This window comes from Citrobacter youngae, from assembly GCF_003818115.1.
GTDB lineage: Bacteria > Pseudomonadota > Gammaproteobacteria > Enterobacterales > Enterobacteriaceae > Citrobacter > Citrobacter youngae.
The window spans coordinates 1-57,671 of the sequence record NZ_RPOI01000018.1; the positions used below are offsets into that span (position 1 = coordinate 1).

The 57,671-nt window shown below is 52.1% G+C and carries 52 protein-coding genes and 1 other RNA gene (1 of these 53 running past the window's edge); 24 read left to right on the top strand and 29 right to left on the bottom strand.

Annotated elements, in window-relative coordinates; translation table 11 throughout:
* The first annotated feature begins 78 nt into the window (after positions 1-78).
* The 6 genes from btuC to selO all read left to right on the top strand — a co-directional run bounded on the left by btuC (position 79) and on the right by selO (position 5,510).
* On the top strand, positions 79-1,059 hold the full coding sequence (gene btuC / locus EHN13_RS15755) for a vitamin B12 ABC transporter permease BtuC (protein ID WP_101741707.1): 981 nt from the start codon (positions 79-81) through the stop codon (positions 1,057-1,059).
* A gap of 74 nt (positions 1,060-1,133) precedes the next feature.
* Positions 1,134-1,685, top strand: coding sequence for a glutathione peroxidase (locus EHN13_RS15760; protein WP_048211871.1), 552 nt, complete (start codon positions 1,134-1,136; stop codon positions 1,683-1,685).
* Positions 1,685-2,434 (top strand): vitamin B12 ABC transporter ATP-binding protein BtuD, encoded by a 750-nt coding sequence (btuD, locus tag EHN13_RS15765; RefSeq protein ID WP_061067788.1) that lies wholly within the window; start codon positions 1,685-1,687, stop codon positions 2,432-2,434. The genes EHN13_RS15760 and btuD overlap by 1 nt, the downstream gene beginning before the upstream one ends.
* A 77-nt stretch (positions 2,435-2,511) precedes the next feature.
* Positions 2,512-2,976 carry an NlpC/P60 family protein gene (locus EHN13_RS15770; RefSeq protein ID WP_003832591.1) on the top strand — a complete coding sequence of 155 codons (465 nt, stop codon included), beginning with the start codon at positions 2,512-2,514 and terminating at the stop codon, positions 2,974-2,976.
* A 316-nt stretch (positions 2,977-3,292) separates the two neighbouring features.
* A complete protein-coding gene (locus tag EHN13_RS15775) occupies positions 3,293-4,003 on the top strand; it encodes an EAL domain-containing protein (protein WP_048211869.1) in 711 nt (236 codons plus the stop codon).
* 64 nt (positions 4,004-4,067) lie between these two features.
* Complete coding sequence (selO, locus tag EHN13_RS15780) at positions 4,068-5,510, top strand: protein adenylyltransferase SelO (RefSeq protein WP_124021716.1); 1,443 nt, start codon at positions 4,068-4,070, stop codon at positions 5,508-5,510.
* Here selO and EHN13_RS15785 read toward each other — a convergent pair.
* The 8 genes from EHN13_RS15785 to ppsR all read right to left on the bottom strand — a co-directional run bounded on the left by EHN13_RS15785 (position 5,507) and on the right by ppsR (position 13,631).
* On the bottom strand, positions 5,507-6,286 hold the full coding sequence (locus EHN13_RS15785; protein WP_115643483.1) for a heme ABC transporter ATP-binding protein: 780 nt from the start codon (positions 6,284-6,286) through the stop codon (positions 5,507-5,509). The genes selO and EHN13_RS15785 overlap by 4 nt on opposite strands.
* Entirely contained in the window at positions 6,279-7,271 is a 993-nt protein-coding gene (locus tag EHN13_RS15790) for a FecCD family ABC transporter permease (RefSeq protein ID WP_124021717.1), read from the bottom strand. The genes EHN13_RS15785 and EHN13_RS15790 overlap by 8 nt, the downstream gene beginning before the upstream one ends.
* Positions 7,271-8,092 (bottom strand): heme/hemin ABC transporter substrate-binding protein, encoded by an 822-nt coding sequence (locus tag EHN13_RS15795; RefSeq protein ID WP_124021718.1) that lies wholly within the window; start codon positions 8,090-8,092, stop codon positions 7,271-7,273. Before EHN13_RS15795 ends, EHN13_RS15790 begins: the two co-directional genes overlap by 1 nt.
* Complete coding sequence (gene chuS, locus EHN13_RS15800; RefSeq protein ID WP_124021719.1) at positions 8,089-9,120, bottom strand: hematinate-forming heme oxygenase ChuS; 1,032 nt, start codon at positions 9,118-9,120, stop codon at positions 8,089-8,091. Before chuS ends, EHN13_RS15795 begins: the two co-directional genes overlap by 4 nt.
* A 47-nt stretch (positions 9,121-9,167) precedes the next feature.
* Entirely contained in the window at positions 9,168-11,153 is a 1,986-nt protein-coding gene (locus EHN13_RS15805; protein WP_124021720.1) for a TonB-dependent hemoglobin/transferrin/lactoferrin family receptor, read from the bottom strand.
* Between the two features lie 73 nt (positions 11,154-11,226).
* Positions 11,227-11,415 carry a hemin uptake protein HemP gene (hemP, locus tag EHN13_RS15810; protein WP_048211862.1) on the bottom strand — a complete coding sequence of 63 codons (189 nt, stop codon included), beginning with the start codon at positions 11,413-11,415 and terminating at the stop codon, positions 11,227-11,229.
* A 209-nt stretch (positions 11,416-11,624) separates the two neighbouring features.
* Entirely contained in the window at positions 11,625-12,671 is a 1,047-nt protein-coding gene (aroH, locus tag EHN13_RS15815; RefSeq protein ID WP_101741702.1) for a 3-deoxy-7-phosphoheptulonate synthase AroH, read from the bottom strand.
* A 126-nt stretch (positions 12,672-12,797) separates the two neighbouring features.
* Positions 12,798-13,631 carry a posphoenolpyruvate synthetase regulatory kinase/phosphorylase PpsR gene (gene ppsR, locus EHN13_RS15820; protein WP_003030553.1) on the bottom strand — a complete coding sequence of 278 codons (834 nt, stop codon included), beginning with the start codon at positions 13,629-13,631 and terminating at the stop codon, positions 12,798-12,800.
* Between the two features lie 329 nt (positions 13,632-13,960).
* On the opposite strand from ppsR, the gene ppsA reads away from it, so the two are divergent.
* Complete coding sequence (gene ppsA, locus EHN13_RS15825; RefSeq protein ID WP_061067794.1) at positions 13,961-16,339, top strand: phosphoenolpyruvate synthase; 2,379 nt, start codon at positions 13,961-13,963, stop codon at positions 16,337-16,339.
* 67 nt (positions 16,340-16,406) lie between these two features.
* Here ppsA and fadK read toward each other — a convergent pair whose 3' ends face one another.
* The 5 genes from fadK to EHN13_RS15850 all read right to left on the bottom strand — a co-directional run bounded on the left by fadK (position 16,407) and on the right by EHN13_RS15850 (position 21,484).
* A complete protein-coding gene (gene fadK, locus EHN13_RS15830) occupies positions 16,407-18,044 on the bottom strand; it encodes a medium-chain fatty-acid--CoA ligase (RefSeq protein WP_124021721.1) in 1,638 nt (545 codons plus the stop codon).
* Between the two features lie 81 nt (positions 18,045-18,125).
* The gene (locus EHN13_RS15835) at positions 18,126-18,419 is read right to left on the bottom strand and encodes a ferredoxin family protein (RefSeq protein ID WP_048211858.1); all 294 of its coding nucleotides are present in this window, start codon (positions 18,417-18,419) and stop codon (positions 18,126-18,128) included.
* Positions 18,416-19,705 carry an FAD-dependent oxidoreductase gene (locus EHN13_RS15840; RefSeq protein ID WP_124021722.1) on the bottom strand — a complete coding sequence of 430 codons (1,290 nt, stop codon included), beginning with the start codon at positions 19,703-19,705 and terminating at the stop codon, positions 18,416-18,418. The genes EHN13_RS15835 and EHN13_RS15840 overlap by 4 nt, the downstream gene beginning before the upstream one ends.
* A 57-nt stretch (positions 19,706-19,762) precedes the next feature.
* Positions 19,763-20,698, bottom strand: a complete 936-nt coding sequence (locus EHN13_RS15845; protein WP_048211856.1) for an electron transfer flavoprotein subunit alpha — start codon at positions 20,696-20,698, stop codon at positions 19,763-19,765.
* A 21-nt stretch (positions 20,699-20,719) separates the two neighbouring features.
* Positions 20,720-21,484 carry an electron transfer flavoprotein gene (locus tag EHN13_RS15850; protein WP_124021723.1) on the bottom strand — a complete coding sequence of 255 codons (765 nt, stop codon included), beginning with the start codon at positions 21,482-21,484 and terminating at the stop codon, positions 20,720-20,722.
* Positions 21,485-21,993: 509 nt separating this feature from the next.
* Between EHN13_RS15850 and EHN13_RS15855 the strand changes: the two genes are divergently transcribed.
* Positions 21,994-22,884, top strand: a complete 891-nt coding sequence (locus EHN13_RS15855; RefSeq protein ID WP_124021724.1) for an AraC family transcriptional regulator — start codon at positions 21,994-21,996, stop codon at positions 22,882-22,884.
* Positions 22,885-22,938: 54 nt separating this feature from the next.
* Here the strand turns inward: EHN13_RS15855 and EHN13_RS15860 are convergent, their stop codons facing one another.
* From EHN13_RS15860 to ydiK, 9 genes are all read right to left on the bottom strand, one after another.
* Positions 22,939-24,090, bottom strand: a complete 1,152-nt coding sequence (locus EHN13_RS15860) for an acyl-CoA dehydrogenase (RefSeq protein ID WP_115643477.1) — start codon at positions 24,088-24,090, stop codon at positions 22,939-22,941.
* A gap of 13 nt (positions 24,091-24,103) precedes the next feature.
* Positions 24,104-25,699 carry an acyl CoA:acetate/3-ketoacid CoA transferase gene (locus tag EHN13_RS15865; protein ID WP_101741697.1) on the bottom strand — a complete coding sequence of 532 codons (1,596 nt, stop codon included), beginning with the start codon at positions 25,697-25,699 and terminating at the stop codon, positions 24,104-24,106.
* 156 nt (positions 25,700-25,855) lie between these two features.
* Positions 25,856-26,614, bottom strand: coding sequence for a type I 3-dehydroquinate dehydratase (gene aroD, locus EHN13_RS15870; RefSeq protein WP_048211851.1), 759 nt, complete (start codon positions 26,612-26,614; stop codon positions 25,856-25,858).
* 34 nt (positions 26,615-26,648) lie between these two features.
* Positions 26,649-27,515 (bottom strand): quinate/shikimate dehydrogenase, encoded by an 867-nt coding sequence (gene ydiB, locus EHN13_RS15875; protein WP_048211850.1) that lies wholly within the window; start codon positions 27,513-27,515, stop codon positions 26,649-26,651.
* A gap of 21 nt (positions 27,516-27,536) precedes the next feature.
* Positions 27,537-28,772, bottom strand: a complete 1,236-nt coding sequence (locus EHN13_RS15880; RefSeq protein WP_061067799.1) for an MFS transporter — start codon at positions 28,770-28,772, stop codon at positions 27,537-27,539.
* Between the two features lie 242 nt (positions 28,773-29,014).
* Positions 29,015-30,235 carry an MFS transporter gene (locus tag EHN13_RS15885; RefSeq protein ID WP_048211848.1) on the bottom strand — a complete coding sequence of 407 codons (1,221 nt, stop codon included), beginning with the start codon at positions 30,233-30,235 and terminating at the stop codon, positions 29,015-29,017.
* Positions 30,236-30,381: 146 nt separating this feature from the next.
* On the bottom strand, positions 30,382-30,738 hold the full coding sequence (locus tag EHN13_RS15890) for a YdiL family protein (RefSeq protein WP_061067800.1): 357 nt from the start codon (positions 30,736-30,738) through the stop codon (positions 30,382-30,384).
* A 195-nt stretch (positions 30,739-30,933) separates the two neighbouring features.
* Positions 30,934-31,041: antisense sRNA RprA (gene rprA / locus EHN13_RS15895), an RNA gene on the bottom strand.
* A gap of 188 nt (positions 31,042-31,229) precedes the next feature.
* Entirely contained in the window at positions 31,230-32,339 is a 1,110-nt protein-coding gene (ydiK, locus tag EHN13_RS15900; RefSeq protein ID WP_048211846.1) for an AI-2E family transporter YdiK, read from the bottom strand.
* A 213-nt stretch (positions 32,340-32,552) separates the two neighbouring features.
* Here ydiK and ydiJ point away from each other — a divergent pair, with 213 nt between their 5' ends.
* From ydiJ to EHN13_RS15915, 3 genes are all read left to right on the top strand, one after another.
* Complete coding sequence (ydiJ, locus tag EHN13_RS15905) at positions 32,553-35,609, top strand: D-2-hydroxyglutarate dehydrogenase YdiJ (RefSeq protein ID WP_124021725.1); 3,057 nt, start codon at positions 32,553-32,555, stop codon at positions 35,607-35,609.
* Positions 35,606-36,016 carry a 1,4-dihydroxy-2-naphthoyl-CoA hydrolase gene (gene menI / locus EHN13_RS15910; RefSeq protein WP_005120251.1) on the top strand — a complete coding sequence of 137 codons (411 nt, stop codon included), beginning with the start codon at positions 35,606-35,608 and terminating at the stop codon, positions 36,014-36,016. Before ydiJ ends, menI begins: the two co-directional genes overlap by 4 nt.
* Positions 36,017-36,093: 77 nt before the next feature.
* Positions 36,094-36,282, top strand: coding sequence for a YdiH family protein (locus tag EHN13_RS15915; protein ID WP_005120249.1), 189 nt, complete (start codon positions 36,094-36,096; stop codon positions 36,280-36,282).
* A 70-nt stretch (positions 36,283-36,352) separates the two neighbouring features.
* Here the strand turns inward: EHN13_RS15915 and EHN13_RS15920 are convergent, their stop codons facing one another.
* The gene (locus EHN13_RS15920; RefSeq protein WP_101741696.1) at positions 36,353-37,204 is read right to left on the bottom strand and encodes a Vmh family MBL fold metallo-hydrolase; all 852 of its coding nucleotides are present in this window, start codon (positions 37,202-37,204) and stop codon (positions 36,353-36,355) included.
* Positions 37,205-37,326: 122 nt separating this feature from the next.
* Here EHN13_RS15920 and EHN13_RS15925 point away from each other — a divergent pair, with 122 nt between their 5' ends.
* The 8 genes from EHN13_RS15925 (at position 37,327) to ldtE (ending at position 45,341) form a co-directional block, all read left to right on the top strand.
* On the top strand, positions 37,327-38,202 hold the full coding sequence (locus EHN13_RS15925; protein ID WP_048211843.1) for a LysR family transcriptional regulator: 876 nt from the start codon (positions 37,327-37,329) through the stop codon (positions 38,200-38,202).
* A gap of 491 nt (positions 38,203-38,693) precedes the next feature.
* A complete protein-coding gene (sufA, locus tag EHN13_RS15930) occupies positions 38,694-39,062 on the top strand; it encodes a Fe-S cluster assembly scaffold SufA (protein WP_115602118.1) in 369 nt (122 codons plus the stop codon).
* Between the two features lie 8 nt (positions 39,063-39,070).
* Positions 39,071-40,558 carry a Fe-S cluster assembly protein SufB gene (gene sufB / locus EHN13_RS15935; protein ID WP_061067803.1) on the top strand — a complete coding sequence of 496 codons (1,488 nt, stop codon included), beginning with the start codon at positions 39,071-39,073 and terminating at the stop codon, positions 40,556-40,558.
* A 16-nt stretch (positions 40,559-40,574) separates the two neighbouring features.
* A complete protein-coding gene (sufC, locus tag EHN13_RS15940) occupies positions 40,575-41,321 on the top strand; it encodes a Fe-S cluster assembly ATPase SufC (protein ID WP_061067804.1) in 747 nt (248 codons plus the stop codon).
* On the top strand, positions 41,296-42,567 hold the full coding sequence (gene sufD / locus EHN13_RS15945) for a Fe-S cluster assembly protein SufD (RefSeq protein ID WP_101741694.1): 1,272 nt from the start codon (positions 41,296-41,298) through the stop codon (positions 42,565-42,567). The genes sufC and sufD overlap by 26 nt, the downstream gene beginning before the upstream one ends.
* On the top strand, positions 42,564-43,784 hold the full coding sequence (sufS, locus tag EHN13_RS15950) for a cysteine desulfurase SufS (protein ID WP_116360142.1): 1,221 nt from the start codon (positions 42,564-42,566) through the stop codon (positions 43,782-43,784). The genes sufD and sufS overlap by 4 nt, the downstream gene beginning before the upstream one ends.
* A gap of 12 nt (positions 43,785-43,796) precedes the next feature.
* Positions 43,797-44,213 carry a cysteine desulfuration protein SufE gene (gene sufE, locus EHN13_RS15955; RefSeq protein ID WP_048211838.1) on the top strand — a complete coding sequence of 139 codons (417 nt, stop codon included), beginning with the start codon at positions 43,797-43,799 and terminating at the stop codon, positions 44,211-44,213.
* A 123-nt stretch (positions 44,214-44,336) separates the two neighbouring features.
* On the top strand, positions 44,337-45,341 hold the full coding sequence (gene ldtE / locus EHN13_RS15960) for a L,D-transpeptidase LdtE (RefSeq protein ID WP_124021726.1): 1,005 nt from the start codon (positions 44,337-44,339) through the stop codon (positions 45,339-45,341).
* 68 nt (positions 45,342-45,409) lie between these two features.
* On the opposite strand, the gene lpp is transcribed toward ldtE, so the two are convergent.
* From lpp to ynhH, 3 genes are all read right to left on the bottom strand, one after another.
* The gene (gene lpp, locus EHN13_RS15965) at positions 45,410-45,646 is read right to left on the bottom strand and encodes a murein lipoprotein Lpp (protein WP_003029373.1); all 237 of its coding nucleotides are present in this window, start codon (positions 45,644-45,646) and stop codon (positions 45,410-45,412) included.
* Between the two features lie 307 nt (positions 45,647-45,953).
* Positions 45,954-47,366 carry a pyruvate kinase PykF gene (gene pykF / locus EHN13_RS15970; protein ID WP_003029366.1) on the bottom strand — a complete coding sequence of 471 codons (1,413 nt, stop codon included), beginning with the start codon at positions 47,364-47,366 and terminating at the stop codon, positions 45,954-45,956.
* Positions 47,367-47,373: 7 nt separating this feature from the next.
* Positions 47,374-47,568, bottom strand: coding sequence for a protein YnhH (gene ynhH / locus EHN13_RS24360; protein WP_245163452.1), 195 nt, complete (start codon positions 47,566-47,568; stop codon positions 47,374-47,376).
* 375 nt (positions 47,569-47,943) lie between these two features.
* Between ynhH and EHN13_RS15975 the strand changes: the two genes are divergently transcribed.
* The 3 genes from EHN13_RS15975 to EHN13_RS15985 are packed head-to-tail and all read left to right on the top strand — an operon-like array spanning position 47,944 to position 50,461.
* Positions 47,944-48,966: a methionine ABC transporter ATP-binding protein gene (locus EHN13_RS15975; protein WP_048211836.1), complete on the top strand. Its 1,023-nt coding sequence runs from the start codon at positions 47,944-47,946 to the stop codon at positions 48,964-48,966.
* Positions 48,959-49,627, top strand: a complete 669-nt coding sequence (locus EHN13_RS15980; RefSeq protein ID WP_048211835.1) for a methionine ABC transporter permease — start codon at positions 48,959-48,961, stop codon at positions 49,625-49,627. Before EHN13_RS15975 ends, EHN13_RS15980 begins: the two co-directional genes overlap by 8 nt.
* Positions 49,628-49,648: 21 nt before the next feature.
* On the top strand, positions 49,649-50,461 hold the full coding sequence (locus EHN13_RS15985) for a MetQ/NlpA family ABC transporter substrate-binding protein (RefSeq protein WP_048211834.1): 813 nt from the start codon (positions 49,649-49,651) through the stop codon (positions 50,459-50,461).
* Between the two features lie 94 nt (positions 50,462-50,555).
* On the opposite strand, the gene ttrA is transcribed toward EHN13_RS15985, so the two are convergent.
* The 3 genes from ttrA to ttrB are packed head-to-tail and all read right to left on the bottom strand — an operon-like array spanning position 50,556 to position 55,374.
* Positions 50,556-53,621: a tetrathionate reductase subunit TtrA gene (gene ttrA, locus EHN13_RS15990; protein ID WP_124021727.1), complete on the bottom strand. Its 3,066-nt coding sequence runs from the start codon at positions 53,619-53,621 to the stop codon at positions 50,556-50,558.
* On the bottom strand, positions 53,614-54,639 hold the full coding sequence (gene ttrC / locus EHN13_RS15995) for a tetrathionate reductase subunit TtrC (protein WP_124021728.1): 1,026 nt from the start codon (positions 54,637-54,639) through the stop codon (positions 53,614-53,616). Before ttrC ends, ttrA begins: the two co-directional genes overlap by 8 nt.
* On the bottom strand, positions 54,640-55,374 hold the full coding sequence (ttrB, locus tag EHN13_RS16000) for a tetrathionate reductase subunit TtrB (RefSeq protein ID WP_005122827.1): 735 nt from the start codon (positions 55,372-55,374) through the stop codon (positions 54,640-54,642).
* Between the two features lie 227 nt (positions 55,375-55,601).
* Between ttrB and ttrS the strand changes: the two genes are divergently transcribed.
* Positions 55,602-57,335, top strand: coding sequence for a tetrathionate respiration histidine kinase TtrS (gene ttrS / locus EHN13_RS16005; RefSeq protein ID WP_101741753.1), 1,734 nt, complete (start codon positions 55,602-55,604; stop codon positions 57,333-57,335).
* A protein-coding gene (gene ttrR, locus EHN13_RS16010) for a tetrathionate respiration response regulator TtrR (protein WP_061067811.1) crosses the window boundary here: on the top strand, positions 57,310-57,671 show its 5' portion. It continues 223 nt past the right edge of the window; only the first 362 of its 585 coding nucleotides appear in the window; it begins with the start codon at positions 57,310-57,312; its stop codon lies beyond the right edge, outside the window. Before ttrS ends, ttrR begins: the two co-directional genes overlap by 26 nt.

Sequence of the window (57,671 nt, forward strand, 5' to 3'; positions counted from 1 at the left end):
GCTATGCGGCCTTTTTCCTTTTCACTACTGAATCAGCACCGTAGAATCTCCCCATCTTTTTTCAGCAGAATGGAAAACATGCTGACTTTCGCCCATCAACAGCAGCGACGAAACGTGCGCTGGATACTGTCTCTGTCAGTGCTGATGCTGCTGGCAACCATGATAAGTTTATGCGCAGGAGAACAGTGGATTGCTCCCGGCGATTGGTTTAGCGCTCGCGGCGATCTGTTCGTCTGGCAAATTCGACTGCCCCGTACACTTGCCGTATTGCTGGTAGGCGCCGCACTGGCCCTGGCTGGCGCGGTGATGCAGGCGCTGTTTGAAAACCCGCTCGCGGAGCCTGGTTTACTCGGCGTGTCTAATGGCGCGGGGGTAGGGCTTATTGCGGCTGTGCTGTTGGGGCAAGGGCGATTGCCCGGCTGGGCATTGGGCCTATGCGCCATTGCTGGCGCGCTGATTATCACCCTCATTCTTCTTCGTTTTGCCCGCCGACATTTATCGACCAGTCGTTTGCTGTTGGCCGGCGTGGCGCTGGGGATTATCTGCAGCGCGCTGATGACCTGGGCTATCTATTTTTCCACCTCTTTTGATCTTCGACAGTTGATGTACTGGATGATGGGGGGCTTCGGCGGCGTAGACTGGCATCAGGCCTGGCTCATGGTGGCATTGATTCCGGTGCTGGTGTGGATCTGCTGTCAGTCGCAGCCGATGAATATGCTGGCGCTGGGGGAAACCTCCGCGCGCCAGCTGGGGCTGCCTTTATGGTTCTGGCGCAACTTGCTGGTGGTTGCCACGGGATGGATGGTTGGCGTGAGCGTGGCGCTGGCAGGGGCAATTGGTTTTATCGGGCTGGTAATCCCTCATATTCTGCGACTGTGTGGATTAACCGATCACCGCGTTTTACTCCCTGGGTGTGCGCTGGCGGGGGCAATTGCACTACTGTTTGCTGATGTTGTCGCACGTCTGGTACTGGCATCGGCTGAATTACCCATTGGCGTGGTGACGGCCACGATGGGCGCACCGGTATTTATCTGGTTATTGTTAAAAGCTGCGCGCTAGAAAGCGCAGGTTCGGTCTATGCTTAAAAGCTGAACAGGGTCATCCCACTATTCACCTGTTGTTCTGGAGATGCTATGCAAAACACGCTTTTTAATACGGAAGTGACAACCATCGACGGCGAGGCGACCTCATTGCAGGCGTATGCCGGAAATGTACTGTTAATCGTCAACGTAGCCTCAAAATGTGGGTTAACGCCGCAGTATGAGCAACTGGAAAACCTGCAGAAAACCTGGCATGGGCAGGGTTTCACCGTTCTGGGATTCCCCTGCAACCAGTTTCTGGGGCAGGAGCCCGGCAGTGAAGACGAGATTAAGACGTATTGCAGCACAACCTGGGGCGTTACCTTCCCGATGTTCAGTAAGATTGATGTCAATGGCGAAGCCCGCCATCCGTTGTATCAGAAGCTGATTGATGCGGCACCCACTGCGGTTGCACCTGCAGATAGCGGATTTTATGCGCGTATGGCGAGTAAAGGCCGGGCACCGCTCTACCCGGACGATATTCTGTGGAACTTCGAGAAGTTCTTAGTCGGTCGGGATGGACAGGTGCTGCAGCGTTATTCACCTGATATGACGCCTGAGGACCCGGTTCTTGTACACGCTATAAAGACTGCATTGGCCAACTAATGTCCCGATTAATGCTGCTACAGGATGTTGCGGAATCGACCCGACTCGGCCCGCTATCTGGTGAAATTAAAGCAGGAGAGATCCTGCATTTAGTGGGCCCCAACGGCGCGGGGAAAAGTACGTTGTTGGCGCGAATGGCGGGACTGACGACCGGAGAGGGGTGCATCACCTTTGGTGATACACCGCTCGGTGATTGGCCGGCAGCGAAGCTGGCGCAATATCGTGCTTATCTTGCGCAACAGCAAAATCCGCCTTTTGCGATGCCGGTCTGGCATTTTCTGACGCTGCATCAGCCTGATAAAGCGCGAACAGACCTGCTGCAGGAGGTGGCTGATGCGCTTGGGCTGGGAGATAAACTAGGACGTGGTGTTAATCAGCTTTCAGGGGGGGAATGGCAACGTGTGCGTCTGGCGGCCGTCATCCTGCAAATGAGCCCCCAGTCTAATCCGCATGGGCAACTTTTGTTGCTGGATGAGCCGATGAATAGCCTGGACGTGGCGCAACAAAACGCGCTGGACAGATTGTTGAGCCAGCTGTGTCTGCAGGGAATCGCCATTGTGATGAGCAGTCATGATCTTAACCATACGCTACGCCATGCGCATAAGGCGTGGTTGCTCAAGCGCGGAAAGCTGCTGGCGAGCGGTGCGCGTGATGTGGTGCTAACGCCAGCCAATCTGTCGTTAGCCTACGGTGTAAATTTCCGTCGCCTGGATATTGAAGGCCACAGAATGCTCATATCAACCACTTAAGTTAAATGGGTTCTTGAAAATCACATAATTTCCACGCTAAATTGACACAAAAATAAAAATCAGAGGATTCGTCCTGAATGCGCTTTTGGCTCCTTTTCATCACAGCATTGTTTTTGGCGGGGTGCAGCAGCCATCGTGCTCCTGCGCCAAATGCCCGACTGTCGGACTCTATCGCCGTTATCGCAGGTCTTAACGATCAGTTGCAAACCTGGCATGGTACTCCCTATCGCTATGGCGGTATGAGCCGTAGCGGGGTGGATTGTTCGGGATTTGTGTTGATGACAATGCGTGACAAATTCGATCTGCAACTCCCGCGCGACACGCGTACGCAATCAAAGATTGGTACTGAGATCGATAAAGATGATTTGCTACCCGGCGATCTGGTTTTCTTTAAAACGGGTTCCGGTGAAAGTGGTCTGCATGTCGGGATTTACGATACCAATAATCAATTTATCCATGCTTCAACCAGTCGCGGAGTGATGCGTTCTTCGCTGGATAACGTCTACTGGCGTAAAAACTTTTGGCAGGCGCGCCGAATTTAATCATTGCGGGTGACGAGATCGGCTCGCGGCTTTCTCGTCATCCGCATTTTAAATGTCAACTTTCACTTCTGCTGTTTGTCGGTCTATAACCCTGAACATTAAGAGCGTATCTTGCTAAAAATATGATTTATCCCGAGATATTAAAAAGTGCAAGGCTGGATATTCGTTTATAATCAGGATAAGCTAAAAAAAAAGGATTCGATTTACTGGCTAAAAAGGGAAAAATGAAAGGGCCTCAATTTGTATCAGCAGCAACGTATTTTTCCATCCTTTGCTACAGGATGCCGGATTACACCCATGCAGAGGGGCTGGCACAATGATTGTTTCACTGGATTATCTTTATCATTCAGAGTTCTCTTTTCTTCCTGCACGAAGTGAAAAAGGTGACCTTGAGTTCGTCGATATTGTTACAAACTTTGTCAGCCCGGATGGCGACGTACACATGCCAACAGAGCTGGTTATGCCCCGGATGTCAGACGACGAGCAATGCCGCTTATTTGCCGAGAAGCTGGAATTAATCGAAACGTGCCAACACTTTTTTATTCAACGCAAAATTCCGGCCTGGATTAATTTAACGCCAGCGGTCGCTAATACTTTATTATCAGACGCTGAATATGCTTCACGTGTTGAACGATTTTCATTTATTGAACTGACGATTAATGAAAGTTATCCAGAGTTAAACAGTGGCAAAGAAAATCCCACACTGGCGGCTCTGGCTGCGCGATTCCCATTAATACTGACAAACTACGGTGCCGGGGGCATATCCACGCGGGCAATTTTTGATGGTCTTTTCAAAAGGGTCGTGCTGGATAAAAACTTTGTTCAACAACGGATTACACATATTTCGTTTGAGCCGTTTATGCGGGCTATTCTGGCGCAATTATCTCCCTGCTGCGAATCAATCATCATTAGCGGTATTGATACACAAGAGATGCTGACGCGGGTATTACCTTTGGGATTCAGCGCGATGCAAGGGGGACTGTGGCCGGCGGTATCACCGGCAAAGATTATTTCACTGGTAAAATGATAACCCTTTTATTTGCTGGTGTTTAACAGGCTATTAACAGTCTACACTAGAGACAGGAGGCCCTATGACCCTGTCTTTTACTACGCGCTGGCGTGATGAATTACCAGCAACCTATACCGCTCTTTCGCCCACCCCCCTGAAAAACGCGCGCATCATCTGGCATAACGATGCTCTGGCTGCGCAATTGGGTATTCCAGGTGCGTTGTTTGATGTTTCTGGTGGGGCAGGTGTATGGGGGGGCGAATCGCTATTACCTGGGATGTCGCCTTTGGCGCAAGTTTATAGCGGGCATCAGTTCGGTGTTTGGGCAGGTCAGCTTGGCGATGGCCGCGGGATACTGCTGGGCGAACAACAACTTGCGGATGGTTCAACATTTGACTGGCATCTGAAAGGCGCTGGATTAACGCCTTATTCCCGCATGGGGGATGGGCGCGCTGTGCTGCGCTCGACGATTAGAGAGAGCCTGGCCAGTGAAGCCATGCATTATTTGGGGATACCTACAACCCGGGCCTTGTCGATTGTCACCAGCGAGACTCCGGTGCAGCGAGAGACCACTGAAGCAGGCGCGATGCTCATTCGCGTGGCACAAAGCCATATGCGTTTTGGCCATTTTGAGCACTTTTATTATCGTCGTGAACCGGAAAAAGTACGTCAGCTTGCTGACTTTGCGATCCGTCATTACTGGCCACAATGGCAGGAAGAGGCAAATAAGTATCAGTTGTGGTTTACGGATGTTGTTACACGTACCGCGACGTTAATGGCCGACTGGCAAGCCGTAGGCTTTGCGCATGGGGTGATGAACACGGACAACATGTCGATTCTTGGTCTGACGATGGATTATGGTCCCTTCGGTTTCCTTGATGATTACGTGCCAGATTTTGTCTGCAACCACTCTGATCATCAGGGGCGCTATAGTTTTGATAATCAGCCTGCTGCAGCTTTGTGGAACCTACAACGTCTGGCGCAGACGCTGTCGCCATTCATCCCGGTTGATGTGCTCAATGATGCGCTGGACGGTTACCAGCTGGCGCTGTTAACTCGCTACGGTCAGCGGATGCGGCAAAAGCTCGGCTTCTTTAGCGAGCAGAAAGACGATAACGAACTGCTTAGCGAGCTGTTTAGTCTGATGTCGCGGGAAAGAAGCGACTATACGCGAACGTTTCGCATGCTCAGCCAAACTGAGCAACACAGCACCTTGTCCCCACTGCGCGATGAGTTTATTGACCGTGCGGCATTTGACGACTGGTTCACTCGTTACCGCACGCGCCTGCAACAAGACAATGTGGCTGACGTAGTCAGACAAGCGCAGATGAAGACGGAGAATCCGGCTATGGTGTTACGTAACTGGCTGGCACAGCGGGCAATTAGCCAGGCAGAGCAGGGTGATTATACCGAACTACATCGGTTACACGCTGCGTTACGTACGCCGTTTATCGATCGGGATGATGATTATATCAGCCGTCCACCTGACTGGGGCAAACGGCTGGAGGTGAGCTGTTCGAGCTAAGGCGCGAGAAAAACTTGTGGGGATGCGTTGGCCGGGTGTTGGCCAACGTGAACCTGAGCACCGTACCAGCGTATCAGATCATCAGCCTGTAACACGGCGTCGGGCGTCCCTTGAGACACAATGCTTCCTTGATGGAGCAGTATGATCCGGTCAGCCCACAGTGCTGCCAGATTGAGATCGTGAAGGATGATGCAAACATGCAATTCTCCTGAAGCGGTGAGTGTCTTTAGTAATCTCAGCAGATGTTGCTGATGGTACAGATCTAACGCTGACGTCGGTTCGTCGAGAAATAGCCAACCGCGAGGTCCGGCGTTGCACCACAATTGTGCCAGCGCACGGGCTAACTGAACGCGTTGTTGTTCGCCACCGGAAAGCGCGGCGTATTGCTTGCCCGCCAACGGTGTGCAACCGGTGACTGCCATTACCTGTGCGATAAGCTCGTGCTCGGGATGTTGGGACCAGGGGGCACGGCCCATCGCGATAACGGCTTCTGTCTGCCAGTCAAAACCTACCTGCGTTTGCTGACGCATAACCGCGCGATGGCGTGACAGCGACTGCGTACTCCAGTCAGCCAGTGATTTGCCATCTAACAAACAGCGTCCGGCAGTCGGTTTAAGAAAGCCGGTCAACAGACGTAGCAGGGTGGATTTTCCCGCACCATTCGGCCCGATTAACGCGACCAGTTCACCTTTAGCGAGTTTGAGCGATACGTCGTCAATTACTGAGCGATCAGCAAGGCGATAGTGAAGTCCTTCGGCAATAAAATGTTCAGCCATGCGCTCCTCGCTGACGAAAAATAAGCCATAAAAACCACGGTGCGCCGAGAAGACTGGTCAACAGACCGACCGGCATTTCCGCAGGCGCAACTGCGGTGCGGGCGAGAGTATCGGCAATCAGTAGTAAAAATGCGCCAGTCAGAACGGAACCGGGGATCACGGCCCGATGGTCTGATCCGAGCCACATACGCATTAAATGCGGAACAACCAAACCGATGAACCCAATGACTCCGCTGACCGCTACAGCAGCGGCCACGAGTAATGCGCTGCACAACAACAAAATACGTTGGATCATCCGAACATCAACGCCGAGATAATGCGCCTCCTCCTCACCCAGTTGTAGCAGGTTTAGCGCCGGAGCCAGACGCCAGATGATCAGCACCGTCGGGATAATCAGTGACGTGACAGCCAGTAGCGTGGACCACTGCGCGGCTCCCAGACTTCCCATCCCCCACAACGACAACTGGCGCAATTGCGCATCATTACTGACCCACGACAAAACGCCAACCGCCGCCCCGCAGAGTGCGTTGATGGCAATTCCGACCAACAACAGACGCGATAGCGAACCGTCACGCTGTTGGCTGAGGATAAAAATCACCACGGTAGCAGCCAGTGCACCGAGAAATGCCGCCATCATTGGCGCATACAGCATGAGTAACGCGGGTAATGAGACCGGTAACACCACCCACAGGGCCACAGCGCAGGCGGCGCCGCTGCTTATTCCCAGTAATCCAGGGTCTGCAAGCGGATTGCGAAACAGTCCCTGCATCACGCAGCCAGCGAGCGCCAGAGAGCCGCCAATCACCAGCGCCAGCAGGACGCGGGGAAGACGAATCGTGAGCCAGATTTGACGCAGTGCCTCATCGCCATCACGCCAGAGCAGACTTACCGGCAGGCGCAACGCGCCAAAACCGGTAGCCAGAACCGTCATTGCAACCAGTATCAATGCCAACATCCACAACGAACAGGTGATCCGCCGGGACATCAGGGCAATTGCTCCGCTTTAGCACGAAGCTGCAATATCGCCTGTGGCGTGCGAACGCTGAAGCCCAGTAATGCCATATCATCAATCTGCAGTACCTGCTTATTGCGTCCGACAGGCGTTTGCGCAAGTCCCGGTAGCGCCCACAGGTTATCTTCGCCACCCATCGCCTTAACGCCGTCCTGCGAAATCACCACCAGATCGGGCTGGCTGGCAATGACGCCTTCTTGTGATAACGGCTGGTAACGGCTAAAACCCTGCATTGCGTTACGTAAGCCGGCTGCGCGAATAGCGGCATCAGCCCCCGTATCCTGTCCTGCAGCCATTGCGGTCATTCCACCATGATTGAGAATAAACAGAACGCGTTTATCAAGCTTTGTGGCGGGTAATGCCGCGAGTTCCTGGCGTAATGTGTTGCGCAGGGCTTCGCCTTTAGCCTTCTGGTGTGTCGCCTGCGCAATGACCTGCACTTTCTCATCAATCACGCTAAGCGTATTACTGGCAGGGACCGTGACAACCCTGACGTTGCTGTGTTCGACCTGCTTCAGGGCCAGAGAAGGCTGCGCTTGTGCGCTGGCTAGCACCAGAGTAGGGCGGGTAGCCAGGATACCTTCGGCGTTGAGCTGACGTAAATAGCCTACATCGGGTAATTGGGTCGCTTCCTGTGGCCACTGACTGGTGCTGTCACGTGCCACGAGGGATGATTGCGCATCCAGCGCATACACAATTTCGGTGACGTCGCCACCGAGAGCCACAACGCGTTCTTCGTCAGCAGCCAGCGCTGCGATGGGCAGCAGCGCAATCAGGACCAGCAGTTTTTTCATGCGGCAAGTCCTTTCGGCGTGAGCGCGTCAATCTGTGCGCGCCATTGTGTTTGCTCTGGTTCCCCTTCCGTACGCTGTCCATAAAGCTGGGCGATTTGCGTGCCATCGGCAGCAAACAGTTCCAGACTGGTGACGTGGCCATCGGCGGTCGGTTTGCGCGTTACCCACGTTTCGGCTACACACTCTTCCAGCAGATGCAGGGTAAAGGTCGGGTTGAAAATATTCAGCCAGCCTTTCATCGGCACCAGTTTTTCTATTACGCCGGTAAAAATCTGTACGCAGCCGCGATTACCCACGAAAACCATAATTTCATTGCCATCCTGGCGCGCGGTATCAAGTAACTGCGCCAGTGCGCTATTAGAAACTTTACAGGCCAGATCGTCGCCCACCAGATTAAATGCCTGTTGACGGGTGAGATCGTGGCGTTTCAGCAGACCGAAGAACTGATGTACATCGGTCATCGCTCGCCACTCTTGATCAACAGTCTGCGCATCGACCGTGATGACGGCTGGCGCAGAAGTGTTGGCAGGTTGCAGTACCAGTGGCGGGTTTTCAGCGAAGATGAAACGGGTCAGCAACGCAGCCCATTCCTCAACGAGGGTATTCTGTGTGGCATAGACTTTCAGCAGCGCATCCCCCTGATGGTCAAAGAACTGAATGCTCTGACGCTCGCCGTGGGCGGTGGTCTCACTGATATGAAAAGCGCTTGCCCACTGATTAAGGAACAGGCGCAGGTCGAGGGCGCGCGGATTAAGAACCAGTCCGGCATGACCGTTCAGGTGTTGATTGGTAAAAGCGCCAACCTGTTCATGCACCGCATATTCGTTACGACAAATGCATTTGGTTTCGCCTACGGCTTCCAGTGCGCCGAGGATTTCGCGGACTTTGCCACGCAAGCGCCAGGCGTCATGGCCGACGCGCGCAAAGGTCAGTTCGGCTTCGCTAATATTCATCAATCCTGCAATGTCGCGTGCGTATTTGCCGGGATTTTCTTTCTTCAGTTCCAGCCAGCGTGTGTAATGATTCATTGTCTCTTCCTTCCAGATTGCTACCCCGGCGAACCGGGGAAAAGTGATTACCACTGATAACTCACGAAAATTTTGCCATTGCGACCATCCTGCGGGATGCCTTGTGGCGACCAATACTCTTTATCAAAAGCGTTGCCCAGCACCAGCGTGGTGGTCATACCTTTCAGTGCCTGTTGGCCCTGATAGCTCACGTAAAAGTCGTTTACGGCATAGCCGGGCTGTTTAGCGTAGCTGCTGCTGATATGCGTGGAGCGGTCCGCAAACGTGCCTATCCAGCCGACTGAGAAACCGCTGTGTGCCACGGGTATGTTCAGTTTGCTGGTGACGGTATCCGGGTTAATGCTGGAAATGTATTCGCCCGTGTCAGTATCTTTGCCGCGTGTGCGGTTATAGGCCATATCGAGACTGAACAGATCGGCGGAGTACTTCGCCATCACGTCCCAGCCCCAGATTTTGGCGTTGGGGACGTTATAGGACATGGTTGTCGCGGCAGCAAAGTCGACGTTGGTGGAGATGTAATCTTTCGCTTTGGTGTCGAAATAGCTGGCTTTAAATTCGAGCGCATCGCTCGCCATCAGCAGATCGTCAAAGCGCAGGCCAAATCCGTACTCCTGCGTTTCGTTGGTTTCCGGGCGCAGGTTAGGGTTTGGCACCCAGTAGTTAGTGTAGAAACGACCAATAGAGAAGTGTTTTGCATCGTTATACATCTCGCCCATAGTCGGGGCGCGGAAGGCCTGAGCCCAGGACCCGAACAGCATCAGCCAGTCGGCTGGCGTAACGGTCATTCCTGCGCGGGACGACCATTTGTCGGCATCGACATCCGCGTAACCATCGCTGCTACCGCGATATGAGTCATAGCGTGTACCACCCAGCAATGTTACGGGCAGATCTCGCAGGGTGATTTCATCCTGCAGCCAGCCGGAGCTAAAATCAATTTTTGCCTCAGGGAAACCGGTCGTCGCACCTCCGGGGCGTTGTTCCTGGCGATAGTACTCACCACCGTAAGTTAACAGGTGAGAAGCAAAGGAGTCGGTAAACAACCGGCTGCGGTTATCAATTTTTCCGCCTTTGGTCGTTTGTTTGCGAAACTCATTAGTCGCATCCGGATTCTGGGCATTAATGCGAGCCTCGGACCAGTAAAGGCGAGCATCAGCGTTCAGCCAGTCATTGTCCACAGGGGCGAGCGTGTAGGTCAGTTGCGCATCACGCTGGATGGTTGAACGGTCGGTCATCGGGTTGCTGGTGGCATCCGCCGCGCTGGTTTGTGGGTTCTTAGGTTCACGGGCGTCATTGTTGTAGTAGCGCAACGAGCCTGCCAGCGTCTGGGCGCTGTCAATTTTCCAACTGCCTTTCGCCAGCATATTGTTGATCGCTTCATCGTTTGGCGCTGTAGTGCCGTCGCTCTGGCGCAAATCACCGCGATCGCGGCTCGACCATGCAAGCAGTCCGTCCAGCGTATCGGTACGCCCAAATGCGCTGGCGCCCATACCGAGGCTGTGATCGCCGGTTGCCGCAGTACCGAACACGCGGTAACCGCTGTTTTGTCCGGCTTCCAGCAGATCTTTGGCATCCGCAGTGTCATAGGCGATCACGCCGCCGAGCGCACCGCTGCCATACAGCAGAGCAGAAGGGCCGCGCACGACTTCGATGCGTTTGATAAGCGCCGGGTCGAGGAAGGTACTGTTCAGGTGTCCGGTGTCGGTGCCCTGACGAACGCCGTCAACCAGCACCAGAACGCCGCGGCGGTCATAGCCGCGCAGATTCACGTCCTGGCCGTTGGTGCGGCCCGTGCCATCGAGGGTCAGACCCGGAACCGTCCGCAACAGATCGGCTGCCGAACTGGCGGTCTGGTTTTCCGGGGCGGTGGCATCAATCACGCTGACCATCATCGGTGCTTCAAAGGCACTACGGGCATTGCCGGTGGCGGTGACGGTCATATCTTCGACCGCCGCATACGCGAAAGTGGGCAGGCTACTGACAATCGCCAGCGCCAATAGCGAGGGACACAGGGATGCAGTGTGCAGGTATGGCATAGCAACTCTCCATTAGGAAATCGAAAGCGCTGGCTGCCTGGGTATCACCTGGGTGGCTGGCGAAAGGTGTTGTTTATTTGGTCAGAATGAGTTTTCCGGCTTGGGTCTGGCGCAGCAAGTAATGCTGACCATCATGTTCTATGATCACGCGTCCTTCTTTACCCAGCAGGCTTTTACTGTCAATTCGACGCTCATTTGGCATGACAGAAGGCGGTGTTTTTTCTTTTGCAGGCGTTGCTGTAGTGTTATCCATACGTGACATAGTGTTTAAAAATAACAATCAATGTAACAATGATAATCATTATCAATAAACTGAGAATTTGCATCAAGTCTTTTTGTGAAATAATTGTGACGGGATCAAATTTGCGGGATTGTGCTGCATTAAAAAAGCCCGGTCGCATTACGCTGACCGGGCCTGGATGGGCACGAACCTTAGGTCGGGTCAGGCGAAACCGCCGCCCGGGCATGATGTTAGAATCGACTGTCTACCGCAGAGGCGAGTTTTTCAACCAGCAGTTCCGTATCTTCCCAGTTCAGGCAGGGATCGGTGATTGACTGACCGTAAACCAGTGGCTGGCCGCTGACGATTTTTTGCGTACCTTCGCGTAAGAAACTTTCCGCCATGATCCCGGCTATTGCCGTCGAACCATTGCGAATCTGCTGACAGACGTCATCGCACACTTCTAACTGACGGCGATGCTGCTTCTGGCAATTGCCATGGCTGAAATCCACCACCAGATGCTCCGGCAGAGAGAATTCATGCAGCGTATCGCAGGCAGCGGCAATATCTTCGGCAGAGTAGTTCGGCTTTTTACCACCGCGCATGATGATATGACCGTAGGGATTGCCGCTGGTCTGATAGATAGTCATCTGCCCGGTTTTATCCGGTGAGAGGAACATGTGGCTGGCGCGTGACGCGCGAATAGCATCGACGGCGATACGCGTGTTGCCATCTGTTCCGTTTTTGAACCCGACAGGGCAGGAGAGCGCGGAAGCCATTTCACGGTGAATTTGGCTCTCTGTGGTGCGTGCGCCAATTGCGCCCCAGCTGATCAGATCAGCAATAAACTGACCTGTCACCATATCGAGGAATTCAGTGGCCGTCGGTACACCCAGTTCGTTGACCTGTAACAGCAGTTTACGTGCCAGCTCAATACCATGATTTACACGATAGCTGCCATTCAAGTCCGGGTCGGAAATGAGGCCTTTCCAGCCCACGACGGTACGCGGTTTTTCAAAATAGGTACGCATCACGATTTCCAGACGCGCCTGGTGTTTAGTGCGCAGTGCCTGCAAACGCGTGGCGTATTCCATGGCGGCATCGAGATCGTGAATCGAGCATGGTCCAACGATGACCAGCAAGCGAGGATCTTCACCATTCAAGATTTTTTCTATCCGGCGTCGGGAATCCGTAACATGGCGGGCGACGGAGGACGAAACAGGATGCCGTTGCGCAAGCTCTGCTGGAGTGACCAGGTTGTCAATACGCGCAGTACGGAGTTCATCGGTTCTGTTCATTACTTATCTCAGAAATTTGTTGCTTCAACGGCAGGACTACCGGGAAGTGATGTACATCACAATATCACACTCATCCTGCCTGGTGGCGAGCATAATAACAAAAAATCGAACCAATGCACTAGCATTCTAGTACATGCGGCGATTCAGCCCCATAATGTCGAGGATCTTGGTGGCAATCTCTTCTACCGAGTAATTGGTACTGTTCAGCCATGGGATCTGGTTTTTTCGGTACAACGCTTCTACCTCAGCAACTTCCATTCGGCACTGGCGCAGCGAAGCGTACCGGCTGTTCTCCCGGCGCTCTTCGCGGATCGCCGCCAGGCGCTCAGGGTCGATGGTCAGGCCGAATAATTTATGCTGCAACGGCTTCAGAGAGGCGGGCAGCACCAGATTATCCATATCATCGGCAATAAAGGGGTAGTTGGCCGCACGGATACCAAACTGCATAGCCAGATACAAACTGGTCGGAGTTTTGCCGCAACGAGAAACGCCAAGCAGGATCACCTGCGCCTGATCGAGGTTGCGCAACGAAATACCGTCGTCGTGCGCGAGGGTATAATCAATGGCGGCAATACGCGCATCGTACTTGTTGAGGTTGCCGGGATTCAGGCCGTGCGTGCGATGTGCGATCGGCGTGGGGTCGAGTTTCATCTCATGTTGCAGCGGCGCGACCAGTGCCTGGACGATGTCCTGGCAAAAACCTTCACTTTGTAAAATGATCGAGCGAATTTCCGGCAACACGATGGAGTAGAACACCAGAGGACGCACACCCGTTTGTTGATAAATGGCGTCAATCTGGTCTTTAACCGCCCGCGCACGACTCTCATTTTCAACAAACGGCAGCGTAATGCTGCTGATCGTGACCGGAAATTGCGACATTACCGCGTGACCCAATACCTCTGCGGTGATGGCTGTGCCATCAGAAATATAAAATACATGACGATCAACAGCATTATCCATTTTGCTCATCCTGGGGGCAGACATAATTCTCTGAAAGCATAAATTAAAATTCGTCAGAAGCGAATATTGCTGCATCAGTTTTATAAAGTGAAACAGTGTTTTTATATTTAATGAAAAGTACATTTCATTTTTCGGAGCAAATGTTTATACCGACTGATTTTGTGGTGATCCCGTGCCGTTCGCGGGTTTGCGCAAATGCGGAAAGAATCTGAAAAAATAAAAAATAAAGTTGCTTGAACGATTCACCGTTTTTTTCGCTGAGGTAAATATGCCAAGATAATTACGCAAAATTGAGTTTCCTAACCTCGTTCATATATAAGGATTGTTCGATGTCCAACAATGGCTCGTCACCGCTGGTGCTTTGGTATAACCAACTCGGCATGAATGATGTAGACAGAGTTGGGGGCAAAAATGCCTCCCTGGGTGAAATGATTACTAACCTTTCAGGTATGGGCGTTTCCGTACCGAATGGTTTTGCAACGACCGCCGATGCGTTTAACCAGTTTCTGGACCAAAGCGGCGTAAACCAGCGCATTTATGAGCTGCTGGATAAAACGGATATTGACGATGTCACCGAGCTTGCAAAAGCGGGTGCACAGATCCGCCAGTGGATTATCGACACTCCTTTCCAGCCTGAACTGGAAAATGCCGTCCGCGATGCCTACGCGCAGCTGTCAGCGGACGATGCCAATGCTTCTTTTGCCGTGCGTTCCTCCGCTACAGCAGAAGATATGCCAGATGCGTCATTCGCGGGCCAGCAGGAAACGTTCCTCAACGTCCAGGGATTTGATGCCGTACTGGTTGCTATCAAACACGTGTTTGCCTCGCTGTTTAACGATCGCGCAATCTCCTATCGTGTTCATCAGGGCTATGATCACCGCGGCGTCGCGCTCTCTGCGGGCGTTCAGCGGATGGTGCGTTCTGATCTCGCGTCTTCCGGTGTCATGTTCTCCATCGATACCGAATCCGGTTTCGATCAGGTGGTGTTTATCACGTCTGCATGGGGCCTGGGCGAGATGGTGGTGCAGGGCGCTGTGAACCCGGATGAATTCTACGTGCATAAACCGACGCTGGCGGCTAATCGTCCGTCCATCGTGCGTCGTACGATGGGCTCTAAGAAAATCCGCATGATTTATGCGCCGACTCAGGAGCATGGCAAGCAGGTTACCATTGAAGACGTTCCGCAGGCGCAACGCGATGTTTTCTCACTGACCAACGAGGAAGTGCAGGAACTGGCGAAGCAGGCGGTGCAAATCGAGAAGCATTACGGTCGTCCGATGGACATCGAATGGGCGAAAGACGGTCATACCGGCAAGCTGTTCATTGTACAGGCCCGTCCGGAAACCGTACGTTCTCGCGGCCAGGTGATGGAGCGTTATACGCTGCATGCGCAGGGTAAAATTATTGCTGAAGGTCGTGCCATCGGTCACCGCATTGGCGCGGGTCCGGTCAAAGTCATCCAGGACATCAGCGAAATGAACCGTATCGAGCCAGGCGATGTGCTGGTTACCGACATGACCGACCCGGACTGGGAACCGATCATGAAAAAAGCGGCGGCAATCGTCACCAACCGCGGCGGTCGTACCTGTCACGCGGCGATTATTGCCCGTGAACTGGGAATTCCGGCGGTTGTTGGCTGTGGCGATGCGACCGAACGCATGAAAGACGGTGAGAAGGTCACTGTCTCCTGTGCGGAAGGCGACACTGGCTACGTGTATGCCGACATGCTGGACTTCAGCGTGAAGAGCTCCAGCGTGGAAACCATGCCGGATCTGCCGCTGAAGGTGATGATGAACGTCGGTAACCCGGACCGTGCTTTTGACTTCGCTTGCCTGCCAAACGAAGGTGTCGGCCTGGCGCGTCTCGAATTTATTATCAACCGTATGATTGGCGTGCACCCGCGCGCTCTGCTGGAGTTCGATGACCAGACGCCTGAGCTGCAAAACGAAATCCGCGCCTTGATGAAAGGTTTCGATTCCCCACGTGAATTCTACGTGGGTCGTTTGACGGAAGGGATCGCGACGCTGGGTGCGGCGTTTTATCCAAAACGCGTCATCGTGCGTATGTCTGACTTTAAGTCCAACGAATATGCCAACCTCGTCGGCGGTGAGCGTTATGAACCGCATGAAGAGAACCCAATGCTGGGCTTCCGTGGCGCGGGCCGTTACGTTGCTGATAGCTTCCGCGACTGTTTCGCGCTGGAATGTGATGCCGTAAAACGTGTCCGTAACGATATGGGTCTGACTAACGTTGAAGTGATGGTACCGTTTGTTCGTACCGTTGCCCAGGCGAAAGCGGTGGTGGAAGAGCTGGCACGCCAGGGGCTGAAGCGCGGTGAGAACGGGCTGAAGGTAATCATGATGTGTGAGATCCCATCCAACGCCTTGCTGGCTGAACAGTTCCTCGAATACTTCGATGGCTTCTCTATCGGGTCTAACGACATGACACAGCTGGCGCTGGGTCTGGACCGTGACTCTGGCGTGGTTTCTGAACTGTTTGATGAGCGTAACGATGCGGTGAAAGCACTGTTGTCGATGGCGATTCGTGCCGCTAAGAAACAGGGTAAATACGTGGGTATTTGTGGCCAGGGCCCATCTGACCACGAAGACTTCGCGGCCTGGCTGATGGAAGAGGGGATCGACAGCCTGTCGCTGAACCCGGACACTGTCGTACAGACCTGGCTAAGTCTGGCTGAACTGAACAAGTAACATCATGCCTTATCCGGCCTATTCAACGTAGGCCGGATAAGATACGCTAGCGTCGCCATCCGGCACTTTATCCTGCAACACTCTCCACGCTCAAACGCTGAATAATATCCTGACGCAGTTGGTATTTTTGTACTTTACCGGACGCTGTGCGTGGTAATTTCTCCACGATCACAATGTGCTCAGGGTATTTGTACTTTGCCACCCGCTTGCGACTAAAAAAGGCTACCACTGACTCCAGTGACAGCGAATGATGCGGCGGTTTTAGCACCACATAAGCACATGACCTTTCACCTAAGCGTTCGTCCGGCATCGCGACAACGCAGGCATCATGGATACGCGGATGCTGCAACAGAATATCCTCGACCTCGCGGCTACTGATATTTTCTCCACCGCGCACAATAATATCTTTTTTACGCCCGGTGATTTTGATGTATCCGGCATCGTCCATTCGGCATAAATCGCCGCTGTAATACCAGCCGTCATTATCCAGTGCTCGGGCGGTCAGTTCGGGTTCATCGAGATAGCCCATAAACACATTGGGCCCGCGGGAGGCCTCTTCTCCTTCCATACCCGCAGGCAACGTGTTACGTGCCTCATCGACGACTTTAATTTCCACGCCGGCTGCGGCATATCCGTCGGTGTTCATCATGCGGGAAAGCGAATCATCCAGATTGACCACCGCGTGCGGCGAGCTTTCTGTTGAGCCATAGACGCTTAAAAGTTTAATGCCGAGCAGCTGACAATCGCGGGCTATTTTTTTCGGAATAGTGGTGCCGCCGCATAAGAAAAAGCGTAACGACGAGAGATCGTAGGGATGTTTTTCCACGCTACACAGCATGTCATAGACGAACGGTGTGGCGCCGAGTACGCAGGTACAGCGCTGCTGTACCAGTAATTCGAGACAGGCGGCTGGAGTAAAAATATCCAGCAGTACGCTGCGTGCGCCAATTAAAAACGGTGCGGTCACGCCATGTAAAAAACCGGTAGCATGGCCAAGTGGCGCGGGCATTAAAAATACATCCAGCCAGGTAAGATTAAGACGGGCACAATAGGCGCGTTCACTGGCCAGGATGTTGTTGTGGGTCAGCATTACCCCTTTGGGCATCCCCTCTGTTCCGGAGGTAAACAGCACCGCAGCCAGCTCATCGGCATGCACACTAATTGGCTGGGTTAATGGTGGTGATAAAAGGAGCTGGCTGAGTGCCAGTGAGTCTGTCGCGGGTGCCAGCTTATCGACGGCAACAATCTGTTGCAGATGCGGCAGCTGGTTTTGCAAGGGCAGGATCAGATCTACCGGCCGGGTTTGTTTAAACAGCGTAGGTGCGAAAAAAATCTTTGCCTTGCATTTGTTCAGTACCCATACCAGCTCGGCTTCGCGCCAGGCAGGAAGTAGTGGTACGGAAACCGCTCCGGTTTTCAGACAGGCCAGATAGATAAGGGTAAATTCACACCAGCCGGGCAGTTGAAAGGCGACGCGGTCACCTGGCTGGATTCCGCAGGCTAACAACCAGGTCGCCAGACGGCTGGCCGCGCTGTCGAGCGCGGCGTAGGTGTATGAATCGCCGTGATTATCGACCACAGCGATTTTGTCCGGCATCGCCTGGGCTGTTTGGCTCCAGTAATCACCCAGCGATGCATCCCCCCAAAACCCTTGTTGTCGATAAGCTTCCCGACGTTCGGCATTAAACGTTAATGTGACACTCATGAGTTATTCCCTGGATAATTTCGGTACACATCCTGCCGAATAACAGATGTGCTGTATCCGGCGTGCAACAGGCGATACGTGTTAGCCGTAACGGAAATCCACACCAAATGTCCCAACCGGGTATTCCCATTGTTCGAGGATAGTGGAGCCGCACAGAACCCTGCAGGTACCACATTCCAGGCAGCCTGCGGAATCAAAATGAATATTTCCACTTTCGTCCTGCTTATACAGTCCAGCAGGACAGGCTTTCAGCAGTTTGCGAAATTCTTTCATGTCAGGATGTTCGGTAAGGATGATGTGCGGATGCCCCTCATCGACATTGAATTTATTAACGCCCAGTTTGACGTCAACATTTACGGTGTTGTCCTGACTCATAGTGCGGTTGCTCCCTTGATGCCGTCTTTCAGTAGGTTCATCAGCCCAATCTGCTTCGCGTGGGATAAAATGGTCTTGCGAATTGGCTGGTTTGGGCTGCCATCAACGGTGAACATATCGCTCATGATATCGGCCACCATGCGCGGGTATTGGGTAAACAAACGGGGGTTTTCCATTAGCGCGGGGATCTTACGGAAATGCTGTAAATCACGCATCACACAACCCTGTGCAAGGGCGCGTTTGTAGTCCATCAGGCTGTTGGCGGAGAAATCCTGACGTTCTTTCGCTGCAATGGCGGTTTTGGCCGCAGCCTCTGCTGAAGCAATCGCCAAATCCATGCCACGCACGGTGTAACCCAGGTTCAGACAAAAACCGGCGGCGTCGCCGACTATCATCACACCGTCATCAACCAGCTTCGGTACCATCGCCAGGCCGCCTTCCGGCACCATGTGTGCGGAATACTCCAGCAATTCACCGCCGGCGATCAGTGGGCGAATAGTAGGGTGCTGTTTAAAATCTTCCAACATTTGCGGAATGCTTTTTGTCGCATGCCCGATATTGCCCAGACCACATACCAGTCCCAGAGAGACGGAGTCTTTGTTGGTATACAGGAAACCTCCGCCCATCAGGCCATTAGATGGCGAACCGGCAAACAACCAGGCGGCACCTTCATTTCCTGACAGATTAAAACGATCTGCAATGACTGCTGGCGGCAGGCCGATCAGTTCTTTTACGCCAACGGCATAATGATGTGCCGAAGAAGGCGGTACCATTCCCAGTGAACGTCCCAGCATGGAATTGACGCCATCAGCAAGGATAACGATATTGGCTTCCAGGATATCGTCACCCGCCTGCACGCCAGTGACTTTGTTGCCTTCCCGGATCAGGGAATCGACGCGAACGCCCGGAATAAACTGAGCCCCGGCCTGTTCGGCTTTTTCCATCAACCAGGGATCGAGCCTGTTGCGCAATACAGTATATGAGTCCTGCGCTGGGGTATTGTCTTTTTCACGGTGGAAATCGAGAGTGACAGCACTTTCTTCCGTCAGGAAAGAGATTTTTTCGCGGGTCACTTTCCGTTCGACAGGGGCTTCCTCTGCAAAGCCGGGCATAATGTGCTTCAGGCTATGCGTGTAGAGTCGTCCTCCGGTCATGTTTTTGCTGCCGGCACTGTTTCCGCGCTCAATAACCAGCACGTCCAGCCCGGCCTGGGCCATCACGTAACCTGCTACCGCACCCGCCACGCCAGCACCGACCACAATGGCATCAAATTTTTCATCTGACATGTTCTTTGCTCCTTTCCCGCTGCGAATGCAGCGGGATATGTGCGTTAAATGTGGCCGTTAGCGACTGAGCTGTTCGATAAGGGCCGGGACGACTTTGTAAATGTCACCAACCAGACCGTAATCGGCGTAGTTGAAGATCGGGGCTTTTTTATCTTTATTGATGGCGACTATGATCTTCGCGCCGTTCCCGCCGACCATATGTTGAATTTGCCCTGAAATGCCCAACGTCAGGTACAGATCTGATTTCAACAGCACGCCGGAAACGCCAATATAGCGCTCGCGCTCCATCCAGTTTTCACCTTCGGCAATAGGGCGTGAACAACCCACTTCGGCACCCAGAACGGCGGCAAGATTGCGTACCATCTGCAGGTCGCTCTCGGCCACCAGGCCACGACCGACGCCAACCACGCGTTTGGCTTTGCTGAGATCGACACTGCTGAGAGATTTGGCGCGACGTTCCTGGCAAACAATCTCATGAAGTGGCGTGATATAAGGTGCTGAGATGACAGGGCAAGTGTGCGCAGGATTGGTTTCTGCTGGTTCAAACATACCAGGGGCAAGCGTGATAATCGCCAGCGCGCTATTCAGTTTTTCTTTACCGAATGCCAGACCGCCATACATACGGTGTTCTGCAAACAGCGCACCTGCATCGAGAGTGACCGATGTGGCGTCGTTTACCATCGCCGCATTGAGTTGCATGCTTAACCGCGCGCCCAGTGATTTTGTGCGTTTAGACGCAGGCATCAGCAACAGGCCGGTGTGCGTTTGCAGTAAGGCTGAGACAGTCTCGGCGTAGTTTTCAACACGCTGCAGTTCACTGGCGTGTTCGAGCACGATGATGTCATCGGCACCCAGCGCTTTCACCTGATCGGCCTGTTCGTTGCCCTGCACAATAAGGTGTACCTGCTCGCCCCACTGGCGGGCGGCGGTCATTAATTCCGCATAGCGTTCTACGTTATCGCTAAACACCCATACGTTGGCTAATTTACTCATGATGATTGTTCTCCGTTGGGCTTAGTTCAGGGCTTTTTTCAGATGTTCGGCCAGTTCGGCAATGGCTTCTGCTGAGTCATTTTCCAGAATGATGTGCTTACGTTCTGTCTGCGGTGGAACGCTAAGGCTGACTAATTCCGCCAGCGGTGACGCTGGCGTCCAGCCAATATCGCTGGCCTGCCAGGGGGTGACGGGTTTTTTGCCGGCACCAAGAATAGCTTTCATTGCCGGAATCCGCGGTGTATTGATATCCGAGGTCACGCAAATTACTGCCGGGAGCGGCAGGTCAATGACTTCGACTTCATCTTCAAGGGTTCGCTCAACCAGAATGCGGTCGCCGTTACGTTGGATGTTGCTTACCGCGTTAACCACAGGAAGCTGCAGGAGCTCACCTACCAGTAAACCGACCTGTTGTGCGTAGACATCGCCGGACCCTTCCCCGAACAGCATCAGATCGAATTTAATGTTTTTAGCCGCATAAGCCAGCGCCTGGGCGGTATCGCGCGGCAGCGCATGCTCCAGCTGAGGGTCCTGCACCATAAACAGGCTATCCGGACCGCGGGACAGCACGTCTTTACGTACTTTAGAGTTTTGCAACAAGGAGCCGCCCACGGTTAAGGCGACAATCTCATCGCCTTCGGCGGTAAGTTGTGTGGCGGCTTCAATCGCATTCAGATCAAATTGACTGATTTTGGCATCGGCCCGATCAAAGTTAAGCGAGCGCTCTGGGGTAATAACAATGTCCTGTTCTTCAGGCACCAACTTAAAGCAGGTTATTATTTTCATGGCATCTCCAGTGAGTCACGTTCGGATGATGACGAAGTGCGTCATTATCGGCAGTAGGGAAAATTTGACTGAAAATAGTGTGCGGCAGAGTGGGGCCTGTTTTCGACGGGGCAATCTGTTTTCATTCCCAACAATCTTGCAGAAAAATGTGCAACGGCGATGCGGAGTTTCTAAGCGAGGAGTAAAAGTTGTGTACGCAAGGTTACACCGTGAAAACAGTAAACGAGGGTGTAATTGAGAAATGCATCCTATTTTTAAGCGATATCTGCCCGCATTTGTTTCTGATATGTAAATCGTTAATGTTGAATTAATAACATTTATTCTTTTCAATTAGTATAAAACGTAAATAACGCACGCTAACAGTGTTCCTGGACAAGAAGTGTCATCTTGCAGACGGCGCAAATAATTTTGTTTCGCTTGGATAGAATATCGTTGTATAACGTGGTTAATCGTTATCATTTAACACTATTAATTTTCCGCACATTTACCATCTAAAGGTGGAGGCTGTCATGTATCAACGATGTTTTGATAATGCCATGGAAACCCTTTTTGAGCAGGGGAAGACCCCCAGATTTTCGCGATTCGTCATCAGTGATGATCCTAACTGGGAGTCGGGCCACCATGTGCATGACAATGAAACCGAACTTATCTATGTCAAAAAAGGTGTCGCGCGCTTAATTATTGATTCTTCACTGTATGTCGCTCACGCCGGGGATATTGTGGTGATAGAACAAGGACGGTTACATGCTGTCGCCTCGGATAGCAACGCACCTGCCACAACCTACACCTGTGCACTGTACGGTTTTCGCTTCAATGGTTGGCAGGATAACCAGCTGTTGCAGTTACACTCGTGTCCGGTCATCAGTGTCGGCCAGGGAAAGGAGGTTATTAAGAGTATTTTTAATGAACTGAGTATTATGATACCGCAGTGTAAAAATAATCTGTCATCCTCTGCTTATGATGCCTTTGCCTACGCATTAACCGTCTTGTATTACGAAAACTTTAAAAATGCTTATCGTTCGGAGCAGGGGTATATTAAAAAAGACGTGTTAATTAAAGATGTTCTGGTGTATTTGAATAACAACTTTCGCGAAAAAATCACACTCGAGCAGTTGTCGAAAAAATTTCGCGCCAGTGTGAGTTATATTTGTCACGAATTCACTAAAGAGTATCGTATTTCGCCGATTAATTATGTTATTCAGCGACGGATGACGGAGGCAAAATTTTCGCTGACGAATACGGAAGCGTCGTTAGCGGAAATCTCGTGGCGGGTGGGGTATGAAAATGTTGATCACTTTGCCAAACTCTTCCAGCGACACGTAGGCTGTACTCCCAGCGATTATCGTAAGCAGTTTAAAAATAATCTGACTGAGCAGGAATGCCTGCAGCCGGAAATCTGATTTTCTGGCGTAAGTCCGGATAGCGTTTATCCGCTATCCGGATGATAGTACGGCTTACTTGTTTTGATAATCTTTCAGGATCTGACGTCCGGCGACGTAGATCATGATTTCATCGGTGCCACCGCCAATGCGTTCGCAGCGTACATCACGCCAGAACCGGGATACCCGGGCTTCATCGGTATAACCCAGACCACCCATTATCTGAATCGCGTCGTCGATAACTTCCATTGCTGTGCGCGCGCAGTACAGTTTTGCCAGCGCCGCGCTGGTACGCAGTGATTGTTCCTGATCGGCCTGCCAGGCGACTTTCAATACCATATTGCGCATGTTTTCGATTTTAACCGCCATCAGCGCCAGTTTTTCCTGGATCATCTGGTTGTGGCCAATCGGTTTACCAAAGGCGATACGCTGGTTGGCGTAACGTGCGGCATCCTCGAAAGCGCATTCGGCAAAGCCGGTGCTGCGTGCTGCGTTGATCAGTCTCTCCATTTCGAAGTTGTACATCACGTTGAGGAAGCCCATACCCTCTTCGCCGACCATATCACTTTCGTCAACTTCAACGTCATCAAGATAGACTTCGCAGGTACTTAACATGTGCCAGCCGATTTTGTGCAGCGGATTAACTTTGATGCCGGGTTTCTTCGCATCCACCCACCACAGGGTAAAGGCTTTCTTCGGATCTTTCGGCTCAGGATCGCGAGCCAGAACCAGCATATACGGGTACTCTTTGGCACCGGTAATAAAGGTTTTTTGCCCGTTAAGGTACACCTTGCCGTTTTTGCGGGTGTAGCTGGTGGTGGCGCTGTTGTTATCTGAGCCAGCTCCCGGTTCGGTTAACGCCAGCGCATAGGCCGGATCGCCCGTTTCCATGGTGCTTTCAGCGGTTTTACGTAGCTGCTCCGCGGAGCCAAAACGGCGCATACTGTGGATACACTGGCCGTTAGTGATCAGAAAGGCAGGCGCACCGCATTTTGAGACTTCCATCAGCGCCAGCATTTGCGTGACGTAATCTGCCGGAATGCCACCGAACTCTTCCGGCACGCCCAGCATCGAAATACCGTTATCCGCAAGCGCGCGCATAAATTCTTTAGGGTAGGTGGAGGTCTGATCGCAGGTGCGGAAATATTCTTCCGGGAAATTACTGGTGATCAGTTCCCGAATGCTGGCAAGCAGCAGCTCTTGTTCTTCAGTTAATGAAAAGTCCATCAGGGTACTCCTTTTAATTGGCGGCGTCGGGCAAAACAAAACCCATCGTGGCATCGATAAATAATCTTTCGTCCATCAGTTTCAGGTCTGGAGAAATAACGGGGGTGAATTCCATTTTGTCCAGAATGTCTTCTTGTAAAGAAACACCTGGGGCAATTTCCACTAAATGGAGGCCATCTTCTTTTAACGTAAATACGGCGCGTTCGGTGATGTAACGCACATCCAGTCCACGTTCGAGGGCAATTTTTCCACTGAAGGTGATTTCAGGTAATTCGCTAACGAATTTCTTCACCCGACCTTCCTGCACGATATTCAATTTGCCGTCGGCAACATCTGTTTTCAGACTTCCGGCTGTCAGGGTGCCGCAGAAAATAATTTTCTTCGAGGTGGCGCTGATATCAATAAAACCGCCAGTGCCCATGATCTTGCCATTGAATTTATGCACACCGACGTTGCCGTGCTGATCGACTTCGGCGAAACTTAAATAGCACACATCCAGACCGCCACCGTGGTAGAAGTCAAACTGGGAGGTCATATCCAGAATAGCGCGGGTATTGACGTTGGCCCCAAAAGCGATGCCCTGCGAGGTAATACCGCCGATTGGCCCGGTTTCAACCGTCAGTATGAAGTCATCGGCGCAGCCTTCTTCACGCGCAACGAGACCAATACCATCGGCAATTCCTACGCCAACGTTACCCACTGCACCTTTGCGCATTTCGAACAGCGCACGTCTGGCCACCAGTTTACGTTGGTTAAGCGGCAGGGCAGTTTGCAGGCTGTCATCAAGGATGAAATCGCCTGAAATAAAACGGTTAACCGGCGCTCCGCCATACAACTGAGTCTGTTCTGGATCGATAACGACGATATCCACCAGATAGCCAGGGATCCGCACGGCTTTAGGGTGCAGTGTGGCTTTCTTCACCATTTTTTGTACCTGCATCATGACGATGCCGCCGTTGTTATGCACGGCCTGCGCGATGACCAGCGCATCGAGATACATCACTTCATCTTCAAAGGTGGCGTAGCCTTCGCTATCACAGGTGGTGGCGCGAATAAAGGCGATATTCGGCGCAATGGCTTTGTAGTAGAGATACTCTTTGTTATCAATTTCTACCAGTTTGATCAGATCTTCGGTGGTCACTTCATTGAGTTTGCCACCTTGTTGGCGGGGATCGACAAACGTGCCAATGCCGATATCACTCAAAATACCTGGCTGATGGGCCGCAGAGGCACGCAGGGTTTGAGTTAATACGCCTTGTGGATAGTTGTAGGCGGCTATTTTATTTTGTTCCGCGAGGTCGGATATCCGTGGGGATTGTCCCCAGTGACCGCACAACGCCCATTTAACTAAACCTTCCTGTGCCAGTGGACTAATACCCCGGTCTGCACGGTCGCCCAGTCCTGTCGGGCTAATTAGCGACAAATTACGTGGGGATTGGCTATTTTTATATTTCTCGGCTAGTGCATTAATTAATGTTGTGGCTTCAAGTATCCCACCGCCAGCGCCTAATACGCAGAGTGTGGCTTCATCCGGAATATAATCAATTGCGTCAGCTGCAGATAATACCGGTACCCGACCATTTAAGCGTGTTGGTCTTGAAAGTTTCATATAAACTCCAGGTTATATTCGTGCGAATGCCTATCGCTATATTCGATAATAGTATTTTGCGTTATTTGAAAATATTTAATCGTCTGCCAGATATTCGTGGTAAAACGAATATCTGGGGCAGGGCGTTATTTATTGCAATTTAAAAATATTGGGCTATTAAGCCTGGTGTAATATTGTCAGAACGGTACGTAGATCGGTTACGGAGATTTGTCCTGGGGCCGAGGCTTTTTTCACCGCACCAAACGTCGCCGCTGAGCCGAAAACTTCGCCGGACAGTCGTGAGATCACACCGGTTTTCGCCATTGACATGGTAATAATTGGGCGGTCGGCGTAGCGTTCCTGCATTTCCAGCGTTGCGCTAAGCAATGTCAGCACATCCGCTTTGCTTTGCGGCATCAACGCGATTTTGGGAATATCTGCACCAAGTTCCTGCATTTTACGCAGTCGCTGGACAATATCATCGGCTGCTGGTGTCTTGTGAAAATCATGATTCGACATAATAACGAAGACATTTTTTGCGTGCGCATGCTCGACGGTCGCTTTAACCAGTTCATCACCGGTGAAAAGCTCCAGGTCGATCATATCTACCAGACCGCTGTCCACTGCTGCGCGGTTTAATGCAATATAGTTTTCGACGGACAGAGCCTGTTCACCCCCTTCTTTGGCACTACGGAAGGTGAACAGCAACGGTTTATCCGCCATCACATCACGGATCGCACGTGCGGCTTCCAGTACTGCGTCAATGGAAGCGACATCTGCGAAATGGTCAACACGCCATTCCAGGATGTCGAAATCCGCTTCGCGATAGGCCAGTGCTTCGCTTTTTACCGTTGAGATGTCTTTACCCATCAGTGAGACAATGATCTTCGGCGCACCCTCGCCAATCACGAGGTTTCTTACGGTTACGGTTTTCATTGATTACCCTTTAACTATTCACAAATACTGCCCATCAGGCTGCAAAACCCATAACCTGTTTGACATACTCCAGCGGGAAATCTTTCCCGGTCCAGAGCTTGAACTGCTCAGCCCCTTGCCACAACAACATGCCGTAACCATCAATCGTTTTGCAACCGGCATGTTGTGCCTGTTGCAACAACCTGGTCATATGCGGGTTATACACGCATTCGGTCACCAGCAGTTCCGGGCGAAGCAGGGAAACGTCGGTCACAATAGATTCGTTATCCAGCGGTTTCATGCCGACTTTCGTGCCGTTGGTCAAAATATCCGCGCTGGCGAGTGCCTCGGCAAATGCCTGTCGATCGGCAAGGTCGATCACGGTGACAACGCAGTCGGTGTTTTCATTAACACGTTTAGCGAATGCCTGCGCCTTTTCAAAGAACTCATCTTTACGGTTAAAGATCTTAATTTCTTTGATGCCTTCAATGGCTGCCTGAGCGCCAATGGCTGTAGACGCGCCGCCCGCGCCCAACAGTACCATGGTTTTACCTTTAATATCGAAGCCGCTTTCTTTAATCGCGCGAATATGGCCGGTGCCGTCGGTGTTGTAACCACGCAGGTAGCCATCATCATTAACGATGGTGTTGATTGCGCCAACCAGTTTGGCGGCAGGTGTTAATTCATCAACATATTCACAGGCCAACTGTTTATTGGGCATAGATACCCCGGTGCCGCGCATTTTTAACGCTTTTAAACCAGCAATTGCATTAGCAAACGTTGAGTTATCGACTTCAAATGCCATGTAGGTAAAAGGCAGACCCGCTTTTTCTAATGCTTTATTTTGCATTTCAGGGGACAGACTGTGTCTGATAGGGTAGGCCATCAGACCAATCAGTTCATATTTTGCAGTTACGTCCATTTGATACTCCTTCTAAACAATTTATTGAAAATAACGTTCGCCCAACCGCACATCATTTTGGGGGATATCAAATACGCGGTAATAGCGAATAAAGACGATGATGGCGGTGATGAATGCCAGCAGAGCAAATGCAAGGTCCAGCAAAATGATGTATTGCAGGCCGATGTTAGAAAGGTATCCGGTGATCAGTGGGATAATAAAGTTGGCTACACCACCCATCATCATATAAACACTGGTGACTTTGGCTTTGCTCTTCGGGAAAAACTCTGACATCACCGAGACACCGAGCTGTAAAATACCGCCAGCAGCAGAAAAGCCAATCAGAAACGAACCTGCGTTACAAACCAGCGGAGAGGGATACAAATAAATGACCGCAGCGGTAATGCTTGCCAGACCAGCGTTAAAAACGTTAGCCCAAATGGGGCGAACCATTTTCTTCAGGAGGGCAGCAAAGATGAATACGCAGACCAGCGATCCCATGCTGTAGTAAGAGATGGTTTTTAGTGCGTCAGTTTCCGCCATGCCAGCAAATGCCATGGCATATTTCGGCATCCAGACCACGATGACATAAAAGGTTGAGAATGCGGCAACCCCAAACAGCACGGAAGCGACACCTTCCAGCCAGACCAGGGGTTTACTGTTCATCTGTGGCAGATCTTTGGCGAGACCCGCGTCCACCATCTGGCTGGGAAAGCGACTTTTTAACAGCATCAGGGTGATGACCACGAACAGTACACCCGGGATGATGACCGCATAGCCGTACCAGACATGGTTGAGCAGCATGGTGCTGACGACGATGGGGTAAATCATCTGGCCAAACGACACCATGGCTTTAACCAGAATAACCGCCGAGCCGGATGCTTTGGGGAAACATTCCATTAACGCCGGATAACCGCCGGTATCCAGCGCTGAATTCGCTACGCCAACGCATACAGCCAGAATAAAGGCAATCATCAGATTGGGGCTGGCGGGAATACCGAAGAAGAACAGCATATATAGAATAACGCCTAACAGAATGATAGCCCGACGACCGAACTTATCTGAGAGAACGCCAAAGAATAAAATACTGACCAGTCGACCAAGACCAATGCCGGAAATTAGATAGGCAATCCCTGCATTATCGGTTGAAAACTTTTCAGCCAGGGAGGTCATGTTTTGCGCCAGTGTGATGACGCTAATACCGTGTAAAAAATAACTTAAATAAATACAGGTTATCGCCAGAAGAAATGGCGTGTTAAAGGTCTTTTTCTGAGACATTTTTTCACAACTCCTTGCGGATTTTAAAATTATTCTGTGCTCGTCGGTGTAGTTTAAATTTCGGCGACCTTGTGATTAATATACCGGGCAGTAGTTATTGTACCTACATAGCATGGCGTTTAAGTTACCAGGTATATTGCATATCAAACTGTGAAACCTAATTCGTCAGGCCGACGTTTTGCCGTTATTTTAAAAATACGTCCAATTATTTTGCAGAAGAGGGGAACAATATTGCACCCGCGTTATTGTGCGAGTGGTGCCATGTTTAACTGACGCTTTGCTGCAAGCCGGCTGCGATAACCAATAAACAGTGCCAACAGGAAACCGAACGCAGCGATACCCGCATCAAACCACATGATGTGCGCAATACTGGTTTCGGAGAGCCTGGCGGTAATCAGTGGGATCGTGAAGGTCGCGATACTGCCCGCGCTGTAGTAAATACCGGTAGCTTTACCTTTCGCCTGCGGGAAGCGAGCGGCCATTAGCGTTAGACCGATTTGCACGACGCCTCCGGCTGATGAGAACCCGATGACAAAGGCGAATGTAATCACGACCCAGGTCGTTGGATGCAGGCAAACTGCCAGCAGCGCGACAAAGGAGATAAAGGTGTACAGCATCAACAGAGACGTGGCACGACCCGCTTTTCTCGCCAGGGGAGCAGTAATGAATACGCACAGCAGCGAACCACAGGTGTAAATACTTAACAGCTTGATAGATAACGTATACGGCATACCGGCGACAAACTGACCATACTGTGCCAGCCACTGGCTAACCAGATAAAATGTGGCCATCGAGATATAGCCATACAGGGTGTAACTCCCCAGATCGAGAAGGGAACAACCATGCTTCGGCTGAATAGGTTCCTGTAAAGAGGATGATGGCATGATGGAATGCTTCGGCCCCGGATGTGCAGGGAAGCGGCAGCGAAACAAAAATATGCCGTTGACCGCCATAATTCCCGCCGCCAGCAAGAAAGACCAGCCAAACCAGAGTTCAGCCCACACCAGCAGGCTGATAACCATCGGCAACAGAAACTGGCCGCTGGACACAAAGGCTTTAATCAGGATATTGGCGGTGCCGGGTGAACGGGGGAAGGCTTCCATCAGGCTGGGGTAGGTTCCGGCATCAAGAAAACTGTTTGCCATTCCCGCTAAAAAACCAAAGGCGTAGGCAATCACAATGCTGTGAGTATTGATGATGCCAAAAAAGAAGATGAGGTAGCAGATCATGCCAAAAATGATAAACGGTCTGCGCCCATAGCGATCGGACAGCATGCCTGCAACTAATAAGACGCTTAACCGACCGATACCAAGGGAGGAGATGACAATCGAGACCCCCGCTGCATTGGTTTGCCACTGCTGTTCAAGTGAGGACATATTGAGGGACATCAGAATGACCCCCATACCGTGTACCAGGTAATTAAGGTACAGCCCTATCGCAGTAGAGAAATAGGTGTTTTTCATAATGTGTTACTCGGCGAAGAGGCTAAATGGATGTTGTATTTTGTGTCGCGTAGGGCGTGTTAGCCCAAATAGTATGCAGACTGCGCGTGAGCGAGGGCATAATGTCGGGTGCCCGTGTTGCAACGTAGTGCTGGCGTTATGACCGCCTAACACAAACGCTCGAGGTTGTGTGCATAGAGTTCCACTGCAGCAGATTGGTAGATTTTCCAGTCGAGAAAATTGTCGTGGTGATAAACTGCCTGAAAAGAAACCAGATCGGGGAAAAAACGCATCGTGTTATTACCGATACGATTATTTATTTTTTCGATGATCGCGTTAATTCTTAACTTTCTCTTTGCTTTCATTTCTGCACAAATGCGCGCGATGTTTTCCGGGATTTCTTTTTCCCCACTTTCCCATTGTTGCCAGGCAACAATGTCGCCATCACGCGCGATATACGCGGCGCTTTCTTCTACCGTCATAGCAAAAATATGGCGGATAGCCTGCAATTCTAATGCGTTCATTATTTGATCACTTAATAAAAGACGGTGGAATAGTAATAGCATTGTTGTGGATATTTCGGCTTGAAGAGAGTCACAGTATCTTGTGCAATATTATTTGTTATTAATCTGTGAAGTTGGTGCATTTGGCGTGAGAGTGAAATAAAACAATTGGCTAGCTGATGTGATGTAGGCCGTGATGGGACGTGGAAATGCAGGATAAAAAAAAGCCCACCGTGGGAGATGGGCAAAGACTACACACAGCAATTCGTTGTTTCACTCAGGGGATTTCCATGCTTATAAATCAATGTGTTGATCTAAAGCCTTGGGGTAATAGTAGGCATGCTGGTTTTTCACGTCGATCAGATTCATCTCAATAGTTTAAAAACTGTAAAGAATTTGCGACATAAATGAGTACTCCCACAGGGCTGGGGCTGGGGCTGGTTCGGGGAGCTGCGATGTATTTATCAGCAATAGTAAACAATCAGGCGGCAATGTTGCCGCCTGATGTTGTATTACTTATTGCTTTCGATTTCAGCGATTTCTTCGAGAATTTTATCCGGGTCAGTGCCCGGTGCAGGGGCTTCATTGACCCATGCGGAGAACAGGCGCCATGAAACAGCCAGTACCACTGGGCCGATAAACAGACCAATCATACCGAATGCAATCAACCCGCCGATAACCCCGGAAAGAATAAGGATCAACGGCAAATCAGCCCCCATACGGATCAGCATGGGACGAATAACGTTATCCAGTGTTCCGACCACGCCACTCCACACCAACAGCACCGTGCCCCAGGTAGAATCACCTGTCCAGTAAAGCCAGATAATGGCCGGAATCAGCACCGGTAAAGGCCCCAGTTGCACCAGACAGGAGAGGATCATCAACACCGCCAGTAGCGTCGCGTAAGGTACCCCCGTTACCGCCAGACCAATACCGCCGAGGACGGCCTGTACCAGCGCGGTGACGACCACGCCTAATGCAACCGCACGAATGGCCTGTGCTGCCAACAGGATTGCCGCGTCACCGCGTTTTGATGCAAGACGGCAGGCGAAGTGGCGAATGCCTAGCGCTACCTGCTCACCGCGCCAGTACAGCAGGGCGCTGAATAGCAACATCAAGCCACAGTGCATCATAAAGCGGCCAATATGTGCGGCCTGACCAACAAACCAGGTGGTTGTGGTACCGATATAGGGACGAACCTTAGCCATGATAGCCGAACCGCCCATATCCAACAGGCTGTGCCATGCGCCATAGAGTTTGGCACCCACCAGAGGAATACTGTTTAACCACGCCAGATCCGGCAGCGTCATATCACCGGCGGTAACGGCATGAATCAGGGGACCACTGCCATCAACGATGCTGTTGACCAACAGAGCGATAGGAATAATAAATAACAGAACTAACAACAGGGTCATCACCAGCACGGCCAGCGAACGGCGTCCCCACAGCAATTTTTGTATACGTATCAGGATGGGCCAGGTCGCAATGACCACCGTACCTGCCCAGGCAAAACCGAGGATAAAGGGTTGCACAATCCAGAGACAGGCCACAATCATGATGGCTAAAAACAGCACCGATAGCAGCACTTGTGCAATATCCCTGGGCTGACGGAAATTTACCATAAATACTTTTCACCTTTGTCTTTGCGTCAGAACGTTGACGCGACGTGAACACGTTAATCACACTCTATAATGATGAGCAATTTCAGCGGTTTTGAACAGGCGGATTCTGCCTGTAAATCTGCTGAGCGTATTAGAAAAAAATGTGATACAACAAACAAAGCAACACGCAAACGATTAAATTCACAACACAGACCGCAGGAAAGGGTCACTATAATGATTCCACAAATTTCTCAGGCGCCAGGTGTCGTTCAACTGGTGCTCAATTTTTTGCAGGCGCTGGAGCAGCAAGGGTTCACGGGCGATACGGCAACGAGCTATGCCGATCGTCTGACAATGTCGACGGATAACAGTATCTATCAGCTTCTGCCTGATGCCGTGGTTTTCCCTCGTTCGACGGCTGATGTGGCGCTTATCGCCCGGCTGGCGTCAGAACCGCTCTTTTCGTCGTTGATTTTTACCCCTCGCGGCGGCGGCACAGGCACCAATGGGCAGGCGCTTAATCAGGGCATTATTGTTGATATGTCCCGTTACATGAGCCGCATCATTGAAATCAATGTGCAGGAAGGTTGGGTGCGGGTAGAGGCGGGGGTGATAAAAGATCAGCTTAACCAATATCTGAAACCCTACGGCTATTTCTTTGCGCCTGAATTGTCCACCAGTAACCGGGCGACGTTGGGGGGAATGATCAACACCGACGCTTCCGGGCAAGGTTCGCTGGTCTACGGTAAAACCTCCGATCACGTGCTGGGTATTCGCGCGGTATTGATGGGCGGGGATATTCTCGATACCCAGCCGATGCCGGTTGAATTTGCCGAAATGCTCGGTAAAAACAATACGGCGATTGGGCGCATCTATAAGACGGTTTATGAACGGTGTCGTGAGAACCGACAGTTGATCATTGACAAGTTTCCAAAGCTCAATCGCTTTTTAACCGGCTACGACCTGCGGCACGTCTTCAATGATGAGATGACCGAGTTTGATTTAACCCGCATCCTTACGGGGTCCGAAGGTACGCTGGCATTTATCACCGAAGCCCGCCTTGATATCACGCCGCTGCCTAAAGTTCGGCGACTGGTCAACGTCAAATACGATTCGTTTGACTCTGCATTGCGTAATGCGCCAGTGATGGTGGAAGCGCGCGCGCTGTCGGTCGAAACCGTCGATTCAAAAGTGCTTAATCTGGCGCGTGAAGATATTGTCTGGCACTCCGTCAGCGAATTGATTACCGATGTCCCGGATAAAGAGATGCTCGGGCTGAATATCGTCGAGTTTGCTGGTGACGATGAAGCATTAATTGATTCTCAGGTCAGTGCGCTGTGTGAACGTCTGGACGGGCTAATTGCCCGGCAGGAAGCCGGCGTAATTGGCTGGCAGCTGTGTACCGAACTGGCTGGTGTCGAGCGCATCTACGCCATGCGGAAAAAGGCCGTTGGTCTGCTGGGTAATGCCAAAGGCTCTGCGAAGCCGATTCCGTTTGCCGAAGATACCTGCGTACCGCCGGAACACCTGGCCGACTATATTGCCGAGTTCCGTGCGCTACTCGATAGTCATGGCCTGAGCTATGGCATGTTTGGTCACGTGGATGCCGGGGTGCTGCACGTCAGACCCGCGCTGGATATGTGCGATCCGCAACAAGAAGTGCTGATGAAACGCATCTCTGATGATGTGGTGGCGCTGACGGCCAAATACGGTGGTCTGCTATGGGGCGAACACGGGAAAGGTTTCCGTGCTGAGTACAGTCCGGCATTCTTTGGCGAGGAACTGTATCGCGAACTGCGCAAAGTGAAGTCGGCGTTTGATCCGCAAAACCGGCTCAATCCGGGGAAAATTTGCCCTCCGGAAGCCATCGATGCGCCAATGATGAAAGTGGGTGCGGTTAAACGTGGGACTTACGATCGTCAAATCCCGCTGGCCGTTCGACAGGAGTGGCGTGGGGCAATGGAGTGTAACGGCAACGGGTTATGCTTTAACTTCGATGCCAAAAGCCCGATGTGTCCGTCGATGAAAATTAGCCTCAATCGCATTCACTCGCCAAAAGGGCGGGCAACGCTGGTACGGGAATGGTTGCGCCTGTTGGCCGATCGTGGGATCGACCCCGTGAAACTGGAAAAAGAGTTGCCAGAAAAACGTGCCAGTTTACGTACGCTAATCGCCCGAACCCGGAACAGCTGGCATGCACGTAAGGGCGAGTATGATTTCTCGCATGAAGTGAAAGAGGCGATGTCCGGGTGTTTGGCATGTAAAGCCTGTTCTACGCAGTGCCCGATAAAAATTGACGTTCCGGAATTCCGCTCGCGCTTCCTGCAGCTGTATCACACGCGCTATCTGCGCCCGCTTCGCGATCACATGGTCGCCACCGTTGAGAGTTATGCACCGCTGATGGCGCGCGCACCTAAAACGTTCAACTTTTTCATCAATCAACCACTGGTACGTAATCTGGCTAAAAAACACATCGGCATGGTGGATTTGCCGCTGTTGTCTGCACCATCATTACAACGACAGCTGGTCGGGCATCGTTCGGCCAATATGACGCTGGAACAGCTTGAAGCTCTCAGCCAGGAGCAAAAAGCACGTACGGTGCTGGTGGTGCAGGACCCTTTCACCAGCTATTACGATGCACAGGTAGTGGCTGATTTCATCCGACTGGTAGAAAAATTGGGTTTGCAGCCGGTGTTGTTGCCATTCTCACCTAACGGCAAAGCGCAGCATATAAAGGGCTTTTTAAACCGGTTTGCAAAAACGGCGAAAAAGACCGCTGAATTCCTCAACCGGGTGGCAAAGCTGAATATCCCAATGGTCGGTGTCGATCCGGCGCTGGTGCTATGTTATCGCGATGAATACACGCTGGCGCTCGGCGAGCAGCGCGGTGATTTCCATGTCTTACTGGTCAATGAGTGGTTATCGGCTGTACTGGCGTCACAACCGCCGGTCGCTATCGGTGGCGAACCGTGGTACTTCTTCGGACACTGTACCGAAGTGACCGCTCTGCCGGGAGCGCCTGCGCAGTGGGCCGCGATTTTTGCCCGGTTTGGGGCCAAACTGGAAAACGTCAGCGTGGGGTGCTGCGGGATGGCGGGTACCTATGGTCACGAAGTGAAGAATCATCAGAACTCACTGGGGATCTATGAGTTATCATGGCACCAGGCAATGCAACGATTGCCGCGTAACCGTTGTCTGGCTGCCGGGTATTCATGTCGAAGCCAGGTTAAACGCGTAGAAGGCACAGGCGTTCGCCACCCATTACAGGCATTACTGGAGATTATAGGATGATCTGGAAACGTGAAGTCACACTCGAGGCGCTCAACGCCATGGGTGAAGGAAATATGGTCGGGCTGCTCGATATTCGTTTTGTGCATATCGGCGACAATACTCTGGAAGCCACAATGCCCGTGGATCATCGCACCAAACAACCCTTTGGTTTGCTGCACGGCGGGGCGTCTGTCGTGCTGGCTGAGAGCATTGGCTCGGTGGCTGGATATCTGTGTACGATGGGCACTCAAAAAGTGGTGGGCCTTGAGATTAACGCCAACCACGTTCGTTCTGCACGTGAAGGGCTCGTCAGAGGGGTGTGCAGCCCTGTGCATACCGGTTCACGTCATCAGGTGTGGCAAATCGAGATCTTTGATGAGCAGGGTCGGTTATGCTGCACCTCGCGACTGACGACCGCTATTTTGTGATGCATGTTGAGTTTGGTCATTATCTGCGCAGGTAATGGTGTTATACTGTGCAGGTTCTGAACACAAGCGAGGATGATATGTCTACCCAATTAGACCCGGCCCAACTGGCAATAGAATTTTTACGTCGTGATAAAACCGATCTTTCACCAGCTCAGTACCTGAAAAGATTGAAACAATTAGAGCTGGAGTTTGCCGATTTATTAACGCTCTCTTCGACTGAACTGAAAGAAGAGATCTATTTTGCCTGGCGCCTGGGCGTTCATTGATTCCGGTATGCCTGTCGTAATAAAAACCCCGACACATGTGTTCGGGGTTATTTTTTGCCTTAAACCTTGTTTACCACTTCATCTCACCGGTATTCACTTTCGCACTCAGCTCCAGAGAGCTTTCGTCTGCAAGGCCCGGCCACGCTGCGGTCATTGTTTTTATCACGTAGGCTGAACCTTTTTTCGCGCCCAGCGCCTGCTCAAACGACTGCAAATAATCCTGGGTGAAGTGAATCGCTTTATCACCCGTCGGGCGTTCACCAATATAATGACCGGGAATCACCTGAGTGGGATGTAATTGCTGCATTTCACTCAGCACGTTTCGCCATGCCGTGCGCTCTGCCGATGACTGCGTGTCCGCTGTCCAGACGTGAATACCTGAAGCGATACCGGTTCCGCCAATGATGGCGCGGTTCGCCGGGATCCAGACATACGCCGCATAGTCATTAGGATGGCGTAATTCCAGCGTTTCGCCATCAACCGTAAAGCGTGTTTGCGTGGTGGCCTGCGGTACAGTGAGCGATGTTGGCGCGCCATCTTTCATCTGTGGGCCCCAGAACTGTAATTTGGCTTCTTTGGTGGCACGAATATGATCCACCACGTGCGGCGTAGCCAACACCTTGACACCGGGGAAGGCTTTGACAAGTGGCTCAAGGCCAAAGTAGAAATCCGGATCGCCAGACGTGATCACAATGGCTTTCAGCGTCTTACCGCTGGTGCGAATCAGTTGCACCAGTTTTTCACTGTCTTTGGTGCTGAATTGGGCATCAAACAAAATCGCTTCTTTCGGGCCGGACACCAGCGTAGAAGATACCGGGAAAATAGCCTTTTCCTGCGGATTGTAGACATCCAACTGTAGTGGAGCGGCAAATGCCGAAGAGGCAAACAGGGGTAACAGCATAGCCAGTGTATTGATTTTCATAACGGGGAACCTTGTGCAGGACATTGTTTTTTGATCGTTCCCGTATTTTAAGGAAATTCGGATCTGTTAGAATTCCCATATCAGGACATGCTGAGTTTCATAAAACGATCGGATGGGATGCAATGGACAGAGTCATGGCGGCAACAGTTTTTAACCATATCTGTGATTTAGGCAGTTTGAGTGCCGCCGCACGCGCGCTGGGGCTTTCCCGGCCGATGGTCAGTCGCTATCTGGATGAGATGGAAAAGTGGACCGGGGCGCGGCTTATCCATCGTTCGTCACGGCGCCTGACAATCACGCCTGCCGGTGAAGAGGCATTGGTGAAAACCCGCACCCTGGCACAGCTTTCGCGAGATATCGGTGCCGCCGGGCTCGCGCAAACTCCATCGGGCACGCTACGTGTGGCGTGTGCACATTTTACCGCCATACATATTCTGGCGCCGGTGCTGCCCGCGTTTCTTGCTCGCTATCCTGACCTCCGCATTGAAGTTGAGATCAACAATCAACCGGTAAGCCTGGTTGGAGAACGTATCGATGTGGCGATCCGCATCACGGAAAACCCCGAACCCGGAACGATTGCCCGGCGCTTAGGGGATTGTGAATCGGTGTTATGTGCCTCCGTGGATTATCTTAACCAGCATGGCATCCCAAAAAACGTCGACGATCTTGCGCAGCATAATTGCCTTTATTACAGCGGATTCGCCGGAAAGTCATGGCATTTTCTGGATGCGCAAGGGCAAGCTGTCACTGTGGCCATTAAAGGTAATTTAAGCGCCGGTATCTCGTCACTGCTATGTGAATCCGCCCTGGCGGGGATGGGGATTGCGTTGGTACCTGAGCAGGAGGCGAGAGAAGGGCTGGCGCAGGGGAGATTAATACGACTTCTACCCCAACTACAGCCTAAACGCCTGCCGATTTATGGTTTATATCTTTCCCGCGATCACCAGCCTGCGGGGTTGCGACTGTTGCTGGACGCACTGAATGAGACACAGTGCTAACTATGTGATTGAGTGTGTTTATCAAATAGTCAAAGCGCAATTTGTGTTAAAAAAAATTTATCAGTGTATGAGATTCTTCTGATCGCCCCTTCAAGAGCTAAGCCATTGTGAGTGCCGGAGATAAGCGCCGGATGGGGCCGGAACCCTTAAGCCTGCCAGCAAGCAGACTTAAGGGTTTTTTATGGCCCACATGCGCTTTGGGCCGTATTGCTCCCCCGTAGTCATCCCCACCTATCCCTTAAATAGACATTATCTATACATCTTTTAGCATTTGACCTGCCGGAACGATTACACATTCATAATCTATTATTAATCAATGTATTGAATAAAAAAATCCATCCCTGTTAACCCTCGCCGCAGGGTCTATGCTTAATAAAAGTCGTCAAAAAGGGCGGTTAACCCGAATGCCCCTGCTGTTGAGGGGTTGAAGTGATAATCATTATCACTAACATGGTGTTATAGCTTAAAAGCTAGTGACTCGAGGTAACCCTATGGAATTGCATTCAGGAACATTTAATCCCAACGATTTTGCGTGGCGCGGGCTGACGTTAACGCCAGCGGCAGCGGCGCATATCCGTGAACTGGTGGCAAGGCAACCCGATATGTTGGGCGTGCGGTTAGGCGTGAAACAAACCGGGTGCGCGGGATTCGGCTATGTGCTGGACACCGTCAAGCAACCTGAGAAAGACGATCTTCTGTTTGAAACGGATGGCGCCAGACTTTATGTCCCGTTACAGGCGATGCCGTTTATCGATGGAACTGAAGTCGATTTCGTGCGTGAAGGATTAAATCAGTTATTTAAATTTCATAACCCGAAAGCCCAGAACGAATGTGGCTGTGGCGAAAGCTTTGGGGTATAGGCGGTACTATGTCTCGTAATACTGAAGCAACTGACGATGTCAACACCTGGGCTGGCGGGCACCTCAATTACAAAGAGGGGTTCTTTACCCAACTCAAAACCGATGAGCTGGCCAAAGGGATCAACGAAGAGGTCGTGCGCGCGATTTCGGCAAAACGAAATGAACCCGACTGGATGCTGGAATTCCGTCTGAATGCGTTTAACGCGTGGCTGACGATGGAAGAACCACACTGGCTAAAAGCGCACTATGACAAACTGAACTACCAGGATTACAGCTATTACTCTGCACCTTCTTGCGGTAATTGTGATGAAACCTGCGCCTCTGAACCGGGAGCGGTGCAACAAACGGGCGCGAATGCATTTTTAAGCAAAGAGGTTGAGGACGCGTTCGAGCAGCTTGGCGTACCGGTCCGTGAAGGCAAAGAGGTGGCGGTGGATGCCATTTTCGATTCGGTGTCAGTCGCAACGACCTACCGCGATAAGCTGGCGGAACAGGGTATTATTTTCTGCTCGTTCGGCGAAGCCATCCACGATCATCCTGAACTGGTAAAAAAATACCTCGGTACCGTCGTCCCGGGGAATGACAATTTCTTTGCCGCGCTGAATGCGGCGGTAGCATCAGACGGCACGTTTATTTATGTGCCGAAAGGCGTGCGTTGCCCAATGGAACTGTCGACCTATTTCCGTATCAATGCAGAAAAAACCGGACAGTTTGAACGCACGATTCTGGTGGCGGATGAGGGGAGTTACGTCAGCTATATCGAAGGTTGTTCGGCGCCGGTACGTGACAGTTACCAGCTGCATGCGGCGGTGGTTGAAGTGATCATCCATAAAGATGCTGAGGTGAAGTATTCAACGGTACAAAACTGGTTCCCCGGCGATGGCAATACTGGCGGCATCCTGAATTTCGTGACCAAACGTGCGCTGTGTGAAGGCGAAAACAGCAAAATGTCATGGACGCAGTCAGAGACCGGTTCAGCCATTACCTGGAAGTACCCGAGCTGCATTTTGCGTGGTGATAATTCGATCGGCGAATTCTACTCCGTTGCGCTGACCAGCGGTCATCAGCAGGCCGATACCGGCACCAAAATGATCCACATTGGCAAGAACACGAAATCGACCATTATCTCGAAAGGGATTTCTGCCGGACATAGCCAGAACAGCTACCGCGGCTTAGTGAAAATTATGCCTACCGCCACTAACGCCCGCAACTATACCCAATGTGATTCGATGCTGATCGGGGCGGACTGTGGGGCGCATACCTTCCCGTATGTGGAGTGCCGTAACAACAGCGCTCAGCTTGAACATGAAGCGACGACCTCGCGCATTGGCGAAGATCAGCTGTTTTACTGCCTGCAACGTGGCATCAGCGAAGAAGATGCTATCTCGATGATCGTCAATGGTTTCTGTAAAGACGTGTTCTCTGAGCTGCCGCTGGAATTTGCTGTGGAAGCGCAAAAACTTCTCGCCATAAGTCTTGAACACAGCGTCGGCTAAAATTTAAGGAAAGCACATGTTAAGCATTAAAGATTTACAGGTCAGTGTGGAAGATAAGGCGATTCTGCGTGGGCTGAGTCTTGAGATTCGCCCCGGAGAAGTCCACGCCATTATGGGGCCGAACGGTTCCGGGAAAAGCACGTTGTCTGCGACACTCGCCGGACGAGAAGATTATGCAGTCACTGGCGGGACGGTAGAATTCAACGGTAAGGATTTACTGGAACTGTCACCGGAAGACCGTGCCGGTGAAGGCATCTTTATGGCATTTCAGTATCCGGTAGAAATCCCCGGCGTCAGTAATCAGTTTTTCCTGCAAACGGCACTGAATGCTGTGCGCAGCTACCGTGGCGAAGAGTCGCTGGACAGGTTTGACTTCCAGGATCTGATGGAAGAAAAAATTGCGTTGCTGAAGATGCCGGAAGATTTGCTCACCCGTTCGGTCAACGTGGGCTTCTCCGGCGGAGAGAAAAAGCGTAATGACATTTTGCAAATGGCGGTACTGGAGCCTCAGTTGTGCATTCTGGATGAGTCGGACTCCGGGCTGGATATCGATGCGCTGAAAATCGTCGCAGACGGCGTGAACTCGCTACGCGACGGGCAACGCTCATTTATTATCGTCACCCACTACCAGCGGATCCTCGACTATATCAAACCCGATTACGTCCACGTTCTCTACCAGGGGCGCATTGTGAAGTCCGGTGATTTTACGTTGGTTAAACAGCTGGAGGAGCAAGGGTATGGCTGGCTTAGTGAACAGCAGTAATGTGCTCCAGCAGTGGCATCATCTGTTTGAAGCGCAGGGTGAGCGTCGCTCACAGCATGCGCAACAACACCTGCAACAGATGTTGCGGCTGGGGTTGCCGACGCGTAAACATGAGGACTGGAAATACACGCCGCTGGAAGGGTTAACCAACAGCCAGTTTGTCAGTGATGTTGCTGAGATAACGTCAGCCCAGTGTGAAGCGTTGGCACCGGCTATTGATGCCATACGACTGGTATTTGTCGACGGGCAATTCTCTCCAACGCTGAGCGACAGCACAGAAGGTAGCGGTTTTGACATTACCGTTGATGATGCGCGTCAGGCGCTCCCTGCGGCTATCCAGCCAGAGGTGTTCCTGCATCTGACCGAAAGCCTCTCACGCAGCGTCACGCACATTCAGGTCAAACGATATCAACGTCCAGCGAAACCGCTGCTGTTGATGCACATCACCCAGGGGCTGGCAGGTGATGAGGTGAATACCGCGCACTATCGTCACCATCTTGAACTGGCCGAAGGTGCAGAGGCTACCGTCATTGAGCACTATGTTAGCCTGAATGCGCATCGACATTTTACCGGTGCACGCTTAACGATGAACGTGGCGGCAAATGCCCATTTTCACCATATCAAACTGGCGTTTGAGAATCCGGTTAGCCACCATTTCGCGCATAATGATATCCAGTTAGGGGCAGATGCGACGGCGGTGAGCTACAGCTTCTTACTCGGTGGTGCGGTATTACGCCATAACACCAGTACCCAGCTTAATGGGGAGAACAGCACACTGCGCCTTAACAGCCTGGCGATGCCGGTGAAAAATGAAGTTTGCGATACCCGAACCTGGCTTGAACACAATAAGGGGTATTGCAACAGCCGCCAGTTACATAAAACGATTGTCAGCGATAAAGGCCGGGCGGTGTTTAATGGCCTGATTAACGTGGCGCAGCATGCCATTAAAACCGATGGTCAGATGACCAACAATAATTTGCTGCTCGGTAAACTGGCGGAAGTGGATACCAGGCCGCAACTGGAAATCTACGCTGATGACGTGAAATGCAGCCACGGGGCGACGGTAGGGCGGATCGACGATGAACAGATGTTCTATCTGCGTTCGCGTGGGATTGGCCAGCAGGATGCCCAACAGATGATTCTCTACGCGTTTGCCGCTGAACTGACGGAAGCTCTGAGCGATGAAACGCTGAAACAACAGGTACTGGCGCGGATAGCCCAACGTCTGCCGGGAGGCGTAGCATGACATTTCCCATTGAAAAAGTACGGGCCGATTTTCCGGTCCTGACGCGTGAGGTCAACGGCTTACCGCTGGCTTACCTCGACAGTGCTGCCAGTGCGCAAAAGCCCAACCAGGTGATTGATGCCGAGGCAGAGTTTTATCGGCATGGCTATGCGGCTGTCCATCGGGGGATTCATACGCTCAGCGCTCAGGCAACGGAAAAAATGGAGAATGTCCGTAAGCTGGCGTCATTGTTTATTAACGCGCGTTCAGCCGAAGAGCTGGTGTTTGTCCGCGGTACGACGGAGGGCATCAACCTGGTGGCGAACAGCTGGGGCAATAGCAATGTTCGGGCGGGTGATAACATCATCATCAGTGAAATGGAACACCACGCCAATATTGTGCCCTGGCAGATGCTGTGCGCCCGTGTAGGTGCGGAACTGCGTGTTATCCCACTGAATGCCGACGGGACGTTGCAACTGGAAACGCTACCGACGCTGTTTGATGACCGTACGCAACTGTTGGCCATTACCCACGTATCTAATGTGCTGGGCACTGAAAATCCGCTGCCGGAGATGATCGCGCTGGCACATCAGTACGGCGCAAAAGTGCTGGTAGACGGCGCGCAGGCGGTCATGCACCACCCGGTGGACGTGCAGGCGCTGGATTGCGATTTTTATGTTTTCTCCGGACATAAGCTGTATGGACCCACCGGCATTGGCGTGTTGTATGCCAGAGAGTCGCTGCTGCAGGAAATGCCACCGTGGGAAGGCGGTGGCTCGATGATAGCAACCGTCAGTCTGAGCCAGGGAACGACGTGGGCTAAAGCCCCCTGGCGGTTTGAAGCCGGAACGCCGAACACCGGAGGGATTATCGGTCTGGGAGCGGCCATTGAATATGTTAGCGCGCTGGGGCTTAGTGAAATCAGCGAATATGAACAGTTCATGATGCGCTATGCGCTGGAGCAACTGGCGGAGGTACCTGATCTGACGCTCTACGGCCCGGAAAACCGTCTGGGCGTGATTGCGTTTAACCTCGGCAAACATCACGCGTATGACGTCGGTAGCTTTCTTGATAACTATGGAATTGCAGTGCGGACTGGGCATCACTGCGCTATGCCATTGATGGCTTATTATCACGTTCCCGCGATGTGCCGGGCTTCCATTGCCATGTATAACACCCATGAAGAAGTGGATCGCCTGGTGACGGGACTCAAGCGTATTCATCACTTGCTGGGATAACAGGGAGGCATTATGGCTGCGCTACCGGATAAAGAAAAGTTGTTGCGTAATTTTCTGCGTTGCGCTAATTGGGAAGAGAAATACCTGTACATCATTGAACTGGGTCAGCGCCTGCCGGAATTAACTGCCGACGATCGCTGCCCGGAAAATAGCATTCAGGGATGTCAAAGTCAGGTATGGATTGTTATGCGGCAGAATGCTGAAGGTATTATTGAATTACAGGGCGACAGTGATGCGGCAATTGTGAAAGGACTTATCGCCGTCGTCTTCATTTTGTATGACCGGATGACGGCTCAGGATATTGTGAATTTTGATGTGCGTCCGTGGTTCGAAAAAATGGCGCTCGCACAGCATCTCACACCTTCACGTTCACAGGGGCTGGAAGCGATGATACGGGCGATCCGCACCAAAGCCGCAACTCTTAGCTAAACTGATAAAACACGTCATCTTTCAGGCTGACTGGAATGATTCCGTGCAAGGCATCGCAATGACTCGTAGGCCGGATCGGACGTTTGCCGTCATCCGGCAACAACGCCAAGGGGGTGAGTGAGTATGAAACGCGCGTCTGTTATTACGTTAATGCTGATCGGCGCCTACAGCGCTATTCAGGCCGCCTGGGCGGTCGATTATCCTTTGCCACAGGCTAACAGCCGTCTTGTCGGGCAAAATCAAACCTACACCGTGCAGGAAGGCGATAAAAACCTACAGGCGATTGCCCGTAAGTTTGATACCGCCGCAATGCTGATCCTTGAAGCCAATAATACTATTGCCCCCGTCCCTAAACCCGGAACGCTGATTACTATTCCCTCGCAATTATTGCTACCAGATGCGCCACGCGAAGGCATTATTGTGAATCTGGCGGAACTGCGTCTGTATTACTTCCCGCCGGGAGAGAATAGTGTTCAGGTATTCCCGATTGGTATCGGTTTGCAGGGGCTGGAAACGCCGGTAATGGAAACGCGGGTTGGTCAGAAAATCCCCAATCCGACCTGGACCCCTACACCGGGCATCCGTAAACGCTCTCTGGAGCGCGGCATAACATTACCGCCGGTAGTGCCTGCGGGGCCAAATAATCCGTTAGGGCGCTTTGCACTGCGTCTGGCGCATGGAAACGGTGAATACCTGATCCATGGCACCAGCGCGCCGGACAGCGTGGGCCTGCGTGTGAGTTCCGGCTGTATTCGCATGAATGCACCGGACATCAAAGCGTTGTTCGAGCAGGTGCGGCCAGGTACGCCTGTCAGAGTGATCAACGAGCCGATAAAGTACGCCGTCGAGCCAAATGGTATGCGCTATGTTGAGGTGCACAGGCCATTGTCACCGGAAGAGGAACAAAACGTCCAGACCATGCCGTATGTGCTACCAGCCGGCTTTACCCAGTTTAAAGACAATAAAGCGGTGGATAACAGTCTGGTGGAACGGGCGTTGTATCGTCGTGCAGGTTATCCGGTCACCGTCACTGCCGGGCAAGCATCGGTCGCGAGCAATGGGCCAGAAGTGAAGTCTGCGCGTAATGGCGTACCAGGAGGGGATGCAGAGGTACGCGTAACGCAATAGCAGGGAAGGGAAATTCAGAGCAAAAAAAATGGCGCACAATGTGCGCCATTTCTATTACACAGATACTATTACTTACGGTATTTAGTAGCTGCGTTGTCCAGACGCTGGTTAGCGCGAGCTGCGTCATCTTTAGCAGCCTGAACGTCGGAACGCATTGCGTTCACGTCGTTGCTCAGCTGGTCAACTTTAGCGTTCAGAGTCTGAACGTCAGAAGACAGCTGATCGATTTTAGCGTTGCTGGAGCAACCTGCCAGCAGAGTAGAACCCAGGATTACCGCGCCCAGTACCAGTTTAGTACGATTCATTATTAATACCCTCTAGATTGAGTTAATCTCCATGTAGCGTTACAAGTATTACACAAAGTTTTTTATGTTGAGAATATTTTTTTGATGGGAATGCACTTATTTTTGATCGTTCGCTCAAAGAAGCATCGAATTGTGCAAAAACAGCTAAAAACTCGTGAGAAAACAGAAAGCTTCCATCGGATTCATCTTAGATAATCTCGGATTGGATAGTGAAATCCGATTTGATTTTTTATTAATCGTGGCTATCAAGAAAATAAAAAAGCGCCGCAAGGGCGCTTTTTAAGCAAATTAATTCGCGATGGAATTATTACAGCACGTGAACAGATGCCGTATTGGTGGTGCCGCTCGGAACCAGCGCACCGGAAACCATCACCACAACGTCACCTTTCTGTGCCAGACCGCTTTCCAGAGCAACTTCTTTACCCAGGCGATAGAAATCATCGGTAGAGCTGATTTCTTTAACCACCTGTGCAACAACGCCTTTGCTCAGCACCAGCTGACGCGCGGTAGTTTCGTTGGTGGTCAGCGCCAGGATGGTGGCATCCGGGAAGTATTTACGTACTGCGCGAGCAGATTTACCGCCCTGGGTTGCGACGACGATCAGCGGAGCATCCAGTTTTTCTGCAGTTTCAACCGCGCCACGGCAAACGGCTTCGGTGATGCGCAGTTTGCGACTGTCGTTGTTGAAGTCCAGACGGCTGGTCATCACGCGGTCAGTACGCTCACAGATGGTCGCCATGATGGTGACGGCTTCCAGCGGGTATTTACCTTTTGCAGACTCACCAGACAGCATGACTGCGTCGGTACCGTCCAGGATGGCGTTAGCAACGTCACCAGCTTCAGCACGGGTCGGACGCGGGTTTTTGATCATGGAGTCCAGCATCTGGGTCGCAGTGATAACGACTTTACGTGCGCGGATACATTTTTCGATGATCATTTTCTGCGCGAAGATAACTTCTTCAACCGGGATCTCAACGCCCATATCGCCACGAGCAACCATGATGCCGTCAGACGCTTCGAGGATTTCGTCGAAGTTGTTCAGGCCTTCCTGGTTTTCGATTTTGGAGATGATCTGGATGTTTTCGCCGCCGTGCGCTTTCAGGTGCTCGCGGATTTCAACGACGTCAGAACGTTTACGGATAAAGGAGGCTGCAACGAAGTCAACGCCTTGTTCGCAACCGAAGATCAGGTCTTGTTTGTCTTTTTCAGCCAGTGCTGGCAGGGCAATGGAAACGCCCGGCAGGTTAACGCCTTTGTTTTCGCCCAGGTCGCCGTTGTTCAGCACTTTACAAATAACTTTGTTACCTTCGATAGCGGTAACTTCCATGCCGATCAAACCATCGTCGACCAGAACGGTGTTACCGACGGACAGGTCTTTAGTGAAGCCTTCATAGGTAACAGCAACGATTTCATTGTTGCCCACAACAGATTTGTCGGTAGTGAAAGTGAAGGTCTGCCCCGCTTTCAGAGAAACGTCGTTGCCGCCTTCCAGCTTAATGGTACGGATTTCCGGACCTTTGGTGTCGAGCAGAATAGCGGCTTTTTTACCGGTTTTGCTCATGACGTTGCGCAAATTCTTGATGCGCTGACCGTGTTCTGCGTAATCACCGTGGGAGAAGTTCAGACGCATGACGTTCATGCCCGCGTCCAGCATTTTGGTTAACATCTCTTCGGATTCGGTTTTCGGACCGATGGTGCAAACAATTTTCGTCTTTTTCATGACAGTCTTAGTCTTTAAGTTGAGAAGGATATGGAAATCTGGCTTCCATCGCGCACGGATGGAAAGCTAAACCTGAGTTACGAAAGTTGTGATGCCTCGCTCTAAGAATAGGTGACATCGATAAAGCGTGCAGAGGAATGTGTGCTTGCGTTTCAGCCCAACGGGATGGTGAGTTTTGTAGTCGTTGAGTTTTACAGGTCAATGTGCTGAAACCATTCAAGAGACAATTGGCGCGCATTATACGCTGAAAATTATCAAAAAGGAAAATGGAAACAGCGTTTCAAAAGAGTTCTGTGCAGTTTCACAAGAAATATTCACTAATTTGTTCATAGGTATGGATAAAGAGGTTGTCCACCGTCGAGGTTTGTTGCGCAACAACCTGCATTTGTCCTCTCAGATGAGGGTTATCCTGTCATCCCGGCTCGAATGTCTTCATATTTCTAAAAGTTATATCAAATTCGTTTTAATTCATTTTAAAAGTCAATCTCGCTGATTACACTCATTTGGACATCCATACTGCTAAACAGCCAAAAGCACTAGCAGGATAACAATAAGCAGCAGCGGATACCCAAACGACATGATTGTCCTGAAAAATATTTCGAAAGTGTTTACGCCAGGCAGGCTTTCTATTACCGCTGTCGATGATGTCAACCTGACGGTTGAGCAAGGGCAGATTTACGGGATCATTGGTTACAGCGGGGCGGGAAAAAGCACCTTAATACGTTTGCTCAATGGTCTGGAAAAACCGTCCTCCGGTAGCGTGACGATTAACGGTCAGGATATTTCCGCCGCCCGCGGGGAATCGTTGCGTCAGGCACGGTTGAAAATCAGCATGGTGTTTCAGCACTTTAATTTACTGTGGTCACGCACCGTCAGTGAAAATATCGCTTTCTCTATGCAAATTGCCGGTGCGCCGAAAGCGATGATTAAGGCGCGAGTGGCCGAGCTGATTACCCTTGTCGGTCTGAGCGGTCGCGAAAATGCGTATCCATCGCAGCTCAGTGGCGGCCAAAAGCAGCGCGTAGGGATCGCCCGCGCGCTGGCGAATAATCCTGATGTACTGCTCTGTGACGAGGCTACGTCAGCCCTGGATCCGCAAACTACCGATCAGATTCTGGAGTTACTGCTCGATATTAACCGTCGCTTCAAATTAACCATCGTGCTGATCACCCATGAAATGCACGTGGTACGCAAGATCTGCGATCGCGTCGCGGTAATGGAAAACGGCAGGGTGGTTGAAGAGGGCGATGTACTTACTGTCTTTACCCATCCACAGCAACCGATCACCCGACAGTTCGTTCGTCAGGTGAGTCAATATGCCGAGGAAGACGAATTCAACCCGCAGCTGGCCAGCGAACTTGGCGGCGTGGTGATCAGGCTTACGTTTACCGGGCAACGTACGCATCGGCCAGTGGTTGGCGAATTGACCTTACGCTATGGCCTGCCGTTTAACATTTTGCACGGCAAGATGACGCAAACCGCGCACGGTGTGTTTGGTCAGCTCTGGGTGCACGTTGTGGCCTCTGAGGAACAATTGAACAATATTTTGGCCGACCTGCGCCAGAGCGACATTGAAGGCGAGGTGATTCAACATGCCTGAAGATCTGTTTCCCCATCTGAAGTGGGACCAACTGCTGGCAGCGACCCAGGAAACGCTCTATATGACGGCACTTTCTGGTGCGGCAACGTTTGTCCTTGGGATTGCACTCGGGCTGGCGCTATTCCTGACCGCTCGCGGTGGACTATTCCAGAACCGCGCCTTGTATAGCGCGATCTCGCTGGTGGTCAATATTTTCCGCTCGATCCCGTTCATCATTCTGATCGTATTGCTAATACCGTTTACCAAAACGATCGTAGGCACCATTCTCGGCGCCAATGCCGCGTTGCCCGCGTTGATTGTGGGGGCTGCACCTTTTTACGCACGCCTGGTCGAAATCGCCCTGCGTGAAGTCGATAAAGGCGTTATTGAAGCGACGCGCTCGATGGGCGCACGTCTGACGACGCTTGTTTTTCGGGTTTTACTGCCGGAATCCTCACCCGCTCTGGTGTCCGGGATCACCGTGACGCTGATTGCACTGGTTAGCTACAGCGCGATGGCGGGGGTGATTGGTGCCGGTGGTTTAGGGAACCTGGCTTATCTGGAAGGATTCCAGCGCAACCACAGCGACGTCACGCTGGTGGCGACGGTAACGATTCTGCTCATCGTCTTCATCATTCAGCTTTGCGGCGATGTGATCACCTCTCTGTTAGATAAACGCTAATAAAATACGGAAACCATCATCATGAAAAAATCACTGACATTACTCGCAGCTGCAACCTTAAGCGCCCTGAGCTTTGCCTCGTGGGCAGATACGCTGACCGTTGGCGCGTCCAACGTGCCGCATGCAGAGATCCTCGAGCAGGCTAAGCCTATACTGGCGAAGCAAGGGATAGACCTGGAGATTAAACCATTCCAGGACTACATTCTGCCGAACACCGCGCTGGCGGGTCGTGAGATTGACGCTAACTACTTCCAGCATATCCCGTACCTGAATAGCGTGATTAAAGATCATGCTGGCGACAAATCCTATGATTTCGTCAGCGCAGGGGCGATTCATATTGAGCCGATTGGTATCTATTCGAAAAAGGTGAAGTCACTGAAGGATCTGCCGGAAGGTGGCAAGGTGATCATGCGTGATGCGGTATCTGAAGAAGGTCGTATTCTGTCGATTTTTGAAAAAGAGGGTGTGATCAAGCTGAAGCCGGGTGTGGATAAAGTGACGGCGCGCATTAGCGACATCGTAGAGAACCCGAAAAAGTTGAAGTTCTTACCTAACGTGGAAGCGGCGCTGTTACCGCAGATGTATAACAATGAAGAAGGGGATGCGGTGGTGATTAACGCCAACTACGCAATCGACGCCGGACTGGATCCAGTGAAAGATCCGATTGCCGTAGAAAGCGGTGAAAACAACCCGTATGCCAATATCATTACCGTGCATCGCGGTGACGAGAAGAAAAAGGATATCGTGGCGCTGGTTGATGTGCTGCACTCCAAAGAGATCCAGGACTGGATCCGTACCAAATATAAAGGCGCGGTGATCCCGGTTAATAACTGATAGTCAAAATGCCGAGTGGCGATTTTGCATTACCCGGCCTACAACGTCATGTAGGCCGGATAAAACGCATTAGCGTTGCCATCCGGCGCTAAAGTTAAATACGCTCAATTCTCGCTGGCAACCCCTGACGCACAGCGGCTCCTGAAACCCAATCCAGCCAGGTGTTGGCAACCTTTCGTGTCGGATCCGCAAAGCCCAGATCGTTGATATTGATTCCCGACTTTATCTTTTTATCAAACGGCATCGGCTCACCGTCGAGCGTATGCTGCGCAGCGCCCATCTCTTTATGTCCATAGCCATGCTCAATTGCGATTACCCCAGGCATCACGCCCTGCAGTAAGCTGATTTGCGCTTCAACCTGCCCGCCCGGCGTGGTGATGCGAACGGTATCGCCGTGAGATAAACCATAGCGCTTGCCGTCCTGCGGGTTAAGCGCCACCAGATTAACCGGCTTCAGATGATGCAGGCGCGGGATCACCGCTGTGGCGCTGGACATGGTATTCGATTTAAAGGAAATCAGTTTCAACGGCCACTCTTGTTCCGGGAACAACTCCTCAACCGCACGTCCATCAGAGAGGCGCGAAGGATACCACGCCGGACAGCCGCTGTAGCGCTCGCCGGTAATCGCATGACGGTGTGCAGCGACATCCGCATTCCATATTTGCAGCGGTTTTTCCCACGCATTGCCGACGCGGTTATCGACCCGACCACTGTTATCTGGCGCAAAACGGCCACCGCGCGAATAGATAAACGCCACGCGACTCACCTCATCGGTTTTTAACGTTTGGGTCATCACCGGCAAGATTCGTTGCACCCCGGTCAGCGCGATATCCTCTTCCTGTGCCTCCGCCACAGGCGTTTTGCCCATAAAAGCAATGTTGGCGGCCAGCCGCAGATAATAATCTTCGGCGCGGTTGAGCGGATACTGATTGCCCTGCGGGTCGGCAATGGCATTGTCACCAAAGCCGGGGAGACCAATGCGTTTTGCCACCGCGATGCAGAAAGCCTCCATTGAGACTGGTTGACCGTCAGCGGTCTGGCGGGTAGCGGGCCTGACCACGGGCCAACGCGCGGTAGTGGCTTTGCTGGCCACGCCTGCCCACGGAGCGCTAAATCCCCAGCTTTCGAAGTTGTGGGTATCCGGTACGATGTAATCCGCCAGCGCGGTTGTTTCGTTCATGAACGCATCAATCGCGATAAACAGTGGCAAACGTGCAGGATCTTTTAGCTTTTCTTCTGCCACACCGCGTAAGCCCGCAATCCCATAAAACGGGTTGGTCATGTTGGAGATCCAGGCCTTTAGCGGATACGGATAACCTTCCAGTGCTGAAACCAGCAATTCGGTAAGCTGGCCTGCGACAAACGGATACCAGGGCGCTTTGGCCGGGAAGGGCGATTGCCCGGCGGCGACTTTGTTGCGGTACTCTTCGGAAGACTCATAGGCTGTCTTGCTGCGGGCGAGGCTCAGACCTTTAGGTTTCACCTTCCCGGCAAAACTGTCCATATTGTAGCGCGGGCCGTCAGTTGCGCCGTTGAACTTACCGCCGCCGACGAACACGCCGCCTTCGAGGCTCAGGTTCCCGATCAACGCATTGAGCATCATTACCGACCAGGCATTATAAAAACCGTTACCCGCCATCATCCCACCGTGCGTGATCACTGCTGCTTTTCGTCCGTGACGGGTGAAAGCATCGGCCAGCGCGCCAATGTCTGCCTCAGAAACACCACACTGCTGGCTGTATTGCGCCATTGATAGTTTCTCAGCGGATTCTTTCAGACACTGGAAGCCACTTTTTACCGTGACCGTTTGCCCCCCGGCCAGCGTGACTTCACGGGAGATGAACAGTTGGGCACGTTGGCAACTGCTGGCGGCGACGATCTCTCCGGCTTCGTTAATGACTGTTGGTTCGTTGGCGGCGTCTGCGCGTAAATGCGCCAGCGTTAAATGCTGACCGGCGAGCGTTGGAATTTCATCGGTAATGACCAGATGGGTGGCGTTGGTCCAGCTTTTTTCCCCGGCCTGCTTCATGGCCTGTACGTCTGGAATAGCCAGGTAATCAGCGTTATAGCGCTGCTTTTCAATTATCCAGCGGATCATCCCCATCGCCAGAGCGGAGTCCGTCCCTGGGCGTACGGGCTGCCAGTGCCCACGATCGTCGGCAAGCACTGTCGTTAGCGGTAGGGCTGGTGCAACCACAACATAGCGGAAGTCATCACGTAAACGGGCACTGGCGAGTTGCCGTGCCTGGCGTTTAAACGGGTTGCCGGATTGTGCTGGAGACGTCCCCATAAACAACGCAAATTCGACATTATCCCAGTCGGGTTTTACGTGGGTATTTTTATCCAGATCGCCCATCAACGCGCCAGATCCGGCACGATAGGCCAGACCACAGTATGCGCCATGGGCACCGAAGTTTTTGCTGCCGAAACTGTTCAGGGCAAAGCGACGCAAAAAAGTATCACGTCCTTCATCACTGGTATTGGTGACCAGTAGCTGATTGGATTTTGGGCCGAAACCGGGGTGTCGGGCATCAATCGGCGTATCGGGATCGTGGATCGCCCGCAGACCGTCAACGTGGCCTTCGCCAAACAGATCGCCGCCTTCCACCACTTCTTTGATCAGTTGCTCAAAGCTGATGCGCTGCCATTTGCCTTCCCCACGTTTACCTACGCGTTTCATTGGCTCCAGAATACGCAGTGGGCTGTACAGGCCTTCAAGTAACGTTGCACCGCGAGCGCAAGCGGTGGAGCGGGCATCAAGGCCGGTTTCGCCCGCCAGTTGTTCCATCGCGGCGGCAAAGGGAACAGAGGAGTCAATGTGGTGTTCGTGAGATAGCGGATGGTACGGGTTGCCCGCAATACGCAACACTTTGCCTTGTTCGTTATCAACACGGACACGCACGCCACATTGCGTCCAGCAGCCGAAACACTGTGTCATGGAGATCACCTGTTGCGGGTTCTGTTGCCAGCGCGTTTGGGCATGTGCTTCGGGGATGAGTGCATTACCAAAGATACGGTCACGGGTTATTTTTCCTGATGTTCCGTCAAGCAAACCATCAATCGCACGCTTTGCCACGTCCCGATAACTCAGGCCGAAGGTCACCATGCCCCCGACGGCTAGACCAACTTTAAGCCACTGACGACGAGTTAAATTAGCCATGTTGCATTCTCCTTGCGATCGCGTTCAGGGCTTCACGAACCATAATGATCAGTGCGACCCACAGGCCAAAAGTGCCAAGAATAGCCAGCCAGCCATCTGTGCCACCGGGCAGGGTATAGGGATTAAACTGGGCGTTAAATTTCGGTACGGTCTGTACCTGAATGAGTAATGTCCAGCGCATTAGCCAGCACAATGCCATTGCACTTATTGCCAGCGAAATACGTAATGGCAGTGATAACGGATGGCGTAACACCAGGGCGCAAACGCCCAGTGAGGTAACCCAAAGTGCAATCCAGCCGATGGCGTAATGTCGCGCGGAAGCCGCCACATCCAGCCACTGGCGAATTGCTGACCCCGATAGCGTGTTGCCACTAGCCCATATCACCACCACGATAGCCAGCGCGCACAGCGTGGCTATCTGTCCCCATGCCAGTTTGCGCGGTAATGTTGTCCCTGCGTTTTTCACCGTGGCGATAAGCAGGGCAAGGAACGTTTGCAGGGCACTGAGGAACATCGCTACCGGGAAGGCGTAGCTGAACCAGATCGGACGCGCCTCGACAATCGAGACCTCGCGACCTGTATAGACCAACAGTCCAATCGCCGATAGCGCACTTCCCACGGCCAACCATTTAGTGACGCTGTAACTTTTTGCGGTTAATCGCTTAACCTGTTGTGCGATAAACCACAGCCCTAAAAACCCGGTGAATAGCGGTAAAAACAGCGCGCCCCACGGCATCCACGACCATGGCGTCGGAAAGGCGTAGAAATGCCAGACACGAGCGGTCTGGTGTAAATCAGCGGTCAGCGCCAGCGGCGCGGTAATCGCGCAGGTCAGGGCGATTAACAGCGTCAGGTTTTCCAGTTCCGGCGTCTCTTGTTTGCGCCAGTGAAGCGCACAGGCAAACAGTGCGGCGCAGGCGGCAATGCCGATAAAAAAGAAATATTGCACAGCCCAGGGTAACCAGCTTACGTCCTGTGGATGCGTCAGAACCTCTTCGATAATCAAGGTAGGGTTCATTTAAACCTCCTGCCAGAGCGCGGGCTGGGCACGCCCCATTAATGGTGTCACAAAGGCCTCATCCAGGCCCAGATAGAACACGTGCGGCGAGGTGCCACTTTCCGGTTTCAGGACCTTGATGGCGTCATGATGTTGTTGCAGCATTTGAGAAATCCGGCTGTGTGGATCCTTGATATCACCGATGATGCGCGCGCCGCCAACACACGACTCTACGCAGGCCGGGAGCAGGCCCGCTTCCAGTCGATGAACGCAAAAAGTGCATTTATCGGCGGTTTGCGTTTCATGGTTGATAAACCGTGCATCGTATGGGCAGGCCTGCACACAGTAGGCGCAGCCAACACAGCGTGTGTTGTCGACAACCACAATGCCATCTTCGCGCTGGAAGGTGGCCTGCACCGGACACACCGGCACGCAAGGGGGGTTATCACAATGGTTGCACAGGCGCGGCAGCAGGACGTTGGTGACGCTTTGCTGGCCTTCAAGTTGCACCTGATATTGATTAACGTTGGTACGAAACTCACCTTGCGGCGTCTGGTTTTCAATCGCGCAACTCACGGTGCAGGCCTGGCAGCCGATACATCGACGCAGATCGACCAGCATGCCGTAGCGATGCTGGGGCGATCCTTCATGCCGTTCAGGCGAAAAGGGAAACTGGGCCTGTGCGAGGGGAACCAGTGATGCGCCAGCGGTCAGGACGCCCAGTTGCTGGAGAAACTGCCGTTTACTGCTGTCCATATTTTCTCCCGTCACGATGCAACAACGAAACATTGGTCACGCCGTTGATTTGCGTGTGATGAATAAAGAATCTCAATGATTTACAGTGTAAAAATCGTGGCGGGGGCAGCTCTATTGTGGTTAACCACATACCCGGCTTGTTGTTGATCTAAAACAACATAATTGACAGGGATAATTCAGTGGGATGTAACGTCGTTCGATGTCTGACGCTATTGGCCTCCGTGTGGATGCTCGGCAGCGTGGCGTGGGCAGGTTCGTGGAATGTGGGTGTTTTGGCGATGCGTGGCGAGGTCTCTACACGTGCCCACTGGCAACCGCTGGAAACCCTGTTAAATCAGCAAATTCCGGGTGAACAGTTTCATATTCAACCGCTGGATCTGCAGCAGATGCAGGAGGCGGTTAACCGTGGAACCGTCCAGTTTGTGGTCACCAATCCGGCGCAATTCGTGCAGTTAAACAGCCATGCAGCGCTTCGCTGGCTGGCATCATTACGCTCCACTCGTGGCGGAAAGGCAACCAGCAACGTGATTGGCAGTGCGGTCCTCGTCAGGCGCGACAGTGGGATCGTGAATGCACATGATCTGATTGGTAAAACGGTAGGTGCCATTGATGCTCAGGCATTTGGCGGTTATTTGCTGGGATACAAAGCGCTCAGCGATGCGGGATTGCGCCCTGAACGTGATTTACATCTGACGTTTACCGGCTTTCCTGCCGATGCCTTGCTGTATTTATTACGTGAAAAAGCGGTTCAGGCGGTGATTGTGCCCGTGTGTCTGCTGGAAAAAATGGATGAAGAAGGGCTAATCCGCAAAGCGGACTTTAGGGCCGTGATTAGCTATCCAACGTCAATTCCTTGCGTAACCAGCACGCCGCTCTATCCTGACTGGTCGTTTGCTGCCTTGCCCGCGGTCAGTGATGAACTGGCCGATCGTGTCACGCGGGTACTGTTTAACGCGCCACAAAACGCTGTCTTTCGTTGGGGCGCGCCGGCCTCAACCCGCGAAGTAGAAGCTTTGCTGCGCGATGTCCGCCAGCACCCACAGCAGCGCCAATTGTGGCTGGATGTCAAAAGCTGGTTTATTCAACATCGTCTGGCCATGGGGGCGGCGGGTATCGTCCTGTTGTTGCTGACGCTCAATTACATCTGGGTCATGCTGCTGGTCCGCCGACGTGGAAGACTGCTTGAGCGTAATAATGTGCTGTTGCGTAAACAGGAACAGGCGCTGGAAACCGCGCGTCAAATGAGCGTGCTGGGCGAGATGACGTCCGGATTCGCTCATGAACTTAACCAGCCGCTTTCGGCTATCCGCCACTATGCACAGGGCTGTCTGATTCGTCTGCGCGGCCAGGATCAGCAGCATCCGTTGTTACCCGCCCTTGAACAGATTGACGTGCAGGCGCAGCGGGGCGCCGATACGCTACGCAATTTACGTCAGTGGGTCAGTCAGGCGCAGGGAAATCCGGTGATGACTGACGACTGGGAGCCCATTAACATTCATGATGCGATCCATCATGTCTGGCAGTTATTACGCATGGCACAGCAATTCCCGACGGTAGCGTTACAAACGCAGGTCGATAATTCGCTCACGGTTACACTGCCGACCGTTTTGCTGGAGCAGGTTCTGGCTAATCTGGTACTAAACGCGGCCCAGGCGGGGGCAAAAACGGTGTGGTTCTCAGCGTGCAGTGAGGAGCATGGTGTGCGTATCCTGGTGCAGGATAACGCCGGAGGGATCGACGATGCGCAGTTATATCAGGCATTCCAGCCCTTTATGACCACCCGTAAGGAAGGGATGGGACTCGGGCTGGCCATTTGTCAGCGACTGGTTCGCTATGCAAATGGCGACATTAGCATCAAAAATCACCCAGCGTCTGACGGTCTGGCGGGCGTAGCGGTGACATTACATTTTAAGCAAACACAGGAAGGAGGGCGTCGTGGCAATAATTCATCTGTTGGATGACGATGTAGCGGTTACTCAGGCCTGTGCATTTTTACTGGAAAGTATGGGGTATGAGGTACGCTGCTGGGAGCAGGGTGAAACATTTTTGGCTCAGGCCGATCTGCATCAGGTCGGCGTATTACTGCTGGATATGCGCATGCCGGTACTGGATGGACATGCCGTGCATGAAGCAATGCGTCAGCGCGAGAGCACCCTGGCGGTGGTATTTCTTACCGGGCATGGTGATGTGCCCATGGCGGTTGAACAAATGAAGCGCGGAGCCGTCGATTTCTTACAGAAGCCGGTTTCAGCCGCGCCGCTACAGGCTGCGCTGGAAAATGCTGTGCAGGCCTCGGT

Excerpts from the sequence above, each read along its gene's own strand:
- EHN13_RS15925 (WP_048211843.1), top strand. The coding sequence starts at position 37,327 with ATGGACAGAGTCATGGCGGCAACAGTTTTTAACCATATCTGTGATTTA.
- EHN13_RS15845 (WP_048211856.1), bottom strand. The coding sequence starts at position 20,698 with ATGAGTAAATTAGCCAACGTATGGGTGTTTAGCGATAACGTAGAACGC.
- EHN13_RS15865 (WP_101741697.1), bottom strand. The coding sequence starts at position 25,699 with ATGAAACTTTCAAGACCAACACGCTTAAATGGTCGGGTACCGGTATTA.
- EHN13_RS15880 (WP_061067799.1), bottom strand. The coding sequence starts at position 28,772 with ATGTCTCAGAAAAAGACCTTTAACACGCCATTTCTTCTGGCGATAACC.
- EHN13_RS15860 (WP_115643477.1), bottom strand. The coding sequence starts at position 24,090 with ATGGACTTTTCATTAACTGAAGAACAAGAGCTGCTGCTTGCCAGCATT.
- ttrA (WP_124021727.1), bottom strand. The coding sequence starts at position 53,621 with ATGGCTAATTTAACTCGTCGTCAGTGGCTTAAAGTTGGTCTAGCCGTC.
- EHN13_RS15890 (WP_061067800.1), bottom strand. The coding sequence starts at position 30,738 with ATGAACGCATTAGAATTGCAGGCTATCCGCCATATTTTTGCTATGACG.
- EHN13_RS15760 (WP_048211871.1), top strand. The coding sequence starts at position 1,134 with ATGCAAAACACGCTTTTTAATACGGAAGTGACAACCATCGACGGCGAG.
- sufC (WP_061067804.1), top strand. The coding sequence starts at position 40,575 with ATGTTAAGCATTAAAGATTTACAGGTCAGTGTGGAAGATAAGGCGATT.
- EHN13_RS15775 (WP_048211869.1), top strand. The coding sequence starts at position 3,293 with ATGATTGTTTCACTGGATTATCTTTATCATTCAGAGTTCTCTTTTCTT.
- pykF (WP_003029366.1), bottom strand. The coding sequence starts at position 47,366 with ATGAAAAAGACGAAAATTGTTTGCACCATCGGTCCGAAAACCGAATCC.
- EHN13_RS15920 (WP_101741696.1), bottom strand. The coding sequence starts at position 37,204 with ATGAAAATCAATACACTGGCTATGCTGTTACCCCTGTTTGCCTCTTCG.
- sufD (WP_101741694.1), top strand. The coding sequence starts at position 41,296 with ATGGCTGGCTTAGTGAACAGCAGTAATGTGCTCCAGCAGTGGCATCAT.
- EHN13_RS15980 (WP_048211835.1), top strand. The coding sequence starts at position 48,959 with ATGCCTGAAGATCTGTTTCCCCATCTGAAGTGGGACCAACTGCTGGCA.
- EHN13_RS15835 (WP_048211858.1), bottom strand. The coding sequence starts at position 18,419 with ATGAGTCAGGACAACACCGTAAATGTTGACGTCAAACTGGGCGTTAAT.
- EHN13_RS15790 (WP_124021717.1), bottom strand. The coding sequence starts at position 7,271 with ATGTCCCGGCGGATCACCTGTTCGTTGTGGATGTTGGCATTGATACTG.
- EHN13_RS15855 (WP_124021724.1), top strand. The coding sequence starts at position 21,994 with ATGTATCAACGATGTTTTGATAATGCCATGGAAACCCTTTTTGAGCAG.
- EHN13_RS15885 (WP_048211848.1), bottom strand. The coding sequence starts at position 30,235 with ATGAAAAACACCTATTTCTCTACTGCGATAGGGCTGTACCTTAATTAC.
- EHN13_RS15915 (WP_005120249.1), top strand. The coding sequence starts at position 36,094 with ATGTCTACCCAATTAGACCCGGCCCAACTGGCAATAGAATTTTTACGT.
- btuD (WP_061067788.1), top strand. The coding sequence starts at position 1,685 with ATGTCCCGATTAATGCTGCTACAGGATGTTGCGGAATCGACCCGACTC.
- hemP (WP_048211862.1), bottom strand. The coding sequence starts at position 11,415 with ATGTCACGTATGGATAACACTACAGCAACGCCTGCAAAAGAAAAAACA.
- ppsR (WP_003030553.1), bottom strand. The coding sequence starts at position 13,631 with ATGGATAATGCTGTTGATCGTCATGTATTTTATATTTCTGATGGCACA.
- ttrC (WP_124021728.1), bottom strand. The coding sequence starts at position 54,639 with ATGAACCCTACCTTGATTATCGAAGAGGTTCTGACGCATCCACAGGAC.
- sufS (WP_116360142.1), top strand. The coding sequence starts at position 42,564 with ATGACATTTCCCATTGAAAAAGTACGGGCCGATTTTCCGGTCCTGACG.
- ydiB (WP_048211850.1), bottom strand. The coding sequence starts at position 27,515 with ATGGACGTAACTGCAAAATATGAACTGATTGGTCTGATGGCCTACCCT.
- fadK (WP_124021721.1), bottom strand. The coding sequence starts at position 18,044 with ATGAGTGTCACATTAACGTTTAATGCCGAACGTCGGGAAGCTTATCGA.
- chuS (WP_124021719.1), bottom strand. The coding sequence starts at position 9,120 with ATGAATCATTACACACGCTGGCTGGAACTGAAGAAAGAAAATCCCGGC.
- ydiK (WP_048211846.1), bottom strand. The coding sequence starts at position 32,339 with ATGGTAAATTTCCGTCAGCCCAGGGATATTGCACAAGTGCTGCTATCG.
- EHN13_RS15795 (WP_124021718.1), bottom strand. The coding sequence starts at position 8,092 with ATGAAAAAACTGCTGGTCCTGATTGCGCTGCTGCCCATCGCAGCGCTG.
- EHN13_RS15975 (WP_048211836.1), top strand. The coding sequence starts at position 47,944 with ATGATTGTCCTGAAAAATATTTCGAAAGTGTTTACGCCAGGCAGGCTT.
- ydiJ (WP_124021725.1), top strand. The coding sequence starts at position 32,553 with ATGATTCCACAAATTTCTCAGGCGCCAGGTGTCGTTCAACTGGTGCTC.
- EHN13_RS15850 (WP_124021723.1), bottom strand. The coding sequence starts at position 21,484 with ATGAAAATAATAACCTGCTTTAAGTTGGTGCCTGAAGAACAGGACATT.
- lpp (WP_003029373.1), bottom strand. The coding sequence starts at position 45,646 with ATGAATCGTACTAAACTGGTACTGGGCGCGGTAATCCTGGGTTCTACT.
- sufB (WP_061067803.1), top strand. The coding sequence starts at position 39,071 with ATGTCTCGTAATACTGAAGCAACTGACGATGTCAACACCTGGGCTGGC.
- sufA (WP_115602118.1), top strand. The coding sequence starts at position 38,694 with ATGGAATTGCATTCAGGAACATTTAATCCCAACGATTTTGCGTGGCGC.
- ldtE (WP_124021726.1), top strand. The coding sequence starts at position 44,337 with ATGAAACGCGCGTCTGTTATTACGTTAATGCTGATCGGCGCCTACAGC.
- aroH (WP_101741702.1), bottom strand. The coding sequence starts at position 12,671 with ATGAACAGAACCGATGAACTCCGTACTGCGCGTATTGACAACCTGGTC.
- aroD (WP_048211851.1), bottom strand. The coding sequence starts at position 26,614 with ATGAAAACCGTAACCGTAAGAAACCTCGTGATTGGCGAGGGTGCGCCG.
- EHN13_RS15985 (WP_048211834.1), top strand. The coding sequence starts at position 49,649 with ATGAAAAAATCACTGACATTACTCGCAGCTGCAACCTTAAGCGCCCTG.
- EHN13_RS15840 (WP_124021722.1), bottom strand. The coding sequence starts at position 19,705 with ATGTCAGATGAAAAATTTGATGCCATTGTGGTCGGTGCTGGCGTGGCG.
- ttrB (WP_005122827.1), bottom strand. The coding sequence starts at position 55,374 with ATGGACAGCAGTAAACGGCAGTTTCTCCAGCAACTGGGCGTCCTGACC.
- EHN13_RS15805 (WP_124021720.1), bottom strand. The coding sequence starts at position 11,153 with ATGCCATACCTGCACACTGCATCCCTGTGTCCCTCGCTATTGGCGCTG.
- EHN13_RS15785 (WP_115643483.1), bottom strand. The coding sequence starts at position 6,286 with ATGGCTGAACATTTTATTGCCGAAGGACTTCACTATCGCCTTGCTGAT.
- btuC (WP_101741707.1), top strand. The coding sequence starts at position 79 with ATGCTGACTTTCGCCCATCAACAGCAGCGACGAAACGTGCGCTGGATA.
- ppsA (WP_061067794.1), top strand. The coding sequence starts at position 13,961 with ATGTCCAACAATGGCTCGTCACCGCTGGTGCTTTGGTATAACCAACTC.
- selO (WP_124021716.1), top strand. The coding sequence starts at position 4,068 with ATGACCCTGTCTTTTACTACGCGCTGGCGTGATGAATTACCAGCAACC.
- sufE (WP_048211838.1), top strand. The coding sequence starts at position 43,797 with ATGGCTGCGCTACCGGATAAAGAAAAGTTGTTGCGTAATTTTCTGCGT.
- EHN13_RS15770 (WP_003832591.1), top strand. The coding sequence starts at position 2,512 with ATGCGCTTTTGGCTCCTTTTCATCACAGCATTGTTTTTGGCGGGGTGC.
- ttrS (WP_101741753.1), top strand. The coding sequence starts at position 55,602 with ATGCTCGGCAGCGTGGCGTGGGCAGGTTCGTGGAATGTGGGTGTTTTG.
- menI (WP_005120251.1), top strand. The coding sequence starts at position 35,606 with ATGATCTGGAAACGTGAAGTCACACTCGAGGCGCTCAACGCCATGGGT.